Source organism: Xenophilus azovorans DSM 13620 (assembly GCF_000745855.1).
In the GTDB taxonomy this organism is placed as follows: domain Bacteria; phylum Pseudomonadota; class Gammaproteobacteria; order Burkholderiales; family Burkholderiaceae_C; genus Xenophilus; species Xenophilus azovorans.
In genome coordinates this window covers 149,018-204,980 of the sequence record NZ_KN050766.1, presented here as the reverse complement: position 1 = coordinate 204,980, position 55,963 = coordinate 149,018, and the positions used below count along the sequence as shown (strand labels likewise).

At 70.8% G+C, this 55,963-nt stretch carries 51 protein-coding genes (2 of these 51 cut by a window edge); 16 read left to right on the top strand and 35 right to left on the bottom strand.

Features of this window, described 5'->3' with window-relative positions; translation table 11 throughout:
- A protein-coding gene (locus Q392_RS27390) for a catalase (RefSeq protein ID WP_038216207.1) crosses the window boundary here: on the top strand, positions 1–220 show its 3' portion. Its footprint begins 1,247 nt before the window's first position; the window shows 220 of its 1,467 coding nt (coding positions 1,248–1,467); its start codon lies off the left edge, out of view; it ends in the stop codon at positions 218–220.
- Between the two features lie 96 nt (positions 221–316).
- Here Q392_RS27390 and slmA read toward each other — a convergent pair whose 3' ends face one another.
- Positions 317–985 (bottom strand): nucleoid occlusion factor SlmA, encoded by a 669-nt coding sequence (slmA, locus tag Q392_RS27385; protein WP_038216205.1) that lies wholly within the window; start codon positions 983–985, stop codon positions 317–319.
- A gap of 143 nt (positions 986–1,128) precedes the next feature.
- Between slmA and galE the strand changes: the two genes are divergently transcribed.
- Positions 1,129–2,145, top strand: coding sequence for a UDP-glucose 4-epimerase GalE (gene galE, locus Q392_RS27380; protein ID WP_038216202.1), 1,017 nt, complete (start codon positions 1,129–1,131; stop codon positions 2,143–2,145).
- Between the two features lie 140 nt (positions 2,146–2,285).
- Here galE and argB read toward each other — a convergent pair whose 3' ends face one another.
- The 13 genes from argB to Q392_RS27315 all read right to left on the bottom strand — a co-directional run bounded on the left by argB (position 2,286) and on the right by Q392_RS27315 (position 15,043).
- Entirely contained in the window at positions 2,286–3,179 is an 894-nt protein-coding gene (gene argB / locus Q392_RS27375; RefSeq protein ID WP_038216199.1) for an acetylglutamate kinase, read from the bottom strand.
- Between the two features lie 77 nt (positions 3,180–3,256).
- The gene (locus Q392_RS27370; RefSeq protein ID WP_038216196.1) at positions 3,257–4,426 is read right to left on the bottom strand and encodes an acyl-CoA dehydrogenase family protein; all 1,170 of its coding nucleotides are present in this window, start codon (positions 4,424–4,426) and stop codon (positions 3,257–3,259) included.
- Positions 4,423–5,679 (bottom strand): CaiB/BaiF CoA transferase family protein, encoded by a 1,257-nt coding sequence (locus Q392_RS27365; RefSeq protein ID WP_051954014.1) that lies wholly within the window; start codon positions 5,677–5,679, stop codon positions 4,423–4,425. Before Q392_RS27365 ends, Q392_RS27370 begins: the two co-directional genes overlap by 4 nt.
- Positions 5,676–6,671: a Bug family tripartite tricarboxylate transporter substrate binding protein gene (locus Q392_RS27360; RefSeq protein WP_038216195.1), complete on the bottom strand. Its 996-nt coding sequence runs from the start codon at positions 6,669–6,671 to the stop codon at positions 5,676–5,678. The genes Q392_RS27365 and Q392_RS27360 overlap by 4 nt, the downstream gene beginning before the upstream one ends.
- Positions 6,672–6,702: 31 nt before the next feature.
- Positions 6,703–7,107 carry a cupin domain-containing protein gene (locus Q392_RS27355; protein ID WP_038216192.1) on the bottom strand — a complete coding sequence of 135 codons (405 nt, stop codon included), beginning with the start codon at positions 7,105–7,107 and terminating at the stop codon, positions 6,703–6,705.
- On the bottom strand, positions 7,104–8,114 hold the full coding sequence (locus Q392_RS27350; protein ID WP_038216189.1) for a tripartite tricarboxylate transporter substrate binding protein: 1,011 nt from the start codon (positions 8,112–8,114) through the stop codon (positions 7,104–7,106). Before Q392_RS27350 ends, Q392_RS27355 begins: the two co-directional genes overlap by 4 nt.
- A 160-nt stretch (positions 8,115–8,274) precedes the next feature.
- Complete coding sequence (locus tag Q392_RS27345) at positions 8,275–9,045, bottom strand: IclR family transcriptional regulator (protein WP_038216187.1); 771 nt, start codon at positions 9,043–9,045, stop codon at positions 8,275–8,277.
- A 57-nt stretch (positions 9,046–9,102) separates the two neighbouring features.
- Positions 9,103–9,585, bottom strand: coding sequence for a DUF2214 domain-containing protein (locus Q392_RS33715; protein WP_211260325.1), 483 nt, complete (start codon positions 9,583–9,585; stop codon positions 9,103–9,105).
- A 4-nt stretch (positions 9,586–9,589) separates the two neighbouring features.
- Complete coding sequence (locus Q392_RS33710) at positions 9,590–10,003, bottom strand: DUF6152 family protein (RefSeq protein WP_245610839.1); 414 nt, start codon at positions 10,001–10,003, stop codon at positions 9,590–9,592.
- 89 nt (positions 10,004–10,092) lie between these two features.
- The gene (locus Q392_RS27330) at positions 10,093–11,013 is read right to left on the bottom strand and encodes a 2-hydroxyacid dehydrogenase (protein WP_038216175.1); all 921 of its coding nucleotides are present in this window, start codon (positions 11,011–11,013) and stop codon (positions 10,093–10,095) included.
- A gap of 61 nt (positions 11,014–11,074) precedes the next feature.
- Positions 11,075–12,880 (bottom strand): acyclic terpene utilization AtuA family protein, encoded by a 1,806-nt coding sequence (locus Q392_RS27325; RefSeq protein ID WP_157008379.1) that lies wholly within the window; start codon positions 12,878–12,880, stop codon positions 11,075–11,077.
- A 25-nt stretch (positions 12,881–12,905) separates the two neighbouring features.
- Positions 12,906–13,889, bottom strand: coding sequence for a Bug family tripartite tricarboxylate transporter substrate binding protein (locus tag Q392_RS27320; protein ID WP_038216170.1), 984 nt, complete (start codon positions 13,887–13,889; stop codon positions 12,906–12,908).
- Entirely contained in the window at positions 13,886–15,043 is a 1,158-nt protein-coding gene (locus tag Q392_RS27315; protein WP_038216169.1) for a CaiB/BaiF CoA transferase family protein, read from the bottom strand. The genes Q392_RS27320 and Q392_RS27315 overlap by 4 nt, the downstream gene beginning before the upstream one ends.
- Before the next feature lie 111 nt (positions 15,044–15,154).
- Here Q392_RS27315 and Q392_RS27310 point away from each other — a divergent pair, with 111 nt between their 5' ends.
- Positions 15,155–16,084, top strand: a complete 930-nt coding sequence (locus Q392_RS27310; protein ID WP_051954013.1) for a LysR family transcriptional regulator — start codon at positions 15,155–15,157, stop codon at positions 16,082–16,084.
- Between the two features lie 47 nt (positions 16,085–16,131).
- Here Q392_RS27310 and Q392_RS27305 read toward each other — a convergent pair whose 3' ends face one another.
- From Q392_RS27305 to Q392_RS27270, 8 genes are all read right to left on the bottom strand, one after another.
- Positions 16,132–17,037, bottom strand: a complete 906-nt coding sequence (locus Q392_RS27305) for a DUF4349 domain-containing protein (protein WP_038216167.1) — start codon at positions 17,035–17,037, stop codon at positions 16,132–16,134.
- A gap of 129 nt (positions 17,038–17,166) precedes the next feature.
- On the bottom strand, positions 17,167–19,296 hold the full coding sequence (locus Q392_RS27300) for an acetyl/propionyl/methylcrotonyl-CoA carboxylase subunit alpha (RefSeq protein WP_038216162.1): 2,130 nt from the start codon (positions 19,294–19,296) through the stop codon (positions 17,167–17,169).
- A 16-nt stretch (positions 19,297–19,312) separates the two neighbouring features.
- Positions 19,313–20,041, bottom strand: a complete 729-nt coding sequence (locus Q392_RS27295; RefSeq protein WP_038216158.1) for a DUF4126 domain-containing protein — start codon at positions 20,039–20,041, stop codon at positions 19,313–19,315.
- A 12-nt stretch (positions 20,042–20,053) separates the two neighbouring features.
- Positions 20,054–20,845: an enoyl-CoA hydratase/isomerase family protein gene (locus Q392_RS27290; RefSeq protein WP_051954012.1), complete on the bottom strand. Its 792-nt coding sequence runs from the start codon at positions 20,843–20,845 to the stop codon at positions 20,054–20,056.
- Positions 20,842–21,357 (bottom strand): DinB family protein, encoded by a 516-nt coding sequence (locus Q392_RS27285; RefSeq protein WP_038217279.1) that lies wholly within the window; start codon positions 21,355–21,357, stop codon positions 20,842–20,844. Before Q392_RS27285 ends, Q392_RS27290 begins: the two co-directional genes overlap by 4 nt.
- Before the next feature lie 2 nt (positions 21,358–21,359).
- Positions 21,360–21,761: a type II toxin-antitoxin system VapC family toxin gene (gene vapC / locus Q392_RS27280; protein WP_038217276.1), complete on the bottom strand. Its 402-nt coding sequence runs from the start codon at positions 21,759–21,761 to the stop codon at positions 21,360–21,362.
- A complete protein-coding gene (locus Q392_RS32470; protein WP_084217443.1) occupies positions 21,748–22,083 on the bottom strand; it encodes a type II toxin-antitoxin system VapB family antitoxin in 336 nt (111 codons plus the stop codon). Before Q392_RS32470 ends, vapC begins: the two co-directional genes overlap by 14 nt.
- 39 nt (positions 22,084–22,122) lie before the next feature.
- A complete protein-coding gene (locus tag Q392_RS27270; protein ID WP_038216155.1) occupies positions 22,123–23,733 on the bottom strand; it encodes a carboxyl transferase domain-containing protein in 1,611 nt (536 codons plus the stop codon).
- 98 nt (positions 23,734–23,831) lie between these two features.
- Here Q392_RS27270 and Q392_RS27265 point away from each other — a divergent pair, with 98 nt between their 5' ends.
- Positions 23,832–25,553, top strand: coding sequence for a Na+/H+ antiporter (locus Q392_RS27265; protein ID WP_038217270.1), 1,722 nt, complete (start codon positions 23,832–23,834; stop codon positions 25,551–25,553).
- A 45-nt stretch (positions 25,554–25,598) separates the two neighbouring features.
- Here the strand turns inward: Q392_RS27265 and Q392_RS27260 are convergent, their stop codons facing one another.
- On the bottom strand, positions 25,599–27,269 hold the full coding sequence (locus tag Q392_RS27260; RefSeq protein ID WP_038216152.1) for an AMP-binding protein: 1,671 nt from the start codon (positions 27,267–27,269) through the stop codon (positions 25,599–25,601).
- Between the two features lie 63 nt (positions 27,270–27,332).
- Positions 27,333–28,514 (bottom strand): isovaleryl-CoA dehydrogenase, encoded by a 1,182-nt coding sequence (locus Q392_RS27255; protein WP_038216150.1) that lies wholly within the window; start codon positions 28,512–28,514, stop codon positions 27,333–27,335.
- A gap of 125 nt (positions 28,515–28,639) precedes the next feature.
- On the opposite strand from Q392_RS27255, the gene Q392_RS27250 reads away from it, so the two are divergent.
- Positions 28,640–29,665, top strand: coding sequence for an AraC family transcriptional regulator (locus tag Q392_RS27250; protein WP_038216148.1), 1,026 nt, complete (start codon positions 28,640–28,642; stop codon positions 29,663–29,665).
- Between the two features lie 16 nt (positions 29,666–29,681).
- Here the strand turns inward: Q392_RS27250 and Q392_RS27245 are convergent, their stop codons facing one another.
- Positions 29,682–29,891, bottom strand: coding sequence for a hypothetical protein (locus tag Q392_RS27245; protein ID WP_245610838.1), 210 nt, complete (start codon positions 29,889–29,891; stop codon positions 29,682–29,684).
- 76 nt (positions 29,892–29,967) lie between these two features.
- On the bottom strand, positions 29,968–31,098 hold the full coding sequence (locus Q392_RS27240; protein WP_038216143.1) for an ABC transporter substrate-binding protein: 1,131 nt from the start codon (positions 31,096–31,098) through the stop codon (positions 29,968–29,970).
- Positions 31,099–31,194: 96 nt separating this feature from the next.
- Here Q392_RS27240 and Q392_RS27235 point away from each other — a divergent pair, with 96 nt between their 5' ends.
- The 5 genes from Q392_RS27235 (at position 31,195) to Q392_RS27215 (ending at position 36,950) form a co-directional block, all read left to right on the top strand.
- The gene (locus Q392_RS27235) at positions 31,195–33,243 is read left to right on the top strand and encodes a molybdopterin-containing oxidoreductase family protein (RefSeq protein WP_038216140.1); all 2,049 of its coding nucleotides are present in this window, start codon (positions 31,195–31,197) and stop codon (positions 33,241–33,243) included.
- Positions 33,243–34,382 (top strand): aminopeptidase, encoded by a 1,140-nt coding sequence (locus Q392_RS27230; protein ID WP_038216137.1) that lies wholly within the window; start codon positions 33,243–33,245, stop codon positions 34,380–34,382. Before Q392_RS27235 ends, Q392_RS27230 begins: the two co-directional genes overlap by 1 nt.
- Positions 34,375–34,818, top strand: a complete 444-nt coding sequence (locus Q392_RS27225; RefSeq protein WP_051954011.1) for a polyhydroxyalkanoic acid system family protein — start codon at positions 34,375–34,377, stop codon at positions 34,816–34,818. The genes Q392_RS27230 and Q392_RS27225 overlap by 8 nt, the downstream gene beginning before the upstream one ends.
- Entirely contained in the window at positions 34,815–36,047 is a 1,233-nt protein-coding gene (locus Q392_RS27220) for a CaiB/BaiF CoA transferase family protein (RefSeq protein WP_038216134.1), read from the top strand. Before Q392_RS27225 ends, Q392_RS27220 begins: the two co-directional genes overlap by 4 nt.
- A 210-nt stretch (positions 36,048–36,257) precedes the next feature.
- A complete protein-coding gene (locus Q392_RS27215; RefSeq protein WP_038216131.1) occupies positions 36,258–36,950 on the top strand; it encodes an HAD family hydrolase in 693 nt (230 codons plus the stop codon).
- 74 nt (positions 36,951–37,024) lie between these two features.
- Here Q392_RS27215 and Q392_RS27210 read toward each other — a convergent pair whose 3' ends face one another.
- The 4 genes from Q392_RS27210 to uvrA all read right to left on the bottom strand — a co-directional run bounded on the left by Q392_RS27210 (position 37,025) and on the right by uvrA (position 45,104).
- The gene (locus Q392_RS27210; RefSeq protein WP_169748361.1) at positions 37,025–38,062 is read right to left on the bottom strand and encodes a dienelactone hydrolase family protein; all 1,038 of its coding nucleotides are present in this window, start codon (positions 38,060–38,062) and stop codon (positions 37,025–37,027) included.
- Between the two features lie 154 nt (positions 38,063–38,216).
- Positions 38,217–38,825: a hypothetical protein gene (locus tag Q392_RS27205; RefSeq protein ID WP_211260324.1), complete on the bottom strand. Its 609-nt coding sequence runs from the start codon at positions 38,823–38,825 to the stop codon at positions 38,217–38,219.
- Entirely contained in the window at positions 38,794–39,159 is a 366-nt protein-coding gene (locus tag Q392_RS33230) for a helix-turn-helix domain-containing protein (RefSeq protein WP_211260323.1), read from the bottom strand. Before Q392_RS33230 ends, Q392_RS27205 begins: the two co-directional genes overlap by 32 nt.
- Before the next feature lie 116 nt (positions 39,160–39,275).
- Complete coding sequence (gene uvrA, locus Q392_RS27200) at positions 39,276–45,104, bottom strand: excinuclease ABC subunit UvrA (protein ID WP_038216125.1); 5,829 nt, start codon at positions 45,102–45,104, stop codon at positions 39,276–39,278.
- Between the two features lie 229 nt (positions 45,105–45,333).
- Here uvrA and Q392_RS27195 point away from each other — a divergent pair, with 229 nt between their 5' ends.
- On the top strand, positions 45,334–46,437 hold the full coding sequence (locus Q392_RS27195) for an ABC transporter substrate-binding protein (protein WP_038216122.1): 1,104 nt from the start codon (positions 45,334–45,336) through the stop codon (positions 46,435–46,437).
- A 15-nt stretch (positions 46,438–46,452) separates the two neighbouring features.
- Here the strand turns inward: Q392_RS27195 and Q392_RS33565 are convergent, their stop codons facing one another.
- Both Q392_RS33565 and Q392_RS27190 read right to left on the bottom strand, forming a co-directional pair.
- The gene (locus Q392_RS33565) at positions 46,453–46,608 is read right to left on the bottom strand and encodes a hypothetical protein (RefSeq protein WP_169748360.1); all 156 of its coding nucleotides are present in this window, start codon (positions 46,606–46,608) and stop codon (positions 46,453–46,455) included.
- A gap of 119 nt (positions 46,609–46,727) precedes the next feature.
- On the bottom strand, positions 46,728–48,422 hold the full coding sequence (locus tag Q392_RS27190) for an MFS transporter (RefSeq protein ID WP_038216119.1): 1,695 nt from the start codon (positions 48,420–48,422) through the stop codon (positions 46,728–46,730).
- A gap of 299 nt (positions 48,423–48,721) precedes the next feature.
- On the opposite strand from Q392_RS27190, the gene Q392_RS27185 reads away from it, so the two are divergent.
- Positions 48,722–49,180, top strand: a complete 459-nt coding sequence (locus Q392_RS27185) for a DUF2846 domain-containing protein (protein WP_038216116.1) — start codon at positions 48,722–48,724, stop codon at positions 49,178–49,180.
- 46 nt (positions 49,181–49,226) lie between these two features.
- Here the strand turns inward: Q392_RS27185 and Q392_RS27180 are convergent, their stop codons facing one another.
- The 3 genes from Q392_RS27180 to Q392_RS27170 are packed head-to-tail and all read right to left on the bottom strand — an operon-like array spanning position 49,227 to position 50,631.
- Positions 49,227–49,871, bottom strand: a complete 645-nt coding sequence (locus tag Q392_RS27180) for a 2-hydroxychromene-2-carboxylate isomerase (protein WP_038216114.1) — start codon at positions 49,869–49,871, stop codon at positions 49,227–49,229.
- Positions 49,868–50,122 carry a DUF1289 domain-containing protein gene (locus tag Q392_RS27175; RefSeq protein WP_084217440.1) on the bottom strand — a complete coding sequence of 85 codons (255 nt, stop codon included), beginning with the start codon at positions 50,120–50,122 and terminating at the stop codon, positions 49,868–49,870. The genes Q392_RS27180 and Q392_RS27175 overlap by 4 nt, the downstream gene beginning before the upstream one ends.
- Positions 50,119–50,631, bottom strand: a complete 513-nt coding sequence (locus Q392_RS27170; RefSeq protein ID WP_038216111.1) for a YbaK/EbsC family protein — start codon at positions 50,629–50,631, stop codon at positions 50,119–50,121. Before Q392_RS27170 ends, Q392_RS27175 begins: the two co-directional genes overlap by 4 nt.
- Before the next feature lie 322 nt (positions 50,632–50,953).
- Here Q392_RS27170 and nirB point away from each other — a divergent pair, with 322 nt between their 5' ends.
- The 4 genes in view from nirB to Q392_RS27150 are tightly spaced (at most 48 nt apart) and all read left to right on the top strand, a layout consistent with a single transcriptional unit that may run on beyond the window.
- Positions 50,954–53,476: a nitrite reductase large subunit NirB gene (gene nirB, locus Q392_RS27165; protein ID WP_038216108.1), complete on the top strand. Its 2,523-nt coding sequence runs from the start codon at positions 50,954–50,956 to the stop codon at positions 53,474–53,476.
- Between the two features lie 23 nt (positions 53,477–53,499).
- Positions 53,500–53,847: a nitrite reductase small subunit NirD gene (nirD, locus tag Q392_RS27160; RefSeq protein ID WP_038216105.1), complete on the top strand. Its 348-nt coding sequence runs from the start codon at positions 53,500–53,502 to the stop codon at positions 53,845–53,847.
- Positions 53,848–53,895: 48 nt separating this feature from the next.
- A complete protein-coding gene (locus Q392_RS27155; RefSeq protein WP_051954010.1) occupies positions 53,896–54,759 on the top strand; it encodes a formate/nitrite transporter family protein in 864 nt (287 codons plus the stop codon).
- A 10-nt stretch (positions 54,760–54,769) separates the two neighbouring features.
- Positions 54,770–55,963 carry the 5' portion of a bifunctional protein-serine/threonine kinase/phosphatase gene (locus tag Q392_RS27150; protein ID WP_038216102.1) on the top strand. Its footprint extends 555 nt past the window's final position, so 1,194 of the gene's 1,749 nt are visible here — the first part of the coding sequence; it begins with the start codon at positions 54,770–54,772; its stop codon lies off the right edge, out of view.

Sequence of the window (55,963 nt, the reverse complement as noted above, 5' to 3'; positions counted from 1 at the left end):
CGCCGACTGGTGGAACTTCCGCGAGGACGACGCCGACTACTACAAGCAGCCCGGCGACCTGTTCCGGCTGATGAGCCCGGCGCAGCAGCAGGTGCTGTTCGACAACACCGCACGCGCCATGGGCGACGCGCCGGAGTTCGTCAAGCGCCGCCACATCGAGAACTGCACCAAGGCTGATCCGGCGTACGGCGCCGGCGTCGCCAAGGCCCTGGGCCTGTAGGGCCGCGGCGCGGCGGGCGGCGGAGAAGTCCGCCCATGAACGACAAAAGGCGCCCGCGGGCGCCTTTTGTTTTGTCTTGCCGTCCGGCGGCCGCGCTCAGCGCAGCAGCAGCGCCAGCAGCGCCTCCAGGTGTTCGGACGGGAGGTGCCGGAAGCCGGAGCGGGCATAGCGCTGCATGCGCCCCATCGCGAAGGCGGTGAGCACCGCGGCGCGCATCTGGGCGTCGACCGTCGGCGTGTCGCTCGGCTCGGTATCGCCGGGCAGGCCGCGCAGCACCTGGCGCAGCTGCGCCTCGATCTTGTCGAAGAACTGGTTCATGCGCTGCTGCAGGCGCTCGTTCTCGAACACCAGCGCGTCGCCGGCCATCACGCGGGTCATGCCGGGGTTCTTCTCGGCGAACTGCAGCAGCACGCCCACGATCTGGGCCGCCTGTTCGCGCGCCGGCGCGTCACGCTCGGTGATCTGGTTGACCAGCGTGAACACGCTCTGCTCGATGAAGTCGATCAGACCCTCGAACATCTGCGCCTTGCTGGCGAAGTGGCGGTACAGCGCGGCCTCGCTCACCTCCAGGCGGGCGGCCAGGGCGGCGGTGGTCACGCGCTCGGTGCCGGGCTGCTCCAGCATCGCGGCCAGCGCCTGCAGGATCTGCACCCGGCGCTCGCCCGGCCGGGGACGCTTGCGCACCGGCGCCTGCGCCGGCCCGGCCGTGCCCGCCGCAGAATCGGCGGAGTCCGAGGCCGTATCGAGGATCTCGTCGTCTGGCATGAAACGGAGGCAATTTGTAAAAAATTGATTCTGCCACGAATGTTGCGGAGTGGGCACCTACCCAGCCGCACGCGCCGGGCGCAGCAGGGCAGACGTGGACAATACGCCGCATCCGGGCCGGCCGCAGGCTCCACCGAGACTCCATGACCCACACCATTCTTGTGACCGGCGGTGCCGGCTTCATCGGCAGCCACACCTGCGTGGCACTCGCGCAGGCGGGCTACGAGCCGCTGATCCTGGACAACCTGGGCAACAGCGACATCCGCGTGGTCGACCGCCTGGCCCGCATCACCGGCCGCGCGCCGCGCTGGATCGAGGGCGACGTGCGCGACCGCGCGCTGCTGGACCGCATCTTCGCCGAAGAGCGCATCGCCGGCGTCATCCATTTCGCGGGGCTGAAGGCGGTGGGCGACTCGGTGGCCGACCCCATCGGCTACTACGAGAACAACGTGCACGGCACCTGGGTGCTGACGCAGGCGATGGAGGCGGCGGGCGTGCGCACGCTGGTGTTCTCCTCTTCCGCCACGGTGTACGGCGACCCGGAGCGCTCGCCCATTCCGGAAGACGCGCCCTGCCGCCCGGCCAACCCCTATGGCCGCTCCAAGCGCATCGTGGAGGAAACGCTGGCCGACTGGCAGCAGGCTTCGCCCGGATGGCGCATCGTGCTGCTGCGCTACTTCAACCCCGTCGGCGCGCACGAGAGCGGCCTGATCGGCGAGCACCCGCAGGGCAAGCCCAACAACCTGATGCCCTTCGTCTGCCAGGTGGCCGTGGGCCTGCGCGACAAGCTGGTGGTGCACGGCGGCGACTACCCCACCGCCGACGGCACCGGCGTGCGCGACTACGTGCACGTGATGGACCTGGCCGAGGGCCACGTCGCGGCACTGCGCAAGGCGCAGGAGGCACCCGGCCTGCTGACGCTGAACCTGGGCACCGGCCAGGGCGCCTCGGTGCTGGACGTGGTGAAGGCCTTCGAGGCGGCCAGCGGCCGCAGCATCGCCTACGAGATCGGCCCGCGCCGCCCGGGCGACGTGCCGGCCTACTGGGCCGACCCGGCGCTGGCCGGGCGCGTGCTGGGCTGGCAGGCCCGCCGCGGACTGGAGCAGATGTGCGCCGACGCCTGGCGCTGGCAGCAGGGCAATCCGCGCGGGTACGAGTAACACGGACATCCCGATCAGAAGGCCGCGGAGCAGGCCATGCGGGAACATGCGCGGGACTGGCTTTGCCAGACCGCAGCATGTGCCCCCGCGAGGGGGTTGCCGGAGCGGAACGAAGTCCGCGCAGGCTGGGGGCAGGCTCTTTACCGGGCGCGGATCATGGTGCCGTAGGCCTGGTCGGTCAGGATCTCCAGCAGCATCGAGTGCGGCACCCGCCCGTCGATGATGTGCACCGCGTTCACGCCGCTCTTGGCCGCGTCGAGCGCGCCCTCGATCTTGGGCAGCATGCCGCCGGAGATGGTGCCGTCGGCGAACAGGTCGTCGATCTCGCGCGCGCTCAGGTTGGTCAGCAACTGGCCGTTCTTGTCGAGCACGCCGGGCGTGTTGGTCAGCAGCACCAGCTTCTCGGCCTTGAGCACGGTGGCCAGCTTGCCGGCCACCACGTCGGCGTTGATGTTGTAGCTCTCGTTCTCCTCGCCGAAGCCGATCGGGCTGACCACCGGGATGAAGGCGTCGTCCTGCAGCGCCTGCACCACGCCGGGGTCGATCGAGACGATGTCGCCGACCTGGCCGACGTCGTGCATCAGCGCCGGGTCGTTGCGGTCGGCCATCTTCAGCTTCTGCGCGCGGATCAGGCCGCCGTCGCGCCCGGTCAGGCCCACCGCCTTGCCGCCGGCCTGGTTGATCAGGCCGACGATGTCCTGCTGCACCTCGCCGGCCAGCACCCATTCGACGACTTCCATCGTCTCGGCATCGGTCACCCGCATGCCCTGGATGAAGTGGCCCTTCTTGCCCAGCTTGTTGAGCGCCGCCTCGATCTGCGGCCCGCCGCCGTGCACCACCACCGGGTTGATGCCGACCAGCTTGAGCAGCACCACGTCCTCGGCGAAGTCGGCCTGCAGCGCCGGGTCGGTCATCGCGTTGCCGCCGTACTTGATGACCATGGTCTTGCCGTGGTACTTGCGGATGTAGGGCAGCGCCTGGGCCAGGATCTCGGCCTTGTCGCGGGGAGGGATGTTGAGCACGGGGTCGGTCATGGCGGCGGCGGTCGGCGCAGTGGGGGAATGCGGAAATTGTGCCGCAGGAAGCCGGCGGGCCGCCGCGCCCCGGCCGATCAGTACGACTTCGGCAGCCCCAGCACCCGCTCGGCGACGAAGTTCAGGATCATCTGCGGGCTGACCGGCGCGATGCGCGGGATGTAGCACTCGCGCAGCAGCCGCTCGACGTGGTATTCCTTCGCGTAGCCCATGCCGCCGAGGGTGAGGATGGCGTTCTGGCAGGCGTCGTGCGCCGCCTCGGCCGCCAGGTACTTGGCGGTGTTGGCCTCGGCGCCGCAGGGCTGGCCGGCGTCGTAGAGCGTGGCCGCCTTCATCACCATCAGGTCGGCGGCCTCCAGGTTCATCCAGGCACGCGCCAGCGGATGCGCCACGCCCTGGTTCTGGCCGATGGGCCGGCCGAACACGACGCGCTCGCCGGCGTACTGCGCCGCGATGCGCAGCGCCGCGCGGCCCAGGCCCACCGCCTCGGCGGCGATCAGGATGCGCTCCGGGTTCATGCCGTGCAGGATGTACTCGAAGCCGCGGCCGTCCTCGCCGATGCGGTCTTCCTCCGGCACCTCCAGGCCGTCGATGAAGAGCATGTTGGAGTCCACCGCGGCGCGGCCGAGCTTGTGGATCTCTCGCACCTCCACCTTGCTGCGGTCCAGCGCGGTGTAGAAGAGCGTCAGGCCCTGCGTGGGCTTGCCCACCTCCTCCAGCGGCATGCTGCGCGTGAGGATGAGCATGCGGTCGGCCACCTGCGCGGTGGAGATCCAGATCTTGCGGCCCGAGAGCACGTAGCCGCCGCCCGGCCGGCGCACCGCCTGCGTCTTCAGGTGCGTGGTGTCCAGGCCGGCGTCGGGCTCGGTGACGGCGAAGCAGGCTTTTTCCCTGCCCTCGATCAGCGGCGGCAGGAAGCGCGCCTTCTGCGCCTCGGTGCCGAACACCACCACCGGATTGAGGCCGAAGATGTTCATGTGGATGGCCGAGGCGCCCGACATGCCGGCGCCGCTGGCGCTGATGGTGCGCATCATCAGCGCCGCCTCGGTGATGCCCAGGCCGGCGCCGCCCTGCGCCTCGGGCATGGCGATGCCGAGGAAGCCGGCGGCCGCCACGGCGCGGTGGAAGGCGTGCGGGAACTCGGCCTTCTCGTCCTGCTCGCGCCAGTAGTCGATCGGGAAGTCCTGGCACAGGCTTTCGATGGCGTCGACCAGCGCGCGCTGGTCGTCGGTCATGGTGAAGTTCATGGCGTGATCTCGGGGGAATGGGCGGAGCAAGGGGAAGCCGCGGCCTCGCGGGCGATGCCGCGCGTGATCAGGTCGGCCACCTCGGCCTCGCCGTAGCCGGCCTCGCGCAGCAGCTCGGCGCTGTGCTCGCCGATGCGCGGCGCGTGACGGTGCAGCGAAGGCGGCGTGCGGCCATAGCGGCCCACCGGCGCGGGCGTGCGCAGCGCGCCCTCGGTGGGGTGGTCGACCGGGCGGAAGAAGCCCACGGCCTGCAGGTGCGGGTCGTGCAGCAGGCTGTCGGTGCTGTGCAGGCGCGCCACCGGGATGTCGGCCGCCTGCAGCGCGGCCACCCAGGCCTCGCTGCTGCGGGTGGCCATCACCTCGGCGACGAAGGCGTAGCACTCGGCGATGTGCGCGGCGCGCGCGGTGTGGCTGCCGAACTTCGGCGAGTCGCGCAGCTCGGGCCGGCCGATCAGCTCGAAGAAGGCGCGCCAGTGCTTGTCGTTGTAGATCAGCACGCTCAGGTGCCCGTCGGCGGTGGCATACGGGCGCCGGTGCTCGGCCAGCAGGCGCGCGTAGCCGGTGCCGCCCAGCGGCGGATCGAAGCTGGCGCCGCCCAGGTGGTCGCCCATCACGAACTGGGTGAGCGCCTCGAACATCGGTATCTCCACCGCCTGGCCCTGGCCGGTTTGCCGCGCGTGCAGCACGGCGGCCAGCAGCGCGATGGCGGCCTGCAGGCCCACCGCGCGGTCGGCCAGGGTGACGGGCGCGTAGCGCGGCGCGCCGCCGCTCTGCTGCGCGAAGAGCGAGGCGACGCCGGACGCGCCCTGGATCAGGTCGTCGTAGGCGGGCTGGCCGGCGTAGGGCCCTTCCTCGCCGTAGCCGAAGGCGCCCAGGTAGACGATGCGCGGGTTGACGGCCGCCACGTCCTCGTAGGCCAGGCCCAGCCGCGCCATCGCCTGCGGGCGGGTGTTGTAGATCAGCGCGTCGCAGCCGGCCGCCAGGCGCAGGCAGGCCGCGCGGCCCTCGGGCTGCTTGAGGTCGAGCACGATGGAGCGCTTGTTGCGGTTCAGGTGCAGCGCCATCGCGCCCATGCCGGGGTGGCGCATGGGGCCGACGGCGCGCAGGTTGTCGCCGCCGGGCGGCTCGACCTTGATGACGTCCGCGCCCAGATCGCCCAGGGTCTGCGTGGCGTAGGGCCCCATCACCACGGCCGTCAGGTCCAGGATGCGCAGGCCCGCGAGCGGGCCGGTGGCAGTGGCCGCTCCGCTCATTGCTTCTGGATCCCCGCGTCCTCGATCAGCTTCTTCCACTTGCCGAGTTCCGCCACGGTGAAGCTGCCCAGCTCCTCCGGGGTGCTGCCGAAGGCGTCGAAGCCGAGCTGCGAGACGCGCTCGCGGAAGGCCGCGCTGTTGGCCGTGCCGGCCAGCACGCGGTTGAGCGCGGCCACGACTTCGCGCGGCGTGCCGGCCGGCGCGAACACGCCGTTCCACGAGGTGATGTCGAAGCCCTTCAGCTCCGGCGTGTCGGCCACCGGCGGCAGTTCGCTGAAGAGCTTGGTGCGCTCCCTGGTGGTGACGGCGATGGCGCGCATCTTGCCGGCCTTGACGGTCGCCAGGCCCGCCGCGAGATCGACGAACATGAACTGCACCTGCCCGCCGATCAGGTCGGCGATGGCCGGCGGCGTGCTCTTGTAGGGCACGTGCAGCATCGGCACGCCGGACATGCGCGACAGCGTGGCGCCGCACACGATGCCGGTGCTGTTGCCGCTGGCGTAGCTGAGCTTGCCCGGGTTGGCGCGGCCCCAGGCGATGAGGTCGGCCACGGTCTTGGCCGGCAGGTCGTTGTTGACCACCAGCATGAAGGGCAGGTTGCCCATGCGGCTGACCGGCGCGAAGTCCTTCACCGGGTCGTAGGGCAAGCTCTTCATCAGGCTCGGGTTGGCCGAGTGCGTGGTGTTGGTGGTCATGAACAGCGTGTAGCCGTCGGGCGGCGCCTTGGCCACGAACTCGGCGGCGATGATGCCGTTGGCGCCGGCCTTGTTGTCCACCACCACCGGCGTCTTCAACGCGTCGGAGAGCGCCTGCGCCGTGATGCGCGCCACCGCGTCGGTGCCGCTGCCGGCCGCGAAGGGCACGATCAGCTTGATCGGCTGCGCCGGCCAGCCGGCGGGCTGGGCGCGCGCGGCGGGCGCCAGCGCGAGGCCGCCCAGCAGCGCCAGGGCGCGGCGGCGCGAAAGGGAAAGGTCTTCCTGATGCAATGGCATGTCTTGTCTCCTGGTGGTTGTGTCCCGGCGTTCAGGCGCGGATCACGCGCTCGGGCGATTCCTCGTAGGGCGGGCTGTAGATCACCAGCACGCGCGCCGGCTCGTCGCTCACCACGGTGAAGGTGTGCATCTCGCCGGCCGGGAAGAAGCAGCAGTCGCCCGGCGCCAGCTCCTGCCGCTGGCCGCCCACCTCGGCCACCGCGCGGCCTTCGAGCAGGTAGCAGACCTGCTCGATGCCGGGATGCGCATGGGGCAGCGCGCCCTTGCCCTTCTGGATGCGGCCGACCAGCACCTCCAGCTGCTTCGCGCCGACCGTCTCGGGGCCGATCAGGCGCCGGTTCAGCGTGCCGGTGTGGTTGGCCGGGTGGTAGCCGACGACGTCGGATTCGCGCACGAAGTAGCGCTGCGGCTGCGGGGTTCCGCTGTCTTGGCTCATGACGCGGGCTTGAAGGTGCTGTTCTTCGCGATGCGTGCCCAGCGCGCCGCGTCCTGCTCGATGGTGGCGGCGAACTGCTCGGGCGTGCTGCCCACCGGCTCGTAGTCGATGCGCAGAAGCTGCTCGCGCACCTCGGGCAGGGCGACGATGCGCACGACTTCCGCATTGAGGCGCTTGACGATCGCCGCCGGCGTGCCCGCAGGCGCCAGCAGGCCGGCCCACGACTGGAAGGTCATGCCGGCCAGGCCCGCCTCCTTCATCGTCGGCACCTGCGGCAGCGCGGGCGAGCGCTGCTCCGACAGCACCGCCAGCGGCTTGACCTTGCCGGCCTTGATCATCTGCAGGCCGACGAAGGGGTCGATGGTGAGGTCCACCTCGCCGCCGACCACGGCCTGCAACTGCGGCCCGGTGCCCTTGTACTGCGCATTGGCGATGCCGGGCGCGCCGATGTCCGCCTTGAACTGCTCGCTGATGAGCCCGATCATGCTGCTGCCCGAAGACATCGACAGCGGCTTGGCGCCCGGCCGCTTCGCCAGCGCCACGAGTTCCTGCACCGAATTGGCCGGCAGCGACGGGTGCGCCACCATCACGAAGCCGATGCGTGCGATCAGGCTGACCGGCGCGAAGCTGGCCAGCGGCTCGTAGCCGGCCTTGTAGAGCGCGGGGCTGAGCGTCTGCGCGCCGGCGGTGTTGAGCAGCAGCGTGTAGCCGTCGGGCGCGGCGCGCGCCACCGCCTCGGTGCCGATGATGCCGTTGGCACCGCCCCGGTTGTCGATCACCACCGGCTGGCCCAGCGCCTCCGAGAGCTTCTGCGACAGCATGCGCGCCACCACGTCGGTGGCGCCGCCCGCCGCGAAGGGCACGATGACGCGGATGGGGCGGCTGGGCCAGTCGCCCGCGCCGACGGCGGACTGCGCATGGGCCGGCACGAGGGCCACGGCGGCAGCCAGGGCGCCGGCCGCCAGCAGGGCGCGTCGGCGCGGGGGGAAAAGGAATCGGCTCGTCATGCTTGTCTCCTTCTGTGTTTGATCAACGTCCCGCGGCTTGGGACGCACGTTCAACACCCCTCACCGTTCACGCTGAGCTTGGCCTGTCCTGAGCCTGTCGAAGGGTCGAAGCGCGGCGCAGGGCTTCGACAGGCTCAGCCCGAACGGTGCGTTGTGCTTGTCAGGCCGCCTTGGGCACCAGCGCGAGCAGGGCCCGCTCGGGGCCCTCGATGGCGCGGCAGGCCGAGCGCAGCATGGCGGCCAGCGCCTCCTGCCGCGGCTCGATGCGGTAGCGCGGCCCGACCACCGAGATGGCCCAGGCCTGCCCGCCGATACGCACCGGCCAGGCGATGCCGGCCAGGTCGGCGATGCTCTCGCCGATGTTGGCGAACCAGCCGCGCTCGGCCGAGCGGGCCAGTTCGGCCTCGATGTCGGCCGCGCGGGTCAGCGTGGCCTCGGTCAGCTTGCGCAGCTTCGCCGCCTGCAGCAGCGCCTTGCGCTCCGGCGCCGGCAGCGTCGAGAGCAGCGCGCGTCCCAGCGAGTTGGCGTACGCCTCGCGCGTCTCGCCGGCCTCGGCGGCGTAGCGGATGCTCTGCGGCGAATCGAGCACCTCCAGGTAGACCACGCGGCCGGGCTCGCGGAACTTGGCGAAGACCACCGTTTCCTGCGTGGCGTCGCGCAACTCCTCCAGCGCGGGGCGGATGCGGTCGAGCACCGGGTCGTGCGCCGCGATGACCTGCGCCATCGCCAGCAGCCGGCCGGTGGGGTAGTAGCCCTGGCGGCGGCCGGTCTCGTACAGGTAGCCCTGCTTCTCCAGCGTGCGCAGCAGGCCCAAGCAAGTGGAGACGGGCATCTCCAGCAGCCGCGCCGCCTCGGAGAGGGCCAGCGGCTGCTTCTCGCGCGCGAAAAGTTCGATCAGCTCGATCACGCGGGTCGCCATTTTCACTGTCATGAAGAAATTTTCAGGATTTTGAAAATATCTTCCCATCCGGGATGACCCGGATGCCGCTCAGACGAAGCCGATCCAGCGCCCCGCCACCAGCACGGCCAGCCACAGGCCCAGCGACAGCCATGCCCGCACGCGCACCGCGGCCGCCACCGCGCCGCCCTGCCGCGCCGCCGCCCAGCCGGCGCCGGCGTGCTGCCACGCCACGTTGAGCAGCGCCAGCAGCAGCAGGCCCATCTTGCAGAGGAAGGCGGGGTTGGCCGCGTAGTCCTGCGGCCGCACGGTGAACAGCCACAGGCCCATGAGCAGCGCCAGCACGAGCCCGCAGCCGGCGGCGCGCACCAGCACGGACGCCATCGGCGCCAGCGGCACGTGGCGAAAGGCCAGCCCCGCCAGCCGCAGGTCCAGCGGCACGATGGCGCCGAGGAGCAGCCCCAGGCCCAGGATGTGGGCGGCGTTGACGAACAGGTAGGCGGTGCCCGAGTCCTGCAGCCAGCGCGCGCCCGGCCACAGGGCCAGGGCGGCCAGCGCCTCGTCCAGCCCCACGGCCTCAGTTCCGCAGGCGTTCGGGGTACATGTCGTAGTGGGTGCCGCCCACCGTGATGCGCACCGCCTTCATGTGCAGGCGGGCATGGTCCTTGTGGCGGTTGCCCAGCACCCGGATCGCGTCGCCGGCCTTGGTCGTCTGGCCGGTGAAGCCCGAGCGCTCGGTCTGCGAGGGGTTGCCCAGGTCCACCTGCCAGAGCGCGCCGTCGGCGGCCTTCACCTGCAGCATCGGATGGGGCGGCGCCATCGAGACGGCGTGGACGGTGCCGTCGAGCGTGGTCTGCTCGCCGTCGGCCCACGACCAGCCGTGGTGCGCCTGCGCCAGCGGCACGCCCAGGGCGAGCGCGGCGGCGCCGAGCAGCGCCGCGCCGGTGCGGCGCATTCCTGCTGCCCTGCGCTGGAAGAACATCGCATGCATCGGAGCACTCCTTCTCGTGTCGGAAAGGTGGAGAGTGCGCCGTTTCGGCGAAAGTTGCACGCTCCCTCGACGGGCGCGCGGCGGCGGGCTCAGTAGCCGCGCGCCGGGTCCACCACGCCCGCGATGGGCTCGCCGCGTTCGAGCCGGCCGATCTTGTCGGCGATCTGCGCGATGGTTTCGCGGCGCAGGGTGCGCGCGGAGGCATGCGGCGTGACGGTGATCTTCGGATGCCGCCAGAAGGGATGCTCGGCCGGCAGCGGCTCCTGCTGGAAGACGTCCAGCGTCGCGCCGGCCAGACGGCCGCTGTCGATCAGCGGGATCAGGTCCTCCTCCACCAGGTGGCCGCCGCGCGCGATGTGGATCAGGTAGCCGCCGGGCCGCAGCGCCGACAGCGTGGTGCGGTTGAGGATGCCGCGCGTCGCGTCGGTCAGCGGCAGCAGGTTGACCAGCACGCGCGTGGCGACGAGGAAGTCGCCCAGCCGCGCCTCGCCGGCGAAGGTGCGCACGCCGTCGATGGCCTTGGGCGTGCGGCTCCAGCCCAGCACCGGGAACTCGAACTGCCGCACCGCCCGGGCCACGCGCTCGCCCAGCACGCCCAGGCCCATGATGCCCACGGGGAAGTCCGCGCGCTCCAGCGGCCTGCGGAAGACCCAGCGGCCCTGGCGCGCCTCGCTCTCGTAGACGTCGAACTCGCGGAAGTGGCGGATCAGCGCGTGGCACACGTACTCGGCCATCTGCACCGACATGCCGGCGTCGTCCAGCCGCACCACCTGCAGCCCGGGCGGCAGCCTCAGCTTCATGATCGCGTCCACGCCGGCGCCGATGTTGAACATCGCCTTCAGCCGCGACTGCTCGTCGACGAACTGCTGCGGCGGCGCCCAGACCACCGCGTGGTCCGCCGCCGCCAGCCCGGGCGACCACAGCTGCACCTGCGCCCCGGGCAGCGCTACCTGGAGCGCCTCCAGCCAGGGTTCGGGCTTGGTGTCGGACAGGCAGACGGCAATGCGCACGGCGGGGCTCCTCGGGGTGGCGGACGATGGCCCCCGACTGTACGCAAGGCCGCGCCGGCGCTCAGGCCGGCGGGAACCACGCCGCCGGCACGCGCACCGGCAGCGCCAGCAGGATCTGCCCCATGCCCTTGCCCAGCGCGTCGTTGCGCAGCGAGGCCATGCCGCCGCCGCCCAGCGCCCGTTCGCACACGAAGTTGAAGGCGTGGATGCCCGGCACCTCGTGGCGCGTGACCGGCCCTTCGACCAGGTGCGCCAGGTGTGCCGCGACGCGCTGCGGCGTGAGCTGCGCGCGCAACAGCGGCAGCCACTCCGGCCGGCGCGCGATCACGCCGATGTTGGAGGTGTCGCCCTTGTCGCCCGAGCGCGCCCAGGCCAGCCGGATCAGCGGCACCTCCACGGTCGGCCCCGAGGGCTCCTCCACCGGCAGCGGCGGGCCGGCGGGCGCAGGCGCCGCATCGGCGGCAGGCGCGGCGCCGGGCAACGGCGGCAGATCGACCGCCGCGCTATCGAGGCGGACCTGCGGCGAGACGCTGGCCTTGTCCAGCAGGAAGGCGTACTGGCGGATCAGCGGCGAGACGCCCGCGCGCCCGCCGGCGCCGGTGGTGCCCGGCGCCCACGAGGTGCCGGCCGGCGCGATCTCGCGCGCCAGCAGTTCCAGCGCGGCCTTGTCGGCGTGGCGCGCCGTCACGCGCAGCACGGCCTCGCGCACGCCGGCCGCGGCGGCCTGGGCATGCGGGCCGTAGGGGCTCTCGCTGCCCAGCACCTCGATGTGCGTCGCGCTGAAGGGCGCCAGGCCACGCGCGGCCAGCAGCCCGCCCACGCGCTCCAGGATGGCTTCGCCGGTGCGGCGCGCCTTGGCGACGGCGTCGAAGCCCACGATGGTGAGCTGCGCCGAGGTCTTGAAGCCGTCCACGTAGGTGGCGCAGACCTTGTAGCTGCCGGTGGGCGCGCGGCCGCGCGCGCCGTGCACGCGCACCTGCTGCGGCCCGGCCGGCTCGATGCGCACCTGCGTGAAGTCGCACACCACGTCCGGCAGCAGATAGGCGGCCGGGTCGCCGATCTCGTAGAGCATCTGCTCGGCCACCACCTGCGGCGCGACCAGGCCGCCGGTGCCCTCGGGCTTGGTGACGGTGAAGCTGCCGTCGGCGGCGCATTCGACGATGGGGTAGCCGATGTGCGCCCAGTCGGGCACCTCCTGCCAGTCGGTGTGCAGCCCGCCGGTGGCCTGGCAGCCGCATTCGATGATGTGGCCGGCCAGGCTGCCGCCGGCCAGCGCGTCGAAGTCGCCGGGCTGCCAGCCGAACTCGTGCATCAGCACGCCCAGCGTCACGGCCGAATCGACGCAGCGGCCAGTGATGACGACCTGCGCGCCGGCGTCCAGCGCCGCCTTGACCGGCAGCGCGCCCAGGTAGGCGTTGGCCGTGACGACCCTGGCCGGCAGCGGCGCGCCGCTCTGCAGCTCGCGCAGCGGCGGCTCGGCCTCGCGCAGCGCAGGCAGCAGCGGCATCACGTCGTCGCCGGTGACCACCGCGATCCTCACCGGCACGCCCAGTTCGTCGGCCAGCGCGCGCAGCGCGTCGGCGCAGCCCTGCGGGTTCACGCCGCCGGCGTTGCTGACCACGCGGATGCCCCGGGCGATCGCGTCCTGGAGCACCGACCGCATCGCCACGGCGACGAAGTCGGTGGCGTAGCCCATCTCGGGCTTCTTCATGCGCGCAGCGGCCAGGATGGACATGGTCAGTTCGGCCAGGTAGTCGAACACCAGGTAGTCGATCCGGCCGCCGGCCACCAGTTGCGGGGCGCCCACGCTGGAGTCGCCCCAGAAGCCGGAGGCGCCGCCGATGCGCACGGTCTTCGGTTGCTTCATCGCTCGCTCCATCACGTGGACGCGCTCACTGCGGCTCGATGCCGGCCGCGCGGATGACCCGCTCCCACTTCTTCATGTCGGCGGCCTGGAACTGCGCCAGTTCCTCGGGCGTGCCGAAGGCCACCTCGCCGCTGGTCTTGGCCTGGAAGGCCTGGACCTCGGGCGATGCCGAGGCCTTGCCGAAGGCCGCATTCAGGCGCTTGACCACGGCGGGCGGCATGCCGGCCGGCCCGTAGACGGCGAACCAGTAGCTCATGTCGTAGCCCTTCACGCCGGCCTCGGCCACGGTCGGCACCTCCGGCGCGGCGGCCAGGCGCTTGGCGCCGCTGGTGGCCAGCGCGCGCAGCTTGCCGCCCTGCACCTGCGGCACGGCGGTGGGCGCGTCGGCGAACATGAAGTCGAACTGCCCGCCGATCAGGTCGGTGATGGCCTGCGGGTTGCTCTTGTAGGGCACGTTGGTGATGTCCACGCCGGCCATCTGCTTGAGCAGCTCGCCCGCCACCTGGCTGGACGAGGAGCCGCTGCCGAAGTTGAGCTTGCCCGGCGTCTTCTTCGCCGCCGCCAGCAGGTCGGCCAGCGTCTTGTAGGGCGCGTCGGGCCGCACCAGCAGCAGCATCTGGCCCTTGGCCAGCAGCGCGATGGGCGTGAAGTCCTTGACCGGGTCGTAGGGCACCGTCTTGAACAGGTAGGGGTTGGCCACCTGCGTGGTGTTGGTGGTGATGAACACGGTGTAGCCGTCGGGCGGGGCCTTGGCGACGTACTGGGCGGCGATGAAGCCGCTGGCGCCGCCCTTGTTGTCGACCACGACCGGCACCTTCATGTCGTCGGACACGGCCTGGCCGTAGACCCGCGCCGACTGGTCCGTGCCGCTGCCGGCGGCGAAGGGCACGACGAGGGTGATGGGCTTGGCCGGGTAGTCCTGGGCCCGGGCGAGGGGCGCGGCCATCGCCAGCGCGGCGCTCAGCATCAGGGCGGTGGTGGCGGATCGGCGGGAAGCGCGGAAGGTCATGGTGTCTCCGGGGGTGTGATGGTGGGCGTGGGCACCTGGTGGCGGGCGTTGTGTTCTCCCAGGCGCGGCGCGATGCCGCGCGCCGGCGGCCGGCCGCCGTCGATGCACAGCGGCATCGCGGTGAGCGAGAAGTCGGCGCCGGGCACCGGCGCCAGCATGCCCAGGGCCTGCACCTGCGGGTGCGCCAGCGCCTCGGGCACCGAATGCACCGGTGCGCAGGGCACGCCGGCAGCCTCGAAAAGCTCGCCCCACTCGGCCTGCGTGCGCGTGCGCAGGATCGGCTCCAGCTGCTCGAACAGCGCCGCCTTGTGCGCCAGGCGGGCCCGGTTGGTGGCGAAGCGCGCCTCGTCGATCCAGCCCGGCCGCCCCAGCGCGCGGGCCAGCTTGGCGAACAGGCGGTCGTTGCCGCAGCAGATCAGCAGCGGCCCGTCGGCGGTGTCGAAGGCCTCGTAGGGCACGAAGCCGGGATGGCCGGAGCGGTGCCGCTGCGGCAGGCGCCCCTCATTGGCCCAGGCGTCGCCCTTCTGCGCGTTCCAGGCCAGCGCGGTCTCCAGCAGCGAGGTGGTCAGCAGGCCGCCGCGGCCGGTGCGCTCGCGCCGGTGCAGCAGCGCCAGCACGCCGATCACCAGCCACATGCCCGAGCCCTGGTCGCACATCGAGGCGCCGGAGCGCATCGGCGGGTCGCCCTCGCCGCCGTTCGTGCTCGACAGGCCGCTGAAGGCCTGCAGCAGCGGCTCGTAGCCGGGCCGCATGGCCATCGGGCCGGTGGCGCCGAAGGCCGAGATCTCGCCGTAGATCAGGCGCGGGTGGCGCGCGCACAGGGTCTCGCCATCGATGCCCAGCGCCCTGGGCACGCCGGGCCGCAGGTTGTGGATGAAGACGTCGGCCTGCGCCGCGAGGCGGTCGAGGTGCGCGCGGCCGGCCTCGCTCTTGAGGTCCAGCGCGACCGACTGCTTGCCGCGGTTGAAGATGTGGAAGTTGAGCGCATCGCCGTAGCGGAAGGCCGGGCCCATGCGGCGCGCGTCGTCGCCGCCCTCGGTGCGCTCGATCTTGATCACCTCGGCGCCCAGGTCGGCCAGGATCGCGCCGGCGAAGGGGCCGGCCAGCACCTGACCCAGCTCCAGCACGCGCACGCCCTCAAGCACGCCGGCCATGTCGGTTCTCCATCGGTCTGTCTCCTGATCTGGCGGCCAGTCTAGGCAACGGCGTCTGATCTGTGAATCGCTACATTTCTATATCTGTGATAACTCCTGCGGATCAATGACATGCGCATCGACCTCAACGTGCGGCAGCTCGAGGCCTTCGTGCGCGTGGCGGAGTGCGGCAGCTTCCGGCAGGCCGCGCAGCAGCTCGGCCAGTCGCAGCCGGCGCTCAGCGGCGCCATCCGGCGCGCCGAGCAGACGCTGAGCGCGCGCCTGTTCGACCGCGACACGCGCCACGTGCGCATCACGGCCGTCGGGCAGGAGCTGCTGCCCATCGCGCGCCGCATCCTGCGCGACTTCGACGACGCGCTGGGCGACCTGGGCGAGTTCATGGCCGGGCGCAGCGGCTGCGTGACGGTGACAGCGCTGCCGTCCATCAGCGTCGCCCTGGCGGTGCGCGCGGCGGCCGCGTTCATGCGCACGCACCCGCAGGTGCGCTTCGCGCTGACCGAGGCGCCGGCCGACATGCTGCTGGCCGCGGTGGAGGAAGGCCGCGCCGACTTCGGCCTGAGCGTGCGCCCGGCGCCGCAGCAGCGCCTGCACTACCAGCACCTGCTCGACGATGCCTTCGTGCTGGTGTGCCGCCGCGACGACCCGCTCGCCGCGCGCCGGTCCGTCCCCTGGTCGGTGTTCGCCACCCGCCCGTGCATCGTGAGCGCGCCGCACAGCAGCATCCGGGCGGTGACGGACGCGGCCTTCCTGCGCCTGCGCAGGCCGGTGCGGCCGGTGCTGGAGTTCCCGAGCGTGGCGGCCTGCGGCGCGATGGTGGCCGGCGGGCTGGGCATCACCGCCCTGCCGCGGCTGGCGCTGCAACTGGTGGACATGGCCGCCCTGGCGACCGTGCCGCTGGTGCAGCCGGCGGTGTCACGGCCGATCGGCATCGTCACGCGCATCGGCCGCTCGCTGTCGCCCGCGAGCCGGGCCTTCATGGCCGGCCTGCAGGCTGAGGCTCACTCGCCCGGCCGCGGCAACTCCGCCCCGTCGGCGGCCTGATCGCCCGGCGCGTGGAGCCTTCCCCCCCACCGCGCCGCCGATCGTCGTCATGCCCCGGTTCTGCGGGCACGGCGGCGGCGCCACGCTCGCGCCAGCACACCAAGGCCCCAGAAGAGCGGCACGGCCACCACGGCCCAGGGCAGCACGGCGGCGACGAAGGTGATGAGCGCCGCAACGCTGCCGGCCAGCACCTCGCCGGCCTCGCGCATCGCACGGCCGATCGGCCCCGTGCGGGCACCCTGCACCAGCGCGCGCGTGGGCGCGAAGCGGACCTGGACGTGCTGCACGCCGGTCTGCTGCGCCAGGATCTTGCGCCGGGTGGCGCTGCTGTCGAGGTCGGCCTGGGTGTCGGCCAGCGTGCGCTGGATCTCGAGCAGGTCCGACATCTCGCGCTTGACCGACTTGTCCGCCAGCATGGCGCGCAGGCTGTCGCGGAACTCGGTGCGGTTGCGGATGTGGGCCTCGACGTCGACCACCTCGGCGGTCTTGTCCTCGCTGGTGGTGTCGTGCTGCACGACCTGCGCCACGCCGGCCAGGCCGCCGAGCAGCCTGTCCACGTCGGCAGGCAGGACGCGCATCTCGAGCGAGGCGGCGCCCGCCTGCTGCGCCGTCTCGCGCTGCAGGGAGGACGACAGCAGTTCGCAGCGCAGCGTGCCGCAGAGTTCGCGCACGCTGGTCCAGGCCTCGGGCAGCCTGTCGGGGGCGACCTCGACGCTCAGGTCGTGGCGCACCGCCAGGAAGCGCTCGGCCGGCGCCTCGGCGGCCGAATCCTCCCGCGCACGCGCAGGCTCGGCCGGCGCAGCCGCGCCGCCGGCCAGCCTGGCGCTGGCCGGTGCCTCGGCCAGTGCCTGCGGCACCTCGTGCTTCTGGCAGCCGGCCGCCAGCAGGGTGCCCAGGGCCAGCAGGCCGGCCCTCAGGGCGCCGGGGAAGGAGAAAGGGAAGGATCGCTGCATGGGAGGAGTGTCCGCGAGTGGTGATCGCGGTGATACGCGCGAGCACGCACAAGAGGGTTGGAAACTGCCCACCATTCGATCTCCGGCAGCCTTTTCCATTCGGGCACGCCTGGCGCCGGCGTCGCGTGCTCAGGCCTCGATGCGCAGCAGCTCCGCCCCTTCGGCCACCTGGTCGCCCGGCGCGTAGAGCAGTTCCTCCACCGTGCCGTCGGCCGGCGCGGCGATGGTGTGCTCCATCTTCATCGCTTCCATCACCGCCAGCGGCTGGCCCTTGGCAACCTTGTCGCCGGCCTTCACCGCGAAGGACACCACCTTGCCCGGCATCGGCGCGGTGAGGCGCCCGCCCTCGGCATGCGCATCGCCGGCATGGGCCATGCGGTCCACCTCGGTGATGCGCGTGGCGCCCTGGGGCGCGAAGACGTGCAGCACGTCCTGCTGCGCGTACACGTTGAGCGCGTAACGGCCGCCGGCGAACGAGACCTCGATGCGGCCGTCCGGCAGCCGCCCGATCGCCAGCGGGCCGGCGGCGGCATCCGCCGCCAGCGCCTCGCCCTCGGACACCGCCAGGTGCAGCGCGCCGCCCTGGCCGTAGCGCAGCTCGGCGACCGCCGGCCGGCCATGGAACTCGAAGTCGAAGCGGCGCTGGTACGTGCCCAATGCGCGCCAGCCGTCGCGGCGCGCGAAGGGGTCGGCCGCCATCCGCCCGCTCAGCGGCCACTCGTCCAGCACCTGGTGCGCGACGGCCGCGGCGGCGGCCAGCGGCAGGCCCAGCGGCTCGCGCTCGAACAGCACCGCGCGCTCGCGCTCAATCAGCGCCGTGTCCAGCTTCGCCTGGGAGAAGGATTCGGTCGCCAGCACGCCGCGCAGGAACTGCACGTTGGTCGCCACGCCGACGATCTGCACCTGCGCCAGCGCCGCATCCAGCCGCGCCAGCGCCTCGGCGCGGGTGGCGCCGTGCACGATCAGCTTGGCGATCATCGAGTCGTAGAAGGGCGAGATCTCGCCGCCCTCGCGCACGCCGTCGTCGATGCGCACGCGGCTGCGCTGGAAGGCCGTGTGCGGCTGCGGCTTGCGGTACACGGCCAGCGTGCCGGTGGCAGGCAGGAAGTTGTTGTCCGGGTTCTCGGCGCAGATCCGGGCCTCGATGGCGTGGCCGTGCATCTCCAGCTGCTCCTGCTTCAGGGGCAGCGGCTCGCCGGCAGCCACGCGCAGTTGCCATTCCACCAGGTCCAGGCCGGTGATGGCCTCGGTGACGGGGTGCTCCACCTGCAGCCGCGTGTTCATCTCCATGAAGTAGAACTGCATGTGCGCCCCCTCGCTCCCCGCTTCGCGTGGTTCGCTGCCCCCCGAGGGGGTGCTCGCTTGCTTGGGGCGGCCCGGCGCGGCGCTCGTGGCCTCCGGCGCGCCGTAGCCGCCGGTCTGCTCGACGATGAACTCCACCGTGCCGGCGCCCACATAGTTGACGGCGCGCGCTGCATTCACCGCCGCCTCGCCCATCTGTCTGCGCATCGCCTCGGGCATGCCGGGCGCGGGCGCTTCCTCCAGCACCTTCTGGTGGCGGCGCTGCACCGAGCAGTCGCGCTCGAAGAGGTAGACGTAATTCCCTTGCGTGTCGCCGAAGACCTGGATCTCGATGTGGCGCGGGCGCTGCACGTACTTCTCGATCAGCACCGCGTCGCTGCCGAAGCTGTTGATCGCCTCGCGCTGGCAGCTCGCGAGCGCCGCCGCGAAGTCCGCGCTCTTCTCGACGATACGCATGCCCTTGCCGCCGCCGCCGGCGCTGGCCTTGATGAGCACGGGGTAGCCGATGCGGTCGGCCTCGCGCTGCAGCAGGGCCGGGTCCTGGTCGGCGCCGTGGTAGCCGGGCACCAGCGGCACGCCGGCCCGCTCCATCAGGCGCTTGGACTCGGCCTTCAGGCCCATCGCCAGGATCGCTTCGGCCGGCGGGCCGATGAAGACGAGGCCCGCCTCGGCGCAGGCGCGGGCGAAGTCCTCGTTCTCGCTGAGGAAGCCGTAGCCGGGGTGGATTGCCTCGGCGCCGGTGGCCTGGGCGGCCTCGATGATCTTCTCCCAGCGCAGGTAGCTGTCCTTGGGCGCGCTGCCGCCCAGGTGCACGGATTCGTCGCAGGCGCGCACGTGGTTGGCGTGCGCGTCGGCGTCCGAGTACACGGCCACGGTGCGGATGGCCATGCGGCGCGCCGTCGCCGCGACCCGACAGGCAATCTCACCGCGGTTGGCGATCAGGATCTTCTTGAACACATCGTTCTCCTTGGATTCAGGCTTGCGGGGCCGCCGAGGCGCCCCCGCCGAAAAACGCACGCAACTTGCGCAGCACCGCGCGCAGGAACTTCCACAGCACCACCAGCAGCACGGCCGACAGGAGCACCATCACGAGCAGGGCGACGCCGAAGGCCACCGGATGCTGCGTCGCCAGCCACACGATGCCGATCACCAGCCCGTCCTCGAACAGCGAGGCGAACCAGTTGCTGAAAGGCTCGGGCGAGGTGTTGATCGCGGCGCGCGTGGCGGCCTTGGTGGCGAAGGCGGTGGCGGCCAGCGAGCCGCCCATGAGGCCCGCCACCAGGGTCCACACCGCGCCGTCGCCGCCGAACACGCCGGCCGCCAGCAGCGCGCCGCCCGGGATGCGGATGACGCTGTGGACGGTGTCCCACACGCTGTCCAGCCAGGGGATCTTGTCGGCGAAGAACTCCACCAGCAGCATCAGGCCGCTGGCCGTGAGCACCACCGGATGCGCCAGCAGGTGCAGGCCCGGCGGCAGCACGATCCAGCCGGCCGCGCCCATCGCGCCGACCAGGAACACCACCGCGTACAGCCGGAAGCCGCTGGCCCAGCCCAGCGCGCCGGCCAGCGCCAGCAGCGAAGGCATGTCCATCTGCCCCAGCGCCTGGCTGGCGTGCTGGCTGGCCGCGCCGGCGGCATCCGCCAGCGCCGGCTGCGGATGCAGGCCGATGCGGTGCAGCCACTGGAGGACGGCGTCGAACATGATGGGCGCGGATCAGCGCGAGACCCAGCTCGGCTTGCGCTTCTCGAGGAAGGAGCGCAGGCCCTCCTGCCCTTCCTCGCTGGCGCGCAATGCGGCGATGCGGCGCACGGTCTCGTCCGAGAGCGCGTCATCGATGCGCTCGCCCGTCACGTCGCGCAGCAGCCGCTTGCATTCGTTCACCGCCCCGGGCGCGGCGGCGGCGATGTTCTTCAGCACCTCGTCGACCTTGGCGTCCAGCGCGTCGGCCGGCACCACCTCGTGCACGAAGCCGATGCGGTGCGCCTCGGCGGCGGAGAAGCGCTCGCCGGTGAGAAAGTAACGCTGCGCCGCGCGCGCGCCCATCGCGCGGATGACGTAGGGGCTGATGGTCGCGGGGATCAGGCCGATCTTCACTTCCGACAGGCAGAAGTTCGCGCTCTCGGCCGCGATGGCCACGTCGCACACCGACACCAGGCCCATGCCGCCGGCGTACACGTCGCCCTGCACGCGGGCGATCACCGGCAGGCGGCTGGCGTGCAGGGTGCGCAGCATGCGCGGCAGGCCGGCCGCGTCCTGCAGGTTCTGCTCGGGCGTGAACTCCGCGGCGCGCTTCATCCAGTTGAGGTTCGCGCCGGCGCAGAAGGCCGGGCCGCGCCCGCCCAGCACCACGGCGCGCACGCCCGGCGCAGCCTCGGCCTGCGCGAAGGCCTCGCCCAGCTCGCGGATGAACACGTCGTCGATGGCGTTGCGCATCTCGGGGCGGTTGAGCCAGATGCGCGCGACGGCGCCGTCGATCTGCAGTTCGAGTGTCGTGAAGGACGTCATGGGGTGCGTTGCTCCTCTTGCAGCATGTAGACCAGGTCGAGCACGGGGCAGGGATGGCCGAGCGCGGTGAGCGCCGCCGTGACCTGGCCGCGGTGGTGGGTGCCGTGGTTGAAGACGTGGGTGAGCGTGGCCGCGAAGGGCAGCGACGCCGCCACGCCCTGGGTGGTGGTGTAGTCCAGCGTGCCGTCGAAGCGGCCGGCCGGCCAGCGCGCGATCAGCGGTTGCCAGCGCGAAACACCCTCCAGCAGTGCCTGCGCCAGCGCGGCGCGGTCGGGCTGCGCCTCCTCGTCCAGCGCCATGCGGGGCGACACGCCCTCGTCGAAGCGCCGGAACCAGATCAGGTGCTCGCCCACCAGCAGGTGGTTGAGCGTGCCGTGGATGCTCTTGAAGAACAGGCCCGTGTCGCGCCGGTAGTCGCCCTCGTCCACCCGCGCCACCGCGTCCAGCAACCGCCGCGTCGCCCAGGCGTTGTAGCGGGCCAGGGTGGCGAAGTGCCGCGTCCAGCTTGGCACGGTCAGCTCCCCCACACGCGCAGGCCGCGGTGCGTGGCGATGGCGTCGAAGTCGCGGTCGCTGTGCAGCAGCAGGTAGTCGTGCTCGATGCAGAAGGCGGCGACCACCACGTCGATGGCGCTGCGCACCGTGATGCCGCGCGCGCGCAGGTGGCGGTAGTGCTCGGCGGCGGCCAGCGCCAGGTCTTCGCCGCCGCAGGGCTCGACGCTCAGGGTCTGCAGCAGCAGGCGGGCCTGGCGCATGGCGCGCTCGTGGCGAAAGCCGCGCAGCACCTCGTACAGCACCAGGTCGGGCACCACCAAGCGGGTGTGGCCGTCGGCCAGCAGGCGGCGCAGCTCATCACGCGCCGCCGAATCGCGGGCGTTGAAGTAATCGATCCAGACGCTGGAGTCAACGACCAGCACGGCGCGCCACCTTGCGGTCTCCGACAGGCGCTGGCGCATCCGCCTTCTGCCGCGTCTTTCGCACGGCGTAGCGGGCGCGAGGCTCCTGCACTGTCGGCGCCTGGGCAGGCGCCTCGGCATCGTCTTGCGCCGACCGTGTCCAGTCGATGGACTCATCGCCTTCCCACTTCAACTTGCCTTCCCACTTGAGGATCTCGCGGTAGGCCGCCTGCCGCGCGAGCAGGCGCAGGCCGGCTTCCACCGTCTCCTTCTTGGTGGTGAAGGGCCCCGCGTGCATGGCCTTGGCCAGCAACTCGTCGTCGATATCGATGTTGGTACGCATTATGTGTATAAATCTCTCAGAACACACACATCGTACACCTTACATGCGGAACACGCCGAACTTCGGCTCGGGGATGGGCGCGTTGCGCGCCGCCGCCAGGCCCAGCGCCAGTACGCGCCGGGTGTCGGCCGGGTCGATCACGCCGTCGTCCCACAGCCGGGCGGTGGCGTAGTAGGGGTGGCCCTGGTGCTCGTACTGCTGGCGTATGGGGGACTTGAAGGCTTCCTCCTCTTCCGCGCTCCAGGCGCCGCCCTTGGCCTCGATGCCGTCGCGCTTGACGGTCGCCAGCACGCTGGCGGCCTGCTCGCCGCCCATCACGCTGATGCGCGCGTTGGGCCACATCCAGAGGAAGCGCGGGCTGTACGCCCGGCCGCACATGCCGTAGTTGCCGGCGCCGAAGCTGCCGCCGATGATGACGGTGAACTTGGGCACATTCACCGTGGCCACCGCCGTCACCATCTTGGCGCCGTGGCGCGCGATGCCCTCGTTCTCGTACTTGCGGCCGACCATGAAGCCGGTGATGTTCTGCAGGAACACCAGCGGGATCTTGCGCTGGCCGCACAGCTCGATGAAGTGCGCGCCCTTCTGCGCGCTTTCGCTGAACAGGATGCCGTTGTTGGCGACGATGCCCACCGGCATGCCCTCGATCTGCGCGAAGCCGCACACCAGCGTGGCGCCGAAGCGCGCCTTGAACTCGTGGAACTCGCTGCCGTCGACGATGCGGGCGATGATCTCGCGCACGTCGAAGGGCTTGCGGGTGTCCGTCGGAATCACGCCGTAAAGTTCTTCCGGGGCGAAGGCCGGCGCGTGCCCGGCTTCGACAGGCTCAGCCCGAACGGCTGGTGTGGCATTGAGATTCGCGACCGCGCTGCGCGCCAGCGCCAGCGCATGCAGGTCGTTCTCGGCCAGGTGGTCGGCCACGCCCGACAGGCGCGTGTGCACGTCGCCGCCGCCCAGGTCCTCGGCCGTCACCACCTCGCCGGTGGCCGCCTTCACCAGCGGCGGGCCGCCCAGGAAGATGGTGCCCTGGTTCTTGACGATGATGGACTCGTCGCTCATCGCCGGCACGTAGGCGCCGCCGGCCGTGCACGAGCCCATCACCACCGCGATCTGCGCGATGCCCTCCGCGCTCATGTTCGCCTGGTTGTAGAAGATGCGGCCGAAGTGCTCGCGGTCGGGGAAGACCTCGTCCTGGTTCGGCAGGTTGGCGCCGCCGGAATCGACCAGGTAGATGCAGGGCAGCCGGTTCTGTTGCGCGATCTCCTGCGCGCGCAGGTGCTTCTTCACCGTCATGGGGTAGTAGGTGCCGCCCTTCACCGTGGCGTCGTTGCACACGACCATGCAGTCCACCCCGTTCACGCGGCCGATGCCGGCGATCAGGCCGGCGCCCGGCGCGTCGCCCTTGTACATGCCGTGCGCGGCCAGCGGCGACAGCTCCAGGAAGGGCGTGCCCGGGTCCAGCAGCCGGCTCACGCGCTCGCGCGGCAGCAGCTTGCCGCGGGCGGTGTGCTTGGCGCGCGCGGCCTCGCCGCCGCCCTGCTCCACCTGGGCGAACTGCGTGCGCAGGTCGTCCACCAGCGCGCGCATGGCCTGCGCGTTGGCCTGGAATTCCTCGGAGCGGGGGTTGAGTTTGGAGACCAGTTTGCTCATGAATGACTTTCCGTGATGGGTGACGCCGCGCTGCGCGATGATGCATGGTGGGCTCCGCCCGCTCCTGCCGTCACCGTTCTTCGCTTCTCTTCTTCTTCGTGCATACCGTCGAAACCGTCCTTCTGGTGCTGATGCTGGGCGCACTCACCGGCATCGCCGCGCGCTACCTGCGCGCCATCCCGCTGCCGCTGATCCAGATCGCGCTGGGCGCGCTGCTGTCCTGGCCGCAGGGCGGGCTGCACATCGCCTTCGACCCCGAGCTGTTCCTGCTGCTGTTCATCCCGCCGCTGCTGTTCGCGGACGGCTGGCGCATCCCCAAGCGCGAGTTCTTCGCGCTGTGGCAGCCCATCCTGCGGCTGGCGCTGGGCCTGGTGCTGTTCACCGTGCTGGGGCTGGGCTGGCTGATCCACTGGATGATCCCGGAGATGCCGCTGACGGTGGCCTTCGCGCTCGCCGCGGTGGTCTCGCCCACCGACGCGGTGGCCGTCTCGGCCATCACGCGCGGGCTGGGCATGCCGGCCAAGACCATGCACCTGCTGGAGGGCGAGTCGCTGCTGAACGACGCCTCGGGCCTGGTGGCGCTGAAGTTCGCCGTGGCGGCCACGCTCACCGGCCTGTTCTCGTGGACCGGCGTGGCCTCGGAATTCCTCTGGATCGCGCTGGGCGGCCTGGGCGCGGGCGCGCTGCTGGGCTGGGGCTTCGCCCGCGCGCGGGCCGCCGTCACGCGCCGGGTGGGCGACGTGGCGGCCACGCAGATGGTGCTGCTGCTGGTGCTGCTGCCCTTCGCGGCCTACATCGTGGGCGAGCGCATCGGCGTCTCGGGCATCCTGGCGGCGGTGGCGGCGGGCATCACCACCAACTTCGCCGACCTGGAGCGCAGCGAGTTCGTCTCCGAGCGCATCCAGACCGAAGGCACCTGGGCCATGATCGAGTCGGCCTTCAACGGCGCCATCTTCCTGCTGCTGGGGCTGCAGCTGCCGTCCATCGTGCAGACCATCGGCGAGGCCAGCCACCACGGCGCCTGGGCGCTGGCGGGCTATGTGGCGGCCATCTCGTGCGCGCTGCTGCTGCTGCGCTGGATCTGGCTCTCGCTGGCCGTGCAGGGCAGCCTGCTGAAGGCGCACCTGGCGGGCAAGATGGCCGTGCGGCCCTCGTGGCGCCTCACGCTGGCCACCACGCTGGCGGGCATCCGCGGGGCGGTGACGCTGGCGGGCGCGCTGTCCGTCCCGCTGATGCTGGACGAGCGCGCGCCCTTCCCGGCGCGCGACCTGCTGGTCTTCCTGGCGGCGGGCACCATCCTCTTCACGCTGGTGGTGGGCAGCATCGGCCTGCCGCTGGTGCTGCGCCGGCTGCCCCTGCCGGCCGAGCCGCCGGAGGCGCGCGAGGAGCGGCAGGCCCGCCTGGCCGCCTGCCGCGCCGCCATGGCCGGCCTGGCGCCGGACCCGGCCGAGCACGAGGGCGCCGACCCGCAGTGGCTGGCCCAGTACCGCGAGGCAGCCGGCCGGCTGACGCAGGACTACCGCAAGCGCATCGACCTGCTGGACGACGGCGACGACCCGTCCGCGCCGGCCACGCCCGAGGCCCAGGCCGACACGCCCGAGGCCGTGCACCAGCGGCGGCTGCGCTACGTGATGGAGCTGGAGCTGCGCCTGAAGTGCACGCGCATCGAGCGCGACACGCTGTACGCCGAGCGGCACATGCACCGCATCAACGACGAGTCGCTGCGCAGCCTGGTGGCCGAGCTGGACCTGGCCGAGGTGTCGCTGCGCAAGCGGCTGAAGGTGGCGCGCCAGGCCGCGGGACTGCCGCCGGGCGGGTGAGACGGCGCGTGCGCAGCGCATGGCGTGTCGTGGCGGCGGCCGGCTTCAGGCGGTCTTGTCGGCCACCAGGCCGAGGTCCTGCGACATCTGCTCGCGGATCCTGAACTTCTGGATCTTGCCCGTCACCGTCATCGGGAAGGCGTCGACGAAGCGGATGTACTTCGGCACCTTGTAGTGCGCGATCTGGCCCTTGCAGAAGTCGCGGATCTCCTCCTCGGTGGGCTGCTGGCCCGGCTTGGGGATGATCCAGGCGCACAGCTCCTCGCCGTACTTCTTGTCGGGCAGGCCGACCACCTGCACGTCCTGCACCTTGGGGTGGCGGTACAGGAACTCCTCGATCTCGCGCGGATAGATGTTCTCGCCGCCGCGGATCACCATGTCCTTGATGCGGCCGACGATGTTGACGTAGCCCTCGTCGTCCATGGTCGCCAGGTCGCCGGTGTGCATGTAGCCCTCGGCGTCGATGGCCTCGCGGGTCTTGGCCTCGTCGCCCCAGTAGCCGTGCATCACCGAGTAGCCGCGGGTGCACAGCTCGCCGGGCCGGCCGCGCGGCACGACTGAGCCGGACTCGGGGTCGACGATCTTCACCTCCAGGTGCGGCTGCACGGTGCCGACGGTCGAGACGCGGCGCTCCAGCGGCGTGTCGGTGCTGCTCTGGCAGCTCACCGGGCTGGTCTCGGTCATGCCGTAGGCGATGGTGATCTCGGTGAGGTGCATGCGCTCGACCACGCGCTTCATCACCTCGATCGGGCAGGCGGTGCCGGCCATGATGCCGGTGCGCAGGCTCGACAGGTCGAACTCGGCGAAGCGCGGGTGGTCCAGCTCGGCGATGAACATGGTGGGCACGCCGTGCAGCGCCGTGCACTTCTCGGCCTGCACCGCCTCCAGCGTGAGCAGCGCATCGAACCCGTCGTTGGGATAGACGATGGCGCTGCCGTGCGTGAGGCAGGCCAGGTTGCCCAGCACCATGCCGAAGCAGTGGTACATGGGCACGGGGATGCACAGGCGGTCGTCGGGGCCGAGCTTCATGCACTCGCCGATGAAGAAGCCGTTGTTCAGGATGTTGCGGTGCGTGAGCGTCGCGCCCTTGGGGAAGCCCGTGGTGCCGCTGGTGAACTGGATGTTGATGGGGTCGGCTGCCCGGAGCGTCTTCTGCACTTCGGCCACGCGCGGGTCGGCGCTGTCGCCGCCGGCCAGCAGCTGCGAGAAGCGCGCGAGCGGGATGTCGCCGCCGGCCTCGTCTGCGTCTTCCGGCCGGTCGATCCACCAGATATTCTTCAGTTCGGGCAGCTTCGCCGCGCCCAGCTCGCGCAGCATCGCCAGGTACTCGCTGGTCTTGAAGCGCGGCATGGTCACCAGTGCCTTGCAGCCGACCTTGTTGAGCGCGTACTCCACCTCGGCCGTGCGGTAGGCCGGGTTGATGTTGACCAGGATCAGCCCCGCCTTGGCGGTGGCGATCTGCATCAGCACCCAGGCCAGGTTGTTGTGCGACCAGATGCCGATGCGCTCGCCCGGCGCGAGCCCCGCGCGCAGCAGCGCGCTGGCCAGGCGGTCGGACTCGGCCTGCAGCTCGCGGTACGTGCGGCGCACGCCCTCGTGCCGGCTCACCAGCGCCAGCGCGTCGGGCTGGCGATCCACCATCGCGTCGAAGAAGTCGCCGATGGTGTCTTCGATCAGGGCGGGCTCGGCGGCGCCGCGGGCGTAGCTGTCGGTCATCTCGATGTCTCCTGGTTCACTCTGCCTCCCTCCTCCGCGCGCCGGCCGCGGCCGGCCGGGCGCTCAGGCGGTCTCGGCGAACAGTTCGCGGCCGATGAGCATGCGGCGGATCTCGCTGGTGCCGGCGCCGATCTCGTACAGCTTGGCGTCGCGCCACAGCCGCTCGACCGGGAAGTCCTTCGTGTAGCCCACGCCGCCCAGCGCCTGGATCGCCTCGCCGGCCATCCAGGTCGCCTTCTCGGCCGAGTAGAGGATGGCGCCGGCCGCGTCCTTGCGGAAGGTGCGCGCGTGGTCGGCGCTGTCGCAGGCCTTGCCCACCGCGTACACGTAGGCGCGGGTGGCCTGCCAGGTGCTGTACATGTCGGCGATCTTGCCCTGCATGAGCTGGAACTCGCCGATGCTCTGGCCGAACTGCCTGCGTTCGTGCACGTAGGGAATCACCGCGTCCATGCAGGCGGCCATGATGCCCAGCGGCCCGCCGGAGAGCACGGCGCGCTCGTAGTCGAGCCCGCTCATCAGCACCTTGGCGCCGTTGCCCTCGCCGCCCAGGATGTTCTCCTCCGGCACCTCGCAGTTGTCGAAGAAGAGCGGATAGGTGTTGGAACCGCGCATGCCCAGCTTGTCCAGCTTGGTGCCGGCGCTGAAACCCTTGAAGCCCTTCTCGACGATGAAGGCCGTCATGCCGCGCGCGCCCATCTCGGGCTCGGTCTTGGCGTAGATCACCAGCGTGTCGGCGTCGCCGCCGTTGGTGATCCACATCTTGCCGCCGTTGAGGACGTAATGGCCGTCCTTCTTCTCGGCCCTGAGCTTCATGCTCACCACGTCGCTGCCGGCGCCCGGCTCGCTCATCGCCAGCGCGCCGACGTGCTCGCCGCTCACCAGCTTCGGCAGGTACTTCTTCTTCTGCGCCTCGCTGCCGTTGCGGTGGATCTGGTTGACGCACAGGTTGGAGTGCGCGCCGTAGGAGAGCCCCACCGACGCCGAGGCGCGCGAGACCTCCTCCATCGCCACGATGTGCGCCAGGTAGCCCAGCTCGGTGCCGCCGTATTCCTCCTTCACCGTCATGCCGTGCAGGCCCAGGCTGCCGAGCTTGGCCCACAGGTCCTTCGGGAACTGGTTCTCGCGGTCGATCTCGGCGGCGCGCGGCGCGATCTCGGCGGCGCAGAAGTCGGCGACGGCGTCGCGCAGGGCATCGATGGTCTCGCCCAGCTGGAAGTTCAGGCCGGGCAGGCTGGCGTGGGCCATGGGATGTGTCTCCTGAGGATGTCGCCGCGCGCCGGAGGGCGCGGGCATGGACGCAGCTTACGCCCGCGACGCCCGCATTTGGCGCCACAATGGTTGCAAATCGCGCCACGTCCCACGCCGCCCCGATGACCGCCTCCACCCTCGTCAGGCCCCCTCGCGCCGCCACGCCCATGGCCTTCGTGCAGGCGATCGTGAAGGGCTACGCGCGCTACGGCAAGGACCCCGGCGAGGCCCTGCGTGCGGCACGGATCACGCCGAGGGAACTGTGGCGCCCCGGCGCCCGGGTGACGGCCGCGCAGTTCGAGGCGCTGAACGAGCACGCCATGCAGGAGCTGGACGACGAGGCGCTGGGCTGGTTCACGCGCCGCCTGCCCTGGGGCAGCTACGGGCTGCTGTGCCGCGCCTCGCTGACCGCGCCCGACCTGGGCGTGGCGATCAAGCGCTGGTGCCGCCACCACCGGCTGCTGGCGGACGACATCGCGCTCTCGCTCTCGGTGGCGGGCGGCGTCGCCACGGTGTCGATCGAGGAGCGGCGCGACCTGGGGCCGCTGCGCGAGTTCTGCCTGGTGTCGAGCCTGCGCTTCCTGCACGGCTATGCGAGCTGGGCCATCGATTCGCGCGTGTCGCTGCGCGAGGCGGCCTTCCCCTTCGCCGCGCCGCCGCATGCCGACGCCTACGCGCTGATGTTCACCGGGCAGGTGCGCTTCGGCGCCCCGCGGGCAGGCTTCAGCTTCGACGAGCGCTACCTCGCCCTGCCGCTGCGGCGCGACGAGCGGGCGCTGCGCCAGATGCTGCGCCGCGCCCTGCCGCTGACGGTGCTGCAGTACCGGCGCGACCGGCTGCTGGGCCAGCGGGTGCGCGAGCTGCTGCGCACCCGCGGCGCCGAGCTGGGCAGCGCCGAGGCGCTGGCGGCGGCGCTGCACATCTCGGCGCGCACGCTGCACCGGCAACTGCAGGCCGAGGGCCTGGCGCTGCAGGGCCTGAAGGACGAGGTGCGCCACGCCGAGGCCGTGGACCAGTTGCGGCGCACCCGGCGCCCCATCAAGCAGATCGCGCTGGCGGTGGGCTTCCGCAACGAGAAGAGCTTCGCCCGCGCCTTCCGCCAGTGGACCGGCATGACGCCCGGCGAGGCGCGCCGGTCGGCCGGCTGAAGGCGCCCCGGCCCGGCTACGCGCCGGCCGCGGCGCGCGGGTGCAGCTGCGCGTCCAGCGCGCGCGTGCCGGCCGCCAGTGCGGCCTCGTAGGTGCCGGCGGGCTCCTCGGCCCGGCGCACCACCTTCACCGGCTGGCCGCCGGCGTCGGTCTCCATCAGGGTCCAGACGAAGGTGCCGGGCTCCGGCTCCTTGACCACGAGTTGAAGCGGTTGATGGGTGTTCATGGCGACCATGCTGAACCCCCGGAGGGCAGCCGCGTGTCAGCCAAATTCGTCAGTCCGGGGCCGGGACCGGCGCCGGTCAGGTCCTGATCTTCCCGTCGCCGGTGATCATCGACAGCTCGACGAACTTCGAGGCCACGTGGTTCTTCGGCGAGAAGGAGACGTCGAAGCCGGCGAACTGCTGGCGCTCGATGCTCTCCAGCCCGGCGATCAGGCCTTCCCGCGTCGGCTTGCCGCCGGGCGCGCGCCGCAGGCCCTCGACCAGCACGCTCGCCGCCAGATAGCCCTCGATGCTGGAGAAGTTGGCCTGCACCTTGCCGCCGGCCTTGCGTGCCGCGCCGTTGAACTCGCGGGTGATCGGGTTGGCGCTGTTGTAGGGCGAGGGCATGACCTGCGAGACCACGATGCCTGCGCCGTCCCTGCCCAGTTCGTCGGCCAGGGCCTGCGTGCCGACGAACGAGACGTTGTAGAAGGTGCCACCGTAGCCGGCCTTGCGCGCCTCGCGGATGAAGGCGGCGCAGGATTTGTACGCGCTGACCTGCACGATGGCGTCCGGCTTCAGCGGCAGCAGGGCCTTCACCGCGGCGGCCACGTCCACGGAATTGCGCTCGACCGTGGCCGCGCCCACCGGCTTGAGGTTCTGCTGCGCCAGCGCCAGCGTCACCCCGTCCAGGCCGGCCTGGCCGTAGGCGTCGTTCTGGTGGAAGACCGCGATCTTCTTCAGCCCCAGGTGCGTCAGCTGGTTGACGATCAGCGCCGTCTCGTCGTTGTACGACGCACGCAGATGGAACACGTTCTTGTGGAAAGGCTCGCGCAGCCCCATCGCTCCGGTGAAGGGCGCGAAGAACGGCACCTTGTCCTTCACCGCCAGCGGCAGCGCCGCCAGGCTGGTGGGCGTGCCGATGTAGCCGAACAGGGCGAATGCATCGTCCTGGATCAGCTTGCGGGTGTTCACGACGGTGCGGTCGGGCTCGTAGCCGTCGTCGAGCTGCCGGATGACCACGTTGCGCGCGCCGGCCTGGGCGTTGTGCTGGTCCAGGCAGAGCTTCGCACCCTCGTAGAACTGGATGCCCAGCTGTGCCGCCGGCCCGGTGAAAGGGGCGGACTGGCCCAGGACGATGGGCTGCTCGCTCTGCGCGCGCACCACGCCGGCGAATCCGCCCACGGCCGATGCCACGGCGCCCATCGAGAAGTGTCTGCGGCTGATCATCGGAAAACCCCCTGCGCCGGAACGGGCGCATAAAACTAGACTCCATCGGCGGGGATCCGCCCCGCCCCTCTGCTCCCCTGCCGCCGTCGCTCTCTCATGTCTTCCTCTGCCCCCACCCTGGTGCGCGGCGCCTGCCCGCACGACTGCCCCGACACCTGCGCCCTGGTCACGACCGTCCAGGAAGGCCGCGCCGTGAAGCTGCAGGGCAACCCCGACCACCGCCACACGGGCGGCGTGCTGTGCACCAAGGTCTCGCGCTACATCGAGCGCAACGACCACCCGGAGCGCCTGGTGCAGCCGCTTCGCCGCGCCGGCCCCAAGGGCAGCGGCCGCTTCGAGCCAGTGTCCTGGGACGAGGCGCTCGACGACATCGCCGCCCGGCTGCTCGCGCTCAAATGTAACAACTCAGAAACAATTTTGCCCTACAGCTACGCCGGAACGATGGGTCTGGTGCAGGGCGAGTCGATGGACCGTCGCTTTTTCCACAAGCTCGGCGCCTCGCTGCTGGACCGCACCATCTGCGCCACCGCCGGCGGCGAGGCGCTGGCCCACACACTGGGCGGCAAGGTGGGCATGCGCGTCGAGTTCTTCGCCGAGGCGAAGCTCATCCTCATCTGGGGCAGCAACTCGATCGGCAGCAACCTGCACTTCTGGCGCCATGCGCAGGCCGCCAGGCGGGCCGGCGCGCGGCTGGTGTGCATCGACCCGCGCCGCACCGAGACGGCCGACAAGTGCGACGAGCACATCGCCCTGCTGCCCGGCACCGACGGCGCCCTGGCGCTGGCGCTGATGCACGAGCTGGTGGTGAACGACTGGCTGGACCACGACTACATCGCCCGCCACACCCTGGGCTGGGAGCGGCTGCGCGAGCGCGCCCTGCAATGGCCGCCCGAGCGCGCCGCCGCCGTGTGCGGCGTGCCCGTGCAGCAGATCCGCGACCTGGCGCGCGCCTACGGCACGACGACGCCCGCGGCCATCCGCCTGAACTACGGCGTGCAGCGGGTGCGCGGCGGCGGCAACGCGGTGCGCGCCATCGCCTGCCTGCCGGCGCTGGTGGGCGCCTGGCGGCAGCGTGCCGGCGGCGTGCTGCTCAGCAGCGGGGGCCACTTCCCGGCCGACCGCGCCGCGCTGCAGCGGCCCGACCTGCTGGCCGGCCGCCGGCCGCGCACCGTCAACATGGTGCGCATCGGCGATGCGCTGGCGGGCGATGCCGGGGCGCTCGCGGGCGGCCCGCCGATCGAGGCCATCGTGGTCTACAACAGCAACCCGGTGGCGGTGGCGCCCGAGTCGGCCAAGGTGGCGGCCGGCTTCGCGCGCGAAGACCTCTTCACCGTGGTGCTGGAGCAGTTCCAGACCGACACCGCCGACCACGCCGACTACCTGCTGCCCGCCACCACGCAGCTGGAGCACTGGGACATCCACGCCAGCTACGGCCACACCGACGTGCTGCTCAACCGCCCCGCCGTCGCCCCGCGCGGCCAGGCGCGCAGCAACGCCTGGGTGTTCCGCGAGCTGGCGCGGCGCATGGGCTTCGACGAGCCCTGCTTTGCCGACGACGACGAGGCGCTGTGCCGCCAGGCCTTCGCGCCCGGCGCCATCGACTGGACCGAGCTCGAACGCGACGGCTTCACCAGCGTGCCGCTGCCCGAGGCGCCCTTCGCCGAGGGCGGCTTTCCCACGCCGTCGGGCCGATGCGAGTTCTTCAGCGAGCGCCTGGCCGCGCAGGGCCTGGACGGCCTGCCCGACCACGTGCCCAACCACGAGCCGGCCGGCAGCTCCAGCGCCTTTCCGCTGGCCATGATCTCGCCGCCGGCGCGCAACTTCCTGAACAGCACCTTCGTCAACGTGAAGAGCCTGCGCAGCATCGAGGGCGAGCCGCTGCTCGAGATCCACGCCGACGACGCCGGCGCCCGCGGCATCGCCGACGGCGCGATGGTGCGGGTGTTCAACGCCCGCGGCGAATACCGCTGCCGCGCCGAGGTCTCGCGCCGCGCGCGGCCGGGCGTGGTCAACGGCCTGGGCGTGTGGTGGCGCAAGCTGGGCGCGGACGGCACCAACGTCAACCAGCTCACCAGCCAGCACCTGACCGACATCGGCCGCGGCCCGACCTTCTACGACTGCCTGGTGCAGGTCGAGCCCGCCTGATGGCGCCGCTGCTGCCGCGCGCCCGGCGACGCCTGGCCTGGGCCGCGGCGGCGCTGGCCCTCGCGGCGCTGGCGGGCTGCGCCCAGCTCGGCTACTACTGGCAGTCGGCCGCCGGCCACATCGGCATCCTGCGCGCCGCGCGGCCGGTGCCCGAGTGGCTGGCCGACCCGCGCACGCCCGACGCGCTGCGCGAGCGGCTGGCACTCGCGCAGCGCATCCGCCGCTTCGCCTCCGAGCGGCTCGCCCTGCCCGACAACCGCAGCTACACCGGCTATGCCGACCTGCACCGCGCGGCAGCCGTCTGGAACGTGGTGGCGGCGCCGCCGCACGCGCTGACGCTCAGGACCTGGTGCTTCCCCATCGCCGGCTGCGTGGGCTACCGCGGCTACTACGCCGAGGCCGATGCGCAGGCCGAGGCCGGGCGCCTGCGCGCCGATGGGCTGGAATCGGCCGTGTACCCGGTGCCCGCCTACTCCACCCTCGGCTGGCTCGACTGGGCCGGCGGCGACCCGCTGCTGTCCACCTTCATCCGCTACCCGGAAGGCGAGCTGGCGCGCATCGTCTTCCACGAGCTGGCGCACCAGGTGGTGTACGTACCGGGCGACACGGAGTTCAACGAATCCTTCGCCACCGCGGTGGAGCGCCTGGGCGGCGCCGAGTGGCTGGCCACGCAGGCCGGGCCGCAGGCGCGCGAGGAATACGCGCAGTTCGACACGCGCCGCCGCGCCATGCGCGCGCTGATGGACGACACGCGCCGGCGGCTGGCCGGCATCTACGACTCGCCGGCCGCCCAGGCCCGCGACTGGCCCGCGGTGGACGCGATGAAGCAGGAGGCCATGGACGCCTTCCGCGCGCGCTACCAGCAGTTGCGCGCCGGCTGGAGCGGCCCGCGCCAGGGCGCCTACGACGCCTGGGTCGCGCGGACCAACAACGCCACCCTCGCCGCGCAGGCCGCCTACGATGCGCTGGTGCCCGGCTTCGAGCGCCTGTTCGAGCGCGAGGGCCGCGACTGGCGCCGCTTCCATGCGGAGGTGAAGCGCATCGCGGCGCTGGATGCCGATGCCCGGCGGCAGGCGCTCGACGCCGCGGACGCACCCCGCCCGCCGCCAGGGAAAGAGAAGGGACACCCCGATGCCTGACATCCACATCGAACGCCGGCACGCGCTGGGGCTGCCGCTGGCCCGCCAGATCGCGCGCCGCTGGATCGGCCGGCTCGAAAGCGACTTCCGCCTGCAGTGCCGCTACGAGGAAGGCTCGCCGAACGACCAGGTGGCCGTGCAGGGGCTGGGCGTGGCGGGATGGGTGGTGGTCAACGCCAGCTTCCTGCAGGTGCAGCTCGACCTGCGCTTCCCGCTCGTCGCCCTGCGCTCGATGATCGAGCAGCGCATCGCGCGCGAGCTGGACGAGGAACTGGACGGGCACGCCGCCGCGCCGGACGCGCCGAAGCGCAGGGCGCCGGCGAAGAAGGCGGCGGCGAAGAAGGCGGCGGCGAAGAAAGTTGCAGCGAAGAAGGCGGCGCCGAAGAAGACGCCGGCCAAGGCCGCCCCGCGCACGCCCCGCACCCGCAAGCCATGAACGCGACGACAGCAGCATCCGCATCCGGCCCGCTGGCCGGCCTCAAGGTGGTCGAGCTGGGCCAGCTCATCGCCGGCCCCTTCGCCGCGCGCACGCTGGCCGACTTCGGCGCCGACGTCGTCAAGATCGAACCGCCCGCCGGCGGCGACCCGCTGCGCCAGTGGCGCCTCATCAAGGACGGCACCTCCGTCTGGTGGCAGGCGCAGTCGCGCAACAAGCGCTCGCTGGCGCTGGACCTGCGCCAGGGCGAGGCGCAGGACATCGTGCGCCGCCTGGCCGCCGAGGCCGACGTGCTGATCGAAAACTTCCGCCCCGGCGCGATGGAGGGCTGGGGCCTCGGCCCCGACGCGCTGCTGGCCGCCAACCCGGCGCTGGTGATGCTGCGCATCAGCGGCTACGGCCAGAGCGGCCCGTACCGCGACCGCCCCGGCTTCGGCATGGTGGCCGAGGCGATGGGCGGCCTGCGCCACCTCACCGGCGAGCCGGGCCGCGTGCCGGTGCGGGTGGGCGTCTCCATCGGCGACACGCTGGCCTCGCTGCACGGCGTGATCGGCGTGCTGATGGCGCTGCAGCACCGCCACGCCACGGCGAGCACCGAACATCCGAAGGGCCGCGGCCAGGTGGTGGACGTGGCGCTGTACGAGGCGGTGTTCAACTGCATGGAGAGCCTGCTGCCCGAGTACAGCGCCTTCGGCGCGGTGCGCGAGGCCGCCGGCAGCGCGCTGCCCGGCATCGCGCCGAGCAACGCGTACCGCTGCGCCGACGGCTACGTGCTCGTGGCCGGCAACGGCGACAGCATCTTCAAGCGCCTGATGCAGTGCATCGGCCGGCCCGACCTGGCGGCCGACCCGCAGTTGGCTGACAACGCCGGCCGCGTGGCGCAGGTGGCGATGATCGACGGCGCCATCGGCGGCTGGACCGCCGCGCGCAGCGTGGCCGACGCGCTGGCCGCGCTGGAGACGGCGCAGGTGCCGGCCGGCCGCATCTACACCGTGGCCGACATCGCCGCCGACCCGCACTACGCGGCGCGCGGCATGCTGCTGCCCACGCCCATGGACGACGGCAGTTCGCTCACGCTGCCGGGCTTCGTGCCCAAGCTGTCGGCCACGCCCGGCGGCCACCGCCGCAACGCGCCGGCGCTGGGGGCGGACACCGACGCGGTGCTGCGCGAGGTGGGACTGAGCGAGGCGCAGATCGCGGCGCTGCGCGAGCGGGGCGTGGTGCGCTGAGGCCGGCGTGACATCGTGGGCGCGCGCCGGGGCTGACGGCCTGAGAAAGCCGATCCACCTACAACCGTTCCGGCTGAGCCTGTCGAAGCCCGAGACCGCGCTTCGACAGGCTCAGCGTGAACGGATGAGGGGTATTGAACGGGTGAGAGGTGTCTGCAACAGCCTCCGCTGTGCTCACGGACGCAGGCCCATCCCGTACGATCACCTCATATGTCCAGTTTCCCCTTCGATGCCGTCCTCTTCGACTGCGACGGCGTGCTCGTCGATTCCGAACCCATCACCAACCGCGTGCTCACCCAGATGCTGGGCGAACTGGGCTGGCACCTGACGCTCGAGGAGACGATGCGCATCTTCGTCGGCAAGGCCGTCAAGGACGAGATGGCGCTGATCGAGGAGAAGACGGGTTTCAGCCTCACGCAGGACTGGCTGCACCTGTTCTGGGCGCGGCGCAACGAGGCGCTGGAGCGCGACCTCGCGCCCATCGCCGGCGCGCCCGAGGCGGCGCGCGCGCTGCATGCGCTGGTGGACGGCCGCATTGCCTGCGCCTCGGGCGCGGACCGGCGCAAGGTCGAGCTGCAGCTCGCGAAGATCGGCCTGCTCGACGCCTTCGAGGGCCGCATCTTCAGCGGCCACGAGACGCCGCGCAGCAAGCCCTGGCCGGACGTGTACCTCGCCGCCGCCGAGGCGCTGGGGGTGCCGCCCGAACGCTGCGCGGTGGTCGAGGACACCGTCACCGGCGCCACCGCCGGCATCGCCGCCGGCGCCACGGTGTTCGGCTACTGCCCCGGCGGCCTGGGCCACAGCAGCGCCGACGCGATGCGCGCCATCGGCGTGGCGCACATCTTCACCGACATGGCGCGGCTGCCGCAGGCCATGCAAGCGTACGCGCCGACGCGAGCATAGAACTGGATCCAGGCGCGTGCCTCGCGACGTCATCGAGCCGAGGATTGGCGCACTGCACCAAGGGCCGTCCGCGCTCAACGAAGCTGCGTCTTGAAGAAATCCATCCAGATAGGCACGGCGACGAAGCGATTGCCCGAGTAGCCCGATGTGATGCCCCATTTCGCGCACTCTTTGGGCAATTGGCTTTGGCCCGCCTGATTGTTGGGCAGTTCTTTGCCACTGTCGACGATGCGAATGATGCCCCCCGCAACAATGTTCTTGCACCCGGAAACGTTCTGCGCGCGCGGCTTGAACGCTACCGGCCTGGGGCCGTCGAAGTCGTGATAGACGCCAGGAATCACCACTGCGCGCGCACTCCCACCGTGGGTATTGATCCATTCCTGATGCTCGACGCAATGCTCGGCCAGCGTATGGTCGTCCTTCTCGCCTGAAATCAGCAGCACTGGCGTCGGATGGAAGCGTTCATCCACCACGCGCTCCACGCAGGCTGCGTAGAGGCCAACCATGGCCTGGATCGGGAACTCGAAAGGCACGCCCGGTTGCGCTAGTGAGCCGTTGGTAAACAAATCCAGCATGCGCTGCTTGGACAACTGCAGCACGGCCATGCCTCCCATGCTTTCACCGATCAGACCGACACGTTTGACGTTCGGAAATCGGGATCGCATGTATTGCGCCACATAGATCGCGTCAGTCGCCATCGAGGATGTTGTGCCACCACGTTGCGTGAACTGCGTGTAGTTCTGACTCGTGATGTCGATGCCGCGCGGCGTCCAATGGTCGATGACAACCGCTGCAAAACCATTCTTGGTGAGCGCATCTGCATATTCGTAGTGCCGCGCATCTACGCCCTGCGCCCCATGACTGATCAGCACGAGGTCTGACCACGCTGCCTGGGGCTCGAACAGGACAGCCGTGACCACCCCATCCTTGCAAGCAAAGTCACTACCCCAGTAGCCCAAGCAGAATTTGACGGAAACCGAGTGCGCCTTACCACTTGCGGCTGCCAAAGGTTGGTACTGAGCCGGTGCATCCTGTGCCATCGCTGTTGCGCCAACCGTCAGCGCCCATACGCACGCCTGAACGGCCTTCAGCAGTTGAGCCAAAGCTTTCATCGATCTCCTCCTTGGTTGTAGACGTTCTTCATGAACGAATGCATTCCTGGTCATCGATATTCCCCATTGCTTGACGATCAAAGGGTGTTTCGATGGATATTAGTTGCCAAATTGACATTCATCAAGCTGCGCCCAGGTGCACCCAGGGAGGAACTCAAGAGGGAGGGAGGCGGTGGACCCGTTCGCACGCGATCAGCAGCACACGAAGGAAATAGACCACCAGTAGGATGCCCGCGACATCGCCGACGAACATGGGCACAAGCCCTGCAACGGGTGTCTCTGTCATACCTGCGGACCAGAAGAGCACATTGTGGGCGAGCGTATTGACTGCTGCCACCAGCCCAGCCACCCACGTCAGTTGTAGCGCAGTCAGGCCCTGAAGGCTTGGCCGCACATGCAGCAATGTCATGGCGGCCCGCACGGCAGCAAGCGCTCCAAGCGATGACACACATGCCATCGCGATAGATTGCAATGGGTGGTCCAGAAGAAAATCTTCCGGGATCGTCGCAACGGTTCCCACCCACAGCCCCAGCGCACCTCGCCAGCCGAACAGCAAGATGCTCAACATCCGTACGGCCGCGGGGAGGAACACCCAGTTGATCACGGCCGGCGCCCATTCGAGCATCCTGAACATCTTCGCATTCAGATGGAACAGCGCCATCCAGGCAACCGCCGTTCCGATAGCCTGCCACCAATAGGCATCGTGTTCCCGCGCAGCCATGGAAAAGCCCTCAAGGGAGGCGGCCGCGGGCAGCCATGTCAAGACATCGACCCAGTTTGGAGAAGTAGTTCTGCGCAACCGCTGTTGGCATGACGTACTTGATCCGGCTGTCTGTCTGATCTGGTTGAAATTCGATCAACCCCTTCTGTCGCAGCGTCTGGAGACGCCGCCGAACAGTAGTGGCAGAAGAATCGACCTGCAATTGCATGGCCTCCAGTACCGTCAGCTTCGCTCCTGTGGCCCATGTTGCAGCAAGCACATTCAGCACTCGCTCCTCGACAGCGTCCAGCGCAGGAAAGAGCGGCAGGCTTCGGATGGCGTTCGCCAGATTGAGAAAGCGCAGGTAGGTCTGCGACAAATTCTCTGTCTTCGGCATAGCAAATTTCAGACTGCAATGATGCGCGCCATTCTGGCACCCTTTTGAGACGGCTGTGGAGGCCCTCCTCACCCAACGGAGCACCGCTGGAGCAGCGATGTTCCGGAACGCGTGCCTCAGGCGCGCCCGAGCACCGGCGCCAGCGCCTCGCCGGTGTGCGTGCCCAGGCGCACCACCTCCTCCGGCGGTGCCGAGGCCACCACCTGGCCGCCGCCGCGCCCGCCCTCGGGGCCCAGGTCCACGATCCAGTCGGCCTCGGCGATGAGGTCGAGGTCGTGCTCGATCACCACCACGCTGTGGCCGCCGCCGACCAGCCGGTGCAGCACGTGGATGAGCTTCTCCACGTCGGCCATGTGCAGGCCGACGGTGGGCTCGTCCAGCACATAGAGCGTGTGCGGGGCCCGGTTGCCGCGCCGCGTCACGTCGTCGCGCACCTTGCTCAGCTCGGTGACGAGCTTGATGCGCTGCGCCTCGCCGCCGCTGAGCGTGGGGCTGGGCTGGCCCAGCGTGAGGTAGCCCAGGCCCACGTCCTTGAGCAGTTGCAGCGGGTGGCTGATGACGGGCATGCTGGCGAAGAACTCGACTGCCTCGTCCACTTCCATCTGCAGCACGTCGCCGATGCTCTTGCCGCGCCAGGTGACGGCCAGCGTCTCGGGGTTGAAGCGTGCGCCGTGGCAGCTCTCGCAGGGCACCTTCACGTCGGGCAGGAAGCTCATCTCGATGGTGCGCACGCCCGCGCCATCGCAGGTCGGGCAGCGGCCCTCGCCGGTGTTGAAGCTGAAGCGCCCCGGCGCATAGCCGCGCGCCTTGGCCTCCAGCGTGTCGGCGAAGAGCTTGCGGATGGTGTCCCAGAAGCCGATGTAGGTGGCGGGGCAGCTGCGCGGCGTCTTGCCGATGGGGGTCTGGTCCACTTCGAGCACGCGGTCGATGCCCTCGTAGCCGGCCACGCCGGTGCAGCCGCTCCATTTCGGGCGCTTGCCCGCGGCGTCGGCGTCGCGGCCGGCACGGGTGGCGCGCTGCTGCACGTTGGCCAGCAGCACGTCGCGCGCCAGCGTGGACTTGCCCGAGCCGCTGACGCCGGTGACCACCACCAGCCGGTTCAGCGGCACCGACACGTTGACGGACTGCAGGTTGTGCAGGTTCGCGCCCGCGATCGCGAGCCAGGACACCGCGCCCTCGCCTTCCTCGGCCGAGGGCAGGACCGGCCGGCGCGGGTGCAGCGGATGCCGGATCGCGTCGCGCAGGTAGCGGCCGGTGAGCGAGTCGCCCGAGCGCTCCACCTCGGCCACCGAGCCCTGCGCCACCACGCGCCCGCCGCGCTTGCCGGCGCCGGGGCCGATGTCGATCAGGTGGTCGGCGCGGCGGATGGTGTCCTCGTCGTGCTCCACCACCACCAGCGTGTTGCCCTTGTCGCCCAGCTTGTGCAGCGCGTCGAGCAGGATGCGGTTGTCGCGCGCATGCAGGCCGATGGTCGGCTCGTCCAGCACGTAGCACACGCCCTGCAGGTTGCTGCCGAGCTGCGCCGCCAGGCGGATGCGCTGCGCCTCACCGCCGCTGAGCGTGGGCGCGCCGCGGTCCAGCGTGAGGTAGCCCAGGCCGACTTCCTCCAGGAATTCGAGGCGGCTCTTGATCTCGGGGATCAGGTCGCGGGCGATGTCGGCCTCGCGGCCGGAGAGCGCCAGCGTCTCGACCCAGGCGCGCACGTCGCTCACCGCCAGGCGCGCGATGTCGGCGATGCCCACGCCGTTGAAGCGCACGGCGCGCGCGGTGGCGTTCAGGCGCGTGCCTTCGCAGGTGGGACAGGCGACGTCGGCCACGTCCTCCACCTCCGGCTCGGCGAAGGTCTGCTCGCGGCCGCGGTTGTCCTCGGCCATCGTGGAATCGTCCAGCGCCTTGCGCTGCTCCTTCGTCAGCTTCACGCCGGTGCCCACGCAGTCGGGGCACCAGCCGTGCTTGCTGTTGTAGGAGAACAGGCGCGGGTCCAGCTCGGCGTACGAGGTGGCGCACACTGGGCAGGCGCGCAGCGTCGAGAACACCTGCACCTGGCCGATGCCCGCGGTGGAGACGCCCGCCAGCATCGCCGCCTTCAGCCCGGTGAGGCCGTGCAGCACGTGCACCACGCCTTTGCCGTGCTCCAGCGCGGTCGCCAGCGCGGCGCGCAGTTCGGCTTCCCTGGCCGGCTCCACGTCGACGCTGGCGACCGGCAGCTCGATGGTGTGTTCCTTGAAGCGGTCGATGCGCGGGAAGCCGGTGGTGGGCAGGAACTCGCCGTCCACCCGCAGGTGCGTGTAGCCGCGCGGCCGCGCCCAGTCGGCCAGCTCGGTGTAGACGCCCTTGCGGTTGACCACCAGCGGCGCCAGCAGGCCGATGTGCTGGCCGCGGAAGTGCCGCAGCAGCTGCGCCGCGATGCTGTCCGGCGTCTGCGGCTGCACCGCCGCGCCGTCGCGGATGCAGTGCTGCACGCCCAGCTTGACGTACAGGAGGCGCAGGAAGTGCCACACCTCGGTGGTGGTGCCCACCGTGCTCTTGCGGCCGCCGCGCGAGAGGCGCTGCTCGATCGCCACCGTGGGCGGGATGCCGTACACCGCGTCCACCTCCGGCCGCCCGGCCGGCTGCACGATGCTGCGCGCGTAGGCGTTCAGCGATTCGAGGTAGCGCCGCTGCCCCTCGTTGAACAGGATGTCGAAGGCCAGCGTGGACTTGCCCGAGCCGCTGACGCCGGTGATGACGCTGAACTTGCCGCGCGGGATGTCCACCGACAGGTGCTTGAGGTTGTGCTCGCGGGCGTTGACGATTTCGATGGCCTCGCGGCCCGGCGCGGGGGCAACGGCGTACTGGGCCGTCTTCTCGCGCACCGCCAGCGCGGCCGGGCCGAGCGCGGTCTCGTACGCCGCCAGCGCGGCGCCGGTGTGCGAGCCCTTCATCTCCCGCACGTGCTCCGGCGTGCCGACGGCCACCACCTGGCCGCCGCCCTCGCCGCCTTCGGGGCCGAGGTCGATCACCCAGTCGCTGGCGCGGATCACGTCCAGGTTGTGCTCGATCACGACCAGCGAATGGCCGGCGTCGAGCAGCTTGCGCAGCGCGCGCATCAGGCGGGCGATGTCGTCGAAGTGCAGGCCGGTGGTCGGCTCGTCGAAGAGGAACAGCGTGCCCTTCTTCGCCAGCGGCTGGCGCGATTTGGCCGCGCCGTTGGCGGCCTCCGCCAGGAAGCCGGCCAGCTTGAGGCGCTGCGCCTCGCCACCGGACAGCGTGGGCACCGGCTGGCCGAGCTTCACGTAGTCCAGGCCCACGTCCACGATGGGTTGCAGCACGCGCTGCACTTCCCGGTCCGTGCCGAAGAGATCGGTCGCCTCGGCCACCGTCAGTTCCAGCACGTCCGACACGTTCAGCGTGCGGCCCTTGCGCTCGATCGTCACCTCCAGGATCTCGGGCCGGTAGCGCTTGCCGTCGCAGTCCGGGCAGCGCAGGTACACGTCCGAGAGGAACTGCATCTCCACGTGCTCGAAGCCCGAGCCGCCGCAGGTCGGGCAGCGCCCGTCGCCGGAGTTGAAGCTGAACTTGGCCGCCGTGTAGCCGCGCTGCCTCGACAGCGGCGCGGTGGCGAAGATCTCGCGCACCGCGTCCCAGGCGCCGACGTAGCTGGCCGGGTTGGAGCGCGCCGTCTTGCCGATGGGCGACTGGTCGACGAACACCACGTCGGAGAGGTGGTCGGCGCCCAGCAGCCGGTCGTGCGCGCCGGCCAGCTCGGTCGGCTTGCCGAAGTGGCGCATCAGCGCCGGCGCCAGCACGTCCTGCACCAGCGTGGACTTGCCCGAGCCGCTGACGCCGGTGACGGCCACCAGCCGCTGCAAGGGGATCTCGACCGTCACGTCCTTCAGGTTGTGCTCGCGCGCGCCTTCGAGGATCAGGCGCGGCGTGCCCTCGCTCACCGCGCGCTTGAGACCCATGCCGATGTGCTTGCGCCCGCCCAGGTACTCGCCGGTGAGCGTGTGCGCACCGCGGAGCAGCTCGACCGGGCCGTCGAACACGATCTGCCCGCCGCGCGCGCCGGGGCCGGGGCCCATGTCGATCACGCGGTCGGCGGCCAGCATGACGGCCGGGTCGTGCTCCACCACCACCAGCGTGTTGCCGGCGTCGCGCAGGCGCTGCATGGCCTCGGTGATGCGGTCCATGTCGCGCGGGTGCAGGCCGATGCTGGGCTCGTCCAGCACGAACAGGGTGTTGACCAGCGAGGTGCCCAGGGCGGTGGTGAGGTTGATGCGCTGCACCTCGCCGCCGGAGAGGGTGCGGCTCTGCCGGTCGAGCGTGAGGTAGCCGATGCCGACGTCGTGCAGGTACTTCAGGCGCGTCGTGATCTCCTCGAACAGGAGACGCATCGCTTCGCGCTGCCCCTCCTGCGGAGTGGACGTGGACCCACCCCCTCCTAAATCCTCCCCCCTCCAGGGGGAGGACTTCTGCGCATCAAAGAACTGTCGAAGCCGCTCGATGGGCATCAGCATCAGGTCGTGCAGGCTGAGGCCGGGCAGCGCTTCGAGCTGTTCGCGCGTCCACGGCACGCCGACCGGCATGAAGCGCTTCGCGGGCGGCAGCGCCGCGTCGGCATCGGCCTTGCTGCCCAGGCGCCACAGCAGGCTTTCGAGCTTGAGGCGCGCGCCGCCGCAGGTGGGGCACGGCGTGTAGCTGCGGTACTTGGACAGCAGCACCCGGATGTGCATCTTGTACGCCTTGCTCTCCAGGTAGGCGAAGAAGCGGCGGATGCCGTACCACTGCTTGCTCCAGTTGCCTTCCTTGTAGTTGGGCGTGCCCTCGATCACCCAGTGCTTCTGCTCGGGCGTGAGCTTGGCCCAGGGCGTGTCGCGCGGGATGCCGGCGCTCTCGGCATGGCGCATCAGGTCGTCCTGGCACTCCTTCCAGGCCGGCGTCTGGATCGGCTTGACGGCGCCCGCGCGCAGCGTGAGCTTGTCGTTGGGCATGACCAGGTTCCAGTCCACCCCGATCACGCGGCCGAAGCCGCGGCAGGCCTCGCAGGCGCCCACGGCGGAGTTGAAGCTGAACATCGAGGGGATCGGGTCGGCGTAGCGGATATCGCTCTCGGGGCAGTGCAGGCCGGTGGAGAAGCGCCACAGCTCCGGCTCGGCACTCCCCTCGGCCGGCACTGCGTACACGGTGACGCGCCCGGTACCGCGCTTGAGCGCGACCTCGATCGCCTCGATCACCCGCGCCCGCTCGGTGTTCGAGAAGCGGAAGCGGTCCGCCACCACGTCCAGCACCTTGCGCGGCCCGGTCGGCGTGCCGACCTCGCGCTGCGCCTGCACCCGCGTGAAGCCGCTGGCGGCCAGCCACTGCTCGATCTCCTGCTCGGTCGCGCTGGCCGGCAGCTCCACGGGGAAGGTGACGACCAGCCGCGGGTCGCCCGCAGTCCTGTTGGCCCCCACGCTCCCCGCTTCGCGTGGTTCGCTGCCCCCCGAGGGGGCTGCTTCACCTTGGGGCGGCCCGGCGGTGAAGCTTTCGGCGCGCCGCTGCATCTCGGCGCAGATCGTGTCCGGCGTGTCGTGCCGCACCGGCAGCGCGGTCTGGCGGTCGAAGAGCTGCGCCGCGCGGGCGAACAGCAGCTTCAGGTGGTCGTTCAGCTCGGTCATCGTGCCGACCGTGGAGCGCGAGCTGCGCACCGGGTTGGTCTGGTCGATGGCGATGGCGGGCGGCACGCCTTCCACCCGGTCCACCGCCGGCTTGTCCATGCGGTCGAGGAACTGGCGGGCGTAGGCGCTGAAGGTCTCGACGTAGCGGCGCTGGCCCTCGGCGTAGAGGGTGTCGAACACCAGGCTGGACTTGCCCGAGCCGCTGGGGCCGGTCACCACCGTCAGTTCGCCGGTGCGGATGTCGAGGTCGAGGTTGCGAAGGTTGTGCTGGCGGGCGCCGCGGATGCGGATGGAGCCGGAGGTCATGCCGTGGGGGTGCTGGGAGCGGTTCGGGCGGGAGGGGCGGAACATTCTGCCCGTGCCGGGCGATCGCGGCTGCCTGGGGTCTTTGGCGCCCTGAGGCTGCGGCTCCCGTGCAGTACGCCATACGGGGGCGCCGCGGTCTCCGGGTTAGTACCCACTCCGGAACGTGCCACACAGGAAACAATTGAAACTCTTTGTTTCTCATCCGCAACATCTTCCACCGGAGATTGCCATGCCCCTGTTTCGCCTTGGCGGCAGCGCCGCGCTGCTGTTCGCGCTGAGCATGTCGAGCGCCAGCGCCCAGATCGTGATCGGCCAGACGGCCGGCATCACCGGCCCCGTGGCCTCCAGCGTGAACGAGACGATCGCCGGCTCCCGGCTGGTCATCGACGCGGTCAACGCCCAGGGCGGCGTGAACGGCGAGCAGATCGAGGTGGTGCGGCTGGACGACGGCTTCGACCCCAAGCGCGCCGCCGAGAACGGCCGCGTGCTGATCGAGGAGAAGAAGGCGGTGGCCCTGTTCCTGACGCGGGGCACGCCGCACACGCAGTCCATCATCCCGCTGCTGGACAAGCACGGCGTGCCGCTGATCGGCCCGTCCACCGGCGCGATGGTGCTGCACAAGCCGCTGCAGCGGCACGTGTTCAACGTGCGCTCCACCTACCAGCGCGAGGCCGAGAAGGCGGTGCAGCACCTGAGCACCGTCGGCATGAACCGCATCGGCGTGGTGTACGTGACCGACTCCTTCGGCGCCGACGCGCTGGAAGGCGCCAAGACCGGCTTCGCCAAGGCCAAGCTGGATCCGGCCGCGCTGGTGCAGGCCGACCGCGACAAGCCGGACTACAAGACCATCGTGCCCCAGCTCGTGCAGGCCCAGGTGCAGGCGGTGCTGTGGATCGGCTCCGGCACCGCGGTGGTGGAAGGCGTCAAGGCGCTGCGTGCCGCGGGGTCGGCGGCGCAGGTGGTCACGCTGTCGAACAACGCCTCGTCCGGCTTCATCAAGTCGCTGGGCGACAACAGCCGCGGCGTGATCGTCACGCAGGTCTTCCCCAGCGAGCGCTCGATCGGCACGCCGATGGTCCGGGAGGCGATGGCGCTGGCCAAGGGCAAGGAACTCTCGCCGGCGATGCTGGAGGGCTTCGCCTCCGCCAAGGTGCTGGTCGAGGCCCTGCGCCGCGCCGGCCCGGCGCCGACCCGGGCCAAGGTGCTGGCCGCGCTGGACGGGCTCAAGAACTTCGATCTCGGCGGCCTGGAGGTGAGCTACTCGCCGCAGGACCACACCGGCATCGACTATGCCGACCTGTCCATCATCAGCGAGGGGCGCTTCAGGCGCTGAGCCGCCGCGGCGGGGCTACTTCGAGGCGCCGCCCTCCGGCGCGGCGGCGGGAGCATGCTGGATGTCGCCGCTGTGCTGCTCGCCGCCCATGTCGATCTTGTCGCCCGCCTGCATGATGACGAACAGGGCGACGGCGGCGAACACCACGAAACCCACGGCCAGCTTCCACATGACATCTCTCCTGATCGGATATTGAACGGACCGGTCCCCCGGTTCAGCAAAAGGGCCTCCGCGGAGGCCCTTTTGCTGAACCGGCGCCGCCGGCAAGACGGCGCCGGGCACGGCGCGGATCAGTCGTTGGCGTAGATGTCCACGTCCTTGGTCTCGCGGATGAACAGCGTGCCGATCACCAGCGTCATGGCGGCGATGATGATCGGGTACCACAGGCCGTTGTACATGTTGCCGGTGGAGGCCACGATGGCGAAGGCGGTGGTGGGCAGCAGGCCGCCGAACCAGCCGTTGCCGATGTGGTACGGCAGGCTCATCGAGGTGTAGCGGATGCGCGTCGGGAACAGCTCCACCAGCATCGCGGCGATCGGGCCGTACACCATGGTCACCAGGATCACCAGGTAGGTCAGCAGCACCACCAGCATCAGCTTGTTCATCTTCGCCGGGTCGGCCTTGGCCGGGTAGCCGGCCGACTTCAGGTCGTCGGCCAGTTCCTTCTTGAAGGCGCCGATGGACTTGGCGGAGGCCTCGTCGAACTTGTGGTTGGCCACCACGCCGGTCGGGGCGGTCACGGTCTTGTCGCCGATCTTCACCACCGCCGGGCTGCCGGCCGGGCCGGCCACGTTCTCGTAGCTCACCGAGTTCTGCACCAGGTAGCGCTTGGCGATGTCGCAGGAGCTCTTGAAGTCGATCTCGCGCGCCACCGGGTTGCCCTGGAAGGAGCAGGTCGCCGGGTCGGCCGTCACGGTCACGCCGGCCTTCGCCTGGGCCTGCGCCAGGTCGGGGTTGGCGTACTCGGTCAGCATCTTGAAGACCGGGAAGTAGGTCACCACCGCCAGCAGGCAGCCGGCCATGATGATCGGCTTGCGGCCGATCCTGTCGGACAGGGAGCCGAAGATGATGAAGAAGGGCGTGCCGATCAGCAGCGCCGCGGCGATCAGCAGGTTGGCGGTGGTGAGGTCCACCTTGAGCTGGGCCGTCAGGAAGAACAGCGCGTAGAACTGGCCCGAGTACCAGACCACCGCCTGGCCGGCCGTCAGGCCCAGCAGCGCCAGGATCACGATCTTCAGGTTCTTCCACTCGCCGAAGGACTCGGACAGCGGCGCCTTGGAGGTCTTGCCCTCGGCCTTCATCTTCTGGAAGGCGGGCGATTCGTTCAGCGACAGGCGGATCCACACCGAGATCCCCAGCAGCAGGATAGACACCAGGAAGGGGATGCGCCAGGCCCAGGCGGCGAAGGCGTCCTCGCCGAAGCCGGTGCGCACGCCCAGGATCACCAGCAGCGACAGGAACAGGCCCAGCGTCGCCGTGGTCTGGATCCACGAGGTGTAGGCGCCGCGCCGGCCGTGCGGCGCGTGCTCGGCCACGTAGGTGGCGGCACCGCCGTACTCGCCGCCCAGGGCCAGGCCCTGCAGCATGCGCAGCGCGATCAGGATCACCGGCGCGGCCACGCCGATGGTGGCGTAGCTGGGCAGCAGGCCGACGATGAAGGTCGACAGGCCCATGATCAGGATGGTGACCAGGAAGGTGTACTTGCGCCCGATCATGTCGCCCAGGCGGCCGAACACGATGGCGCCGAAGGGCCGCACCAGGAAGCCGGCGGCGAAGGCCAGCAGCGCGAAGATGAAGGCCGCGCCGGCATCCAGCCCGCTGAAGAACTGCTTGGCGATGATGCCCGCCAGCGAGCCGTACAGGTAGAAGTCGTACCACTCGAACACCGTGCCGAGCGAAGAAGCGAAGATGACCTTCCGCTCCTCCGCCGTCATGGGCCGGGGGGCCGGGTGCGGCATCCCCTTCGAATCCAGTGTGGCTGCCATTGCTGTCTCCTCGTGAATGGAATGATCGGCCCGCGGAACCCGGGCCGTACTTCATTCTTTGGAGGCGGACTGACCCTTTCCTTGCACCAAACTGAATCTTTTCTGACAACCCGAGGGTGAACCCGGGGCCAATGTTTCGGATAAAGAAAAAATCGGACCGCGCCGCATCTGCCGAGGGAAAACACCTACCTTCTCCATTGAACCAATCCCTCGGAAACACGGCGTTACCATGCCGTTGCATCGCAGATGCGCTGAATTCGCGGCATCCCGCGAAGACTTAATTCCGGAAGGGGAGGATCATGAAGAAGATCGCATTTATTGCGCTGGCGTCGGCCTTGTTCACGGGCTGCGCATCCGTTCAGATGGAAAGTCAGGGGGCCTCGGACAAGGCCAAGCAATTCTCGGCGCCGTCGCCGGGAAATTCGGGCCTGTACCTCTATCGAGACAGCGCCGTCGGCAGAGCGCTGAAGAAGGATCTCCGTGTCGACGGCAAGTGCATCGGGGAATCCGCACCGGACGTCTTCTTCTATACCGAAGTGGCCGGCAATAAAGAGCACGTGATTTCCACGGAATCAGAATTCTCGCCAAACACGCTCATCTTGCTGTTCGAGGCCGGCAAGAATTATTTCGTGCGGCAATACATCAGGCTCGGCGTATTCGTTGGCGGCGCCGACCTCGAGGTCATTCCTGAAGCCCAAGGCAAGGAAGCCGTGGCGAAGCTCGAACTGGCAACGCAGGGCACCTGCAACAGCCAATAGGCCGCACACCCCACGCGCGGGGCATCGGGCACCGGCGACGCCGGGCTCAGCCCTTCGCCAGCGCCGAAGGCCGCTGGTCGGCCTCGTCCCACCGCGATCCGGCGAACCAGTCGTCGCCGGTCAGGTAGGCGCGCAGCATGGCCAGGCCGTCGAAGCCCCAGAACAGGCGCCCGTCGACCACGAAGGCCGGCGTGCCGAAGACGCCCTGCGCGATGGCCTCGTCGGTGTTGGCCTTGAGCTGCGCCTTGACCTCGTCGCCGGCCGGGTCGCGCGCCGGCTGCAGCCGCTGCGCGAGCCCGGTCAGCCGCGCCGGGTCGGCCGCCTCCTGGCCGCCGCGCCAGACTTCGCGGAACACGGTCTCGGCCAGGTAGCGGTTGATCTGGCCGCCGGGCAGCGCCGTCGCCGCCAGCGCCAGGCGCAGGTGCGGCAGCGGGTTGTAGGGGTGGGTGGCCGGCATCTCGATCGGGATGCCGTGCGCATGGCCCAGCCAGAGCACGTGGCGGTAGGTCCAGCTCCGCTTGGCGGGGATCTCCGCCGGCGCCCGCTGGCCGTGGTGCCGCACGACGGCGCCCAGCAGCACCGGCTTGTAGGCCACCTCGTGGCTCAGCCCTTCCAGCGCCTGCGGCAGGTGCTCGAAGGCGAGGTACGCGTAGGGGGAGACGAAGTCCAGGTAGAAGTCGATGTGTTTCATGGGCAGGCCGTTGCGTGCGCGATGCGCTGTTCCACCCGCGACCAGACGGCGAGGCGGGCGGGGTCGTCCAGGGTGCGCCAGTGCGCGATCTCTTCGAGGGTGCGGAAGCAACCTTCGCACAGGCCGCTGGCGGCGTCCATCCGGCACACCGAGATGCACGGCGAGGGCACCGGCTCCAGGCCCTGCGCCACGGCCGAGCGCACCAGCCGCGCGCGCTCGAGCACGGGGTGCAGGTGCAGCGGCGCGTTCATCCACCCGCCGCCGGCGGCTGCACCACGTCCGCCACGGGCGCGCCGCCGGTGAGCGCTTCCAGATCCTGCGGGCGCAGGCGGAACACCGCGTGCGGATGTCCGGCCGCGGCCCAGATCTCGTCGAAGCGGAACAGTTCGCGGTCGATCAGCACCACCGGCGGCGTGGCGTGCGCCACCGGCGAGACGCCGCCGATCGAGAAGCCGGTCTTGCCCTTGACGAAATCGGCGTCGGCGCGGCCGGTCTTGCCGACCAGCGCATCGACCTTCTTCTCGTCGACGCGCCGGTCGCCGGAGGTGACGACCAGCACCGCCGCGTCATCGGCCTTACGGCGGAAGACGATGCTCTTGGCGATCTGCCCGAGCGCGATGCCCAGCGCGTCGGCCGCCTGCTGCGCGGTGCGCGCCGCGTCGTCGAGCATGCGCGGCGCATGGGGATGCCCGCTGGCCTGGAGGTGCCGGGCGACGCGCTGGACGCCGTCGGGCAGGGAATGGAGTTCGGAGCCGCACATGGCCCCGATTCTGCCGCGATGCACCAATCCGGACCGCTGCGCGCCGCAGGATGCACCCGACTGCGCCGTCTTCCCGCTTCGCGGGCCGCTGCGGCGCCCGGATCGGCAGGCACGGCCCTTGCATGGCACTGGTCGCCGAGCCGCGGGCAGCGTTGCCCCGATCCGCTCGGCACCTCCGCCAACGCCGGCGGGACCCGATCGAGCTGACGCCCCCCGCGGGCAGCCAGCCCGGTAGTTCCAACACGACTTCGCACTCGTGTGCCGGCGGAAGTGCCTTCCTGCACCCCCTTCAGCCGGGCCCGCGCGTGCGTGCAGGACCGACATGAAGATCATCGTCATCGGCCACGGCATGGTGGGCCACAAGTTCCTCGAGCAGCTGCACGCGCTCGGGGTGCCGGGTGCGGAAGTCACCGTGCTGTGCGAGGAGCCGCGTCCGGCCTACGACCGGGTGCATCTCTCGGACTTCTTCTCGGGCCGCAGCGCCGAGGACCTCTCGCTGGTCGAGCCCGGCTTCTTCGAGAAGACCGGCTTCACCCTGCGCCTGGGCGCGAAGGCCGTCGCCGTCGAGCGGCGCAACAACACCGTCACCACGGCCGACGGCGAGGTGCTGCCCTACGACCGGCTGGTGCTGGCCACCGGCTCGGTGCCCTTCGTGCCCGCGGTGCCGGGCCGCGACCGGCCCCACTGCTTCGTCTACCGCACCATCGAGGACCTGGAGGCCATGCAGGCCTGCGGCGCGCGCAGCCAAAGCGGCGTGGTCGTCGGCGGCGGCCTGCTCGGCCTGGAGTGCGCCAAGGCGCTGCGCGACATGGGCCTGGAGACGCACGTGGTCGAGTTCGCGCCGCGCCTGATGGCGGTGCAGGTGGACGAAGGCGGCGGGCGCACGCTGCGCAGCAGGATCGAGGCGCTGGGCGTGCACGTCCACACCGACCGCAACACGGTGGAGATCACCGATGGCGCCAGTGCGCGGCACCGCATGGTGTTCGCGGACGGCACCTACCTGGAGACCGACATGATCGTGTTCTCCGCCGGCATCCGGGCGCAGGACGCGCTGGCGCGCCAGTGCGCGCTGGCCATCGGCCCGCGCGGCGGCGTGGCGGTGGACGACCACTGCCGCGCCAGCGACCGCCACGTCTACGCCATCGGCGAGTGCGCCTCGTGGAACGAGCAGGTGTTCGGCCTGGTCGCGCCCGGCTACGAGATGGCGCGCGTGGCGGCCAGGCACATCGCCGGCGACGCGCAGGCCGCCTTCACCGGCGCCGACATGAGCACCAAGCTCAAGCTGATGGGCGTGGACGTGGCCAGCATCGGCGACGCGCACGGCCGCACGCCCCGTTCGCGCGCCTACCAGTTCATCGACGAGCGCAGGCAGGTCTACAAGAAGATCGTCGTAAGCGGGGACGGCAGCAGGCTGCTGGGCGCCGTGCTGGTGGGCAACGCCGACGAGTACGGCACGCTGCTGCAGATGGCGCTGAACGGCATCGCGCTGCCGGAGGCGCCCGAGTTCCTGATCCTGCCTTCCAGCGACGGCCAGGCGAAGCCCGGGCTGGGCGTGGAGGCGCTGCCCGACGGCGCGCAGATCTGCTCGTGCAACAGCGTCACCAAGGGCGCGATCTGCGCCGCCGTCGGCGAAGGCGCCTGCACCGTGGCCGACATCAAGGCCTGCACGAAAGCGGGCGCCACCTGCGGCGGCTGCGTGCCGCTGGTCACGCAGGTGATGAAGTTCGAGATGGCGCGCCGCGGCATGGCGGTGAACAACCACCTCTGCGAGCACTTCGCCCACTCGCGCCAGGCGCTGTACCACCTGGTGCGCGTCGGCGGGATCCGGACCTTCGACGAACTGCTCGACAAGCACGGCCAGGGCCTGGGCTGCGACGTCTGCAAGCCGGCGGCGGCCAGCATCCTGGCCTCGTGCTGGAACGACTTCGTGCTCCAGCCCCAGCTCGCCAAGCTGCAGGACAGCAACGACTACTTCCTCGGCAACATCCAGAAGGACGGCACCTACTCGGTGGTGCCGCGCATGCCCGGCGGTGAAGTCACGCCCGACGGCCTGATCGCCGTCGGCACGGTGGCCAAGAAGTACGGCCTGTACACCAAGGTGACGGGCGGCGCGCGGGTAGACATGTTCGGCGCGCGGCTGGAGCAGTTGCCGCTGATCTGGGAGGAGCTGATCGCCGCCGGCTTCGAGTCGGGCCATGCCTACGGCAAGTCGCTGCGCACGGTGAAGAGCTGCGTCGGCTCGATCTGGTGCCGCTACGGCGTGGATGACAGCGTGGGCCTCGCGGTCGAGCTGGAGAACCGCTACAAGGGCCTGCGCGCACCGCACAAGATCAAGTTCGGCGTCTCCGGCTGCACGCGCGAATGCGCCGAGGCCCAGGGCAAGGACGTGGGCGTGATCGCCACCGACAAGGGCTGGAACCTCTACGTCTGCGGCAACGGCGGCATGAAGCCGCGCCACGCCGAGCTGATCGCCTCCGATCTGAAGAAGGACGAGTTGATCCGCCTGATCGACCGCTTCCTGATGTTCTACGTGCGCACCGCCGACCGGCTGCAGCGCACCAGCACCTGGCGCGAATCGCTCGAAGGCGGGCTGGACTACCTGAAGGACGTGCTCATCCGCGACAGCCTCGGGATCGGCGCCGAGCTGGAGGCGCAGATGCAGCACGTGGTCGACACCTACCAGTGCGAATGGAAGACCGCCGTCACCACGCCCGCCACGCGCGCGCGCTTCCGCAGCTTCGTCAACAGCGACCGGCCGGACGAGCACGTCGTCTTCATCGAGGAGCGCGGGCAGATCCGCCCGGCGCGCCCCGAGGAGAAGCGGGCCGCCGCACTCCCCGCCTGAACGCCCTGCCCGAGGACACGACCATGAAGCCCGACTCCCCCGACACCCTGCAGTGGGCCGCCGTGTGCGCGCTCGACGACATCCTGCCCGACACCGGCGTGTGCGCCCGGGTCGGCCACCGGCACGTGGCGGTCTTCCGCGTCGGCGCCGAACGGCTCTACGCCATCGACAACGTGGACCCGAAGTCCGGCGCCAGCGTGCTCTCGCGCGGCCTGGTCGGCAGCCTGGGCGAGCGCATCGTCGTCGCCTCGCCGCTCTACAAGAACCACTTCGACCTCGCCACCGGCGAATGCCTCGAAGCGCCCGAGCACTCGGTGCGCGCCCATGCCGCGCGCGCCGAGGGCGGGCAGGTCCTGGTCCGGCTGGCCTGATCGCCCGCCTCCATTCCCTTCTCTTCCCCCTCTCCACAAGGAAATTCCATGGCCTACCTCGCACCTGCCGAGTTCGTGACCAAGATGGTCGACGCCGGCGAATCCAAGCTCCTGATGTCCACCCGCGACACGCTGATCCGCGCCTACATGGCCGGTGCCATCCTGGCGCTGGCGGCGGCCTTCGCGGTGACGGTCACCGTCAACACCGGCAACGCGCTGGTCGGCGCGATGCTGTTCCCGGTCGGCTTCATCATGCTGTACCTGCTGGGCTTCGACCTGCTGACCGGCGTGTTCACGCTGGCGCCGCTGGCCGTGTTCGACCGGCGCCCGGGCGCCACCTGGCGCGGCGTGCTGCGCAACTGGGGGCTGGTGTTCGCCGGCAACTTCGCCGGCGCGCTGACGGTGGCCGTCTTCATGGCCATCATCTTCACCTTCGGCTTCTCCGAGGCGCCCAACGCCATCGGCGTCAAGCTCGGCCACATCGGCGAGGGGCGCACGGTGGGCTATTCGGCGCACGGCGCGGCGGGCATGCTCACGCTGTTCATCCGCGCGGTGATGTGCAACTGGATGGTCTCCACCGGCGTGGTGGCGGCCATGATGTCCACCAGCGTGTCGGGCAAGGCCATCGGCATGTGGATGCCGGTGATGATCTTCTTCTACATGGGCTTCGAGCACTCGATCGTCAACATGTTCCTGTTCCCCACCGGCCTGATGCTGGGCGGCAACTTCACGCTGATGGACTACTTCATCTGGAACGAGCTGCCCACCGTGCTGGGCAACCTGGTGGGGGGCCTGACCTTCGTCGGCATGACGCTGTACGCCACCCACTACAAGACGGCGCCCAAGCGCGCCGCGCCGGCCGCTTCCGCCCGGACCGAGGCGAAGTCCTCCTCGCAACGCGCCCTGGCCTGAGCGCCGCCCGGTGCCGCCGCACGCCCTGCCGCGCGTCTCGGTCGGCCAGCACTCGGCGGCCGGCCGCGACGGCCCGAACCAGGACTTCCACGGCGCCATGCTGCCCGCCGGCCACCTGCTGGCCGCCAAGGGCATCGCGCTGGCGCTGGCCGACGGCATCGGCTCCAGCCGCGTGAGCCAGGTGGCCAGCGCGGCGGCGGTGCGCGGCTTCCTGGACGACTACTACGCCACCTCCGAAGCCTGGTCCACGCGCCGCTCGGCCGAGCGCGTGCTCGGCGCGCTCAACGCCTGGCTGCACGCCCAGAACCAGCGCGGCGACGCGCGCTTCGACAAGGACCGTGGCTGCGTCTGCACCTTCAGCGCGCTGATCCTCAAGGGCCGCCGGCTGCACCTGCTGCACGTGGGCGATGCGCGGGTCTACCGCGTCCATGCGCAGGCGCTGGAGCAGCTGACGCAGGACCACCGCGTGCGCGTCTCGGCCGAGGAGGCCTACCTCGGCCGCGCCCTGGGCATCGGCGCGCACGTGGAGATCGACCACCACGGCTGGGAGGCCGAGCCGGGCGAGCTCTACCTGCTGGCCACCGACGGCGCGCACACGCACCTCGATGCCGCCGCGGTGCACGAGGCCGTCGCCGGCTGCGGCGGCGACCTCGACGCCGCCGCCCGCACGCTGGTGGCGCAGGCGCACGACCGCGGCAGCGAGGACGACGCCACCGTCCAGTTGCTGCGAGTGGATGCGCTGCCCGAGCCCGGCGCCGATGCGCTGCACCGGCAGCGCGAGACGCTGGCGCTGGCGCTGCCGCCGCCGCTGGCGGCCGGCATGCACTTCGAAGGCTTCACCGTGCTGCGCGAACTGTTCGTCGGCCCGCGCAGCCACGTGCACCTGGCGCGCGACGACGCCACCGGCCGGCATGTGGTGCTGAAGACCCCCTCGGTCGACCTGCGTGACGATGCCGCGCACCTCGACCGCTTCGTGCTGGAAGAGTGGGCGGCGCGGCGCATCGACGGCCCGCACGTCGTGAAGGCCGCCACGGCCGAACGGCCGCGCCGCCACCTGTTTGTCGCGCTGGACTTCGTCGAGGGCCAGACGCTGGCGCAGTGGATGCGCGACCATCCCCGGCCGCCGCTGGAGGCGGTGCGCGCCATCGTGGAGCAGGCCGCGCGCGGCCTGCAGGCGCTGCACCGGCGCGAGATGCTGCACCAG

Excerpts from the sequence above, each read along its gene's own strand:
- slmA (WP_038216205.1), bottom strand. The coding sequence starts at position 985 with ATGCCAGACGACGAGATCCTCGATACGGCCTCGGACTCCGCCGATTCT.
- galE (WP_038216202.1), top strand. The coding sequence starts at position 1,129 with ATGACCCACACCATTCTTGTGACCGGCGGTGCCGGCTTCATCGGCAGC.
- argB (WP_038216199.1), bottom strand. The coding sequence starts at position 3,179 with ATGACCGACCCCGTGCTCAACATCCCTCCCCGCGACAAGGCCGAGATC.
- Q392_RS27370 (WP_038216196.1), bottom strand. The coding sequence starts at position 4,426 with ATGAACTTCACCATGACCGACGACCAGCGCGCGCTGGTCGACGCCATC.
- Q392_RS27365 (WP_051954014.1), bottom strand. The coding sequence starts at position 5,679 with ATGAGCGGAGCGGCCACTGCCACCGGCCCGCTCGCGGGCCTGCGCATC.
- Q392_RS27360 (WP_038216195.1), bottom strand. The coding sequence starts at position 6,671 with ATGCCATTGCATCAGGAAGACCTTTCCCTTTCGCGCCGCCGCGCCCTG.
- Q392_RS27355 (WP_038216192.1), bottom strand. The coding sequence starts at position 7,107 with ATGAGCCAAGACAGCGGAACCCCGCAGCCGCAGCGCTACTTCGTGCGC.
- Q392_RS27350 (WP_038216189.1), bottom strand. The coding sequence starts at position 8,114 with ATGACGAGCCGATTCCTTTTCCCCCCGCGCCGACGCGCCCTGCTGGCG.
- Q392_RS27345 (WP_038216187.1), bottom strand. The coding sequence starts at position 9,045 with ATGACAGTGAAAATGGCGACCCGCGTGATCGAGCTGATCGAACTTTTC.
- Q392_RS33710 (WP_245610839.1), bottom strand. The coding sequence starts at position 10,003 with ATGCATGCGATGTTCTTCCAGCGCAGGGCAGCAGGAATGCGCCGCACC.
- Q392_RS27325 (WP_157008379.1), bottom strand. The coding sequence starts at position 12,880 with ATGAAGCAACCGAAGACCGTGCGCATCGGCGGCGCCTCCGGCTTCTGG.
- Q392_RS27320 (WP_038216170.1), bottom strand. The coding sequence starts at position 13,889 with ATGACCTTCCGCGCTTCCCGCCGATCCGCCACCACCGCCCTGATGCTG.
- Q392_RS27315 (WP_038216169.1), bottom strand. The coding sequence starts at position 15,043 with ATGGCCGGCGTGCTTGAGGGCGTGCGCGTGCTGGAGCTGGGTCAGGTG.
- Q392_RS27310 (WP_051954013.1), top strand. The coding sequence starts at position 15,155 with ATGCGCATCGACCTCAACGTGCGGCAGCTCGAGGCCTTCGTGCGCGTG.
- Q392_RS27305 (WP_038216167.1), bottom strand. The coding sequence starts at position 17,037 with ATGCAGCGATCCTTCCCTTTCTCCTTCCCCGGCGCCCTGAGGGCCGGC.
- Q392_RS27295 (WP_038216158.1), bottom strand. The coding sequence starts at position 20,041 with ATGTTCGACGCCGTCCTCCAGTGGCTGCACCGCATCGGCCTGCATCCG.
- Q392_RS27290 (WP_051954012.1), bottom strand. The coding sequence starts at position 20,845 with ATGACGTCCTTCACGACACTCGAACTGCAGATCGACGGCGCCGTCGCG.
- Q392_RS32470 (WP_084217443.1), bottom strand. The coding sequence starts at position 22,083 with ATGCGTACCAACATCGATATCGACGACGAGTTGCTGGCCAAGGCCATG.
- Q392_RS27270 (WP_038216155.1), bottom strand. The coding sequence starts at position 23,733 with ATGAGCAAACTGGTCTCCAAACTCAACCCCCGCTCCGAGGAATTCCAG.
- Q392_RS27260 (WP_038216152.1), bottom strand. The coding sequence starts at position 27,269 with ATGACCGACAGCTACGCCCGCGGCGCCGCCGAGCCCGCCCTGATCGAA.
- Q392_RS27255 (WP_038216150.1), bottom strand. The coding sequence starts at position 28,514 with ATGGCCCACGCCAGCCTGCCCGGCCTGAACTTCCAGCTGGGCGAGACC.
- Q392_RS27250 (WP_038216148.1), top strand. The coding sequence starts at position 28,640 with ATGACCGCCTCCACCCTCGTCAGGCCCCCTCGCGCCGCCACGCCCATG.
- Q392_RS27245 (WP_245610838.1), bottom strand. The coding sequence starts at position 29,891 with ATGAACACCCATCAACCGCTTCAACTCGTGGTCAAGGAGCCGGAGCCC.
- Q392_RS27240 (WP_038216143.1), bottom strand. The coding sequence starts at position 31,098 with ATGATCAGCCGCAGACACTTCTCGATGGGCGCCGTGGCATCGGCCGTG.
- Q392_RS27235 (WP_038216140.1), top strand. The coding sequence starts at position 31,195 with ATGTCTTCCTCTGCCCCCACCCTGGTGCGCGGCGCCTGCCCGCACGAC.
- Q392_RS27230 (WP_038216137.1), top strand. The coding sequence starts at position 33,243 with ATGGCGCCGCTGCTGCCGCGCGCCCGGCGACGCCTGGCCTGGGCCGCG.
- Q392_RS27225 (WP_051954011.1), top strand. The coding sequence starts at position 34,375 with ATGCCTGACATCCACATCGAACGCCGGCACGCGCTGGGGCTGCCGCTG.
- Q392_RS27220 (WP_038216134.1), top strand. The coding sequence starts at position 34,815 with ATGAACGCGACGACAGCAGCATCCGCATCCGGCCCGCTGGCCGGCCTC.
- Q392_RS27215 (WP_038216131.1), top strand. The coding sequence starts at position 36,258 with ATGTCCAGTTTCCCCTTCGATGCCGTCCTCTTCGACTGCGACGGCGTG.
- Q392_RS27210 (WP_169748361.1), bottom strand. The coding sequence starts at position 38,062 with ATGAAAGCTTTGGCTCAACTGCTGAAGGCCGTTCAGGCGTGCGTATGG.
- Q392_RS33230 (WP_211260323.1), bottom strand. The coding sequence starts at position 39,159 with ATGCCGAAGACAGAGAATTTGTCGCAGACCTACCTGCGCTTTCTCAAT.
- uvrA (WP_038216125.1), bottom strand. The coding sequence starts at position 45,104 with ATGACCTCCGGCTCCATCCGCATCCGCGGCGCCCGCCAGCACAACCTT.
- Q392_RS27195 (WP_038216122.1), top strand. The coding sequence starts at position 45,334 with ATGCCCCTGTTTCGCCTTGGCGGCAGCGCCGCGCTGCTGTTCGCGCTG.
- Q392_RS33565 (WP_169748360.1), bottom strand. The coding sequence starts at position 46,608 with ATGTGGAAGCTGGCCGTGGGTTTCGTGGTGTTCGCCGCCGTCGCCCTG.
- Q392_RS27190 (WP_038216119.1), bottom strand. The coding sequence starts at position 48,422 with ATGGCAGCCACACTGGATTCGAAGGGGATGCCGCACCCGGCCCCCCGG.
- Q392_RS27185 (WP_038216116.1), top strand. The coding sequence starts at position 48,722 with ATGAAGAAGATCGCATTTATTGCGCTGGCGTCGGCCTTGTTCACGGGC.
- Q392_RS27180 (WP_038216114.1), bottom strand. The coding sequence starts at position 49,871 with ATGAAACACATCGACTTCTACCTGGACTTCGTCTCCCCCTACGCGTAC.
- Q392_RS27175 (WP_084217440.1), bottom strand. The coding sequence starts at position 50,122 with ATGAACGCGCCGCTGCACCTGCACCCCGTGCTCGAGCGCGCGCGGCTG.
- Q392_RS27170 (WP_038216111.1), bottom strand. The coding sequence starts at position 50,631 with ATGTGCGGCTCCGAACTCCATTCCCTGCCCGACGGCGTCCAGCGCGTC.
- nirB (WP_038216108.1), top strand. The coding sequence starts at position 50,954 with ATGAAGATCATCGTCATCGGCCACGGCATGGTGGGCCACAAGTTCCTC.
- nirD (WP_038216105.1), top strand. The coding sequence starts at position 53,500 with ATGAAGCCCGACTCCCCCGACACCCTGCAGTGGGCCGCCGTGTGCGCG.
- Q392_RS27155 (WP_051954010.1), top strand. The coding sequence starts at position 53,896 with ATGGCCTACCTCGCACCTGCCGAGTTCGTGACCAAGATGGTCGACGCC.